Origin of the sequence: Microbacterium insulae (assembly GCF_042677065.1) — a bacterium.
GTDB classification, from domain to species: Bacteria; Actinomycetota; Actinomycetes; order Actinomycetales; family Microbacteriaceae; genus Microbacterium; species Microbacterium insulae.
In genome coordinates this window covers 1,125,618-1,178,950 of sequence record NZ_JBHTII010000001.1, presented here as the reverse complement: position 1 = coordinate 1,178,950, position 53,333 = coordinate 1,125,618, and the positions used below count along the sequence as shown (strand labels likewise).

At 70.4% G+C, this 53,333-nt stretch carries 60 protein-coding genes and 1 tRNA gene (2 of these 61 cut by a window edge); 29 read left to right on the top strand and 32 right to left on the bottom strand.

Annotated features, from left to right (window positions below; all coding sequences use genetic code 11):
* The 3 genes from ACFQ0P_RS05620 to ACFQ0P_RS05610 all read left to right on the top strand — a co-directional run.
* Nucleotides 1-106, top strand: partial view of a TetR/AcrR family transcriptional regulator gene (locus tag ACFQ0P_RS05620; protein WP_204981128.1) — the 3' end only. 485 nt of this gene lie to the left of the window's left edge; 106 of the gene's 591 nt are visible here — the last part of the coding sequence; its start codon lies beyond the left edge, outside the window; its stop codon occupies nucleotides 104-106.
* Nucleotides 107-406: 300 nt separating this feature from the next.
* Nucleotides 407-694 (top strand): HU family DNA-binding protein, encoded by a 288-nt coding sequence (locus ACFQ0P_RS05615; RefSeq protein WP_204981127.1) that lies wholly within the window; start codon nucleotides 407-409, stop codon nucleotides 692-694.
* Nucleotides 695-927: 233 nt separating this feature from the next.
* Nucleotides 928-2,883 carry a cytochrome c oxidase assembly protein gene (locus tag ACFQ0P_RS05610; RefSeq protein WP_204981550.1) on the top strand — a complete coding sequence of 652 codons (1,956 nt, stop codon included), beginning with the start codon at nucleotides 928-930 and terminating at the stop codon, nucleotides 2,881-2,883.
* Here ACFQ0P_RS05610 and ACFQ0P_RS05605 read toward each other — a convergent pair.
* Nucleotides 2,880-4,037, bottom strand: coding sequence for a hypothetical protein (locus tag ACFQ0P_RS05605; RefSeq protein ID WP_378771590.1), 1,158 nt, complete (start codon nucleotides 4,035-4,037; stop codon nucleotides 2,880-2,882). The genes ACFQ0P_RS05610 and ACFQ0P_RS05605 overlap by 4 nt on opposite strands.
* 110 nt (nucleotides 4,038-4,147) lie before the next feature.
* Between ACFQ0P_RS05605 and ACFQ0P_RS05600 the strand changes: the two genes are divergently transcribed.
* On the top strand, nucleotides 4,148-5,509 hold the full coding sequence (locus ACFQ0P_RS05600) for an ATP-dependent DNA helicase (protein ID WP_204981126.1): 1,362 nt from the start codon (nucleotides 4,148-4,150) through the stop codon (nucleotides 5,507-5,509).
* Between the two features lie 91 nt (nucleotides 5,510-5,600).
* Here the strand turns inward: ACFQ0P_RS05600 and ACFQ0P_RS05595 are convergent, their stop codons facing one another.
* Nucleotides 5,601-6,254, bottom strand: a complete 654-nt coding sequence (locus ACFQ0P_RS05595) for a biliverdin-producing heme oxygenase (RefSeq protein WP_204981125.1) — start codon at nucleotides 6,252-6,254, stop codon at nucleotides 5,601-5,603.
* Nucleotides 6,255-6,304: 50 nt separating this feature from the next.
* On the bottom strand, nucleotides 6,305-6,616 hold the full coding sequence (locus tag ACFQ0P_RS05590; RefSeq protein WP_204981124.1) for a DUF2470 domain-containing protein: 312 nt from the start codon (nucleotides 6,614-6,616) through the stop codon (nucleotides 6,305-6,307).
* Between the two features lie 77 nt (nucleotides 6,617-6,693).
* On the opposite strand from ACFQ0P_RS05590, the gene ACFQ0P_RS05585 reads away from it, so the two are divergent.
* Nucleotides 6,694-7,962 (top strand): serine hydrolase domain-containing protein, encoded by a 1,269-nt coding sequence (locus ACFQ0P_RS05585; protein ID WP_204981548.1) that lies wholly within the window; start codon nucleotides 6,694-6,696, stop codon nucleotides 7,960-7,962.
* Nucleotides 7,959-8,837, top strand: coding sequence for an EamA family transporter (locus ACFQ0P_RS05580; protein ID WP_204981123.1), 879 nt, complete (start codon nucleotides 7,959-7,961; stop codon nucleotides 8,835-8,837). Before ACFQ0P_RS05585 ends, ACFQ0P_RS05580 begins: the two co-directional genes overlap by 4 nt.
* A 114-nt stretch (nucleotides 8,838-8,951) precedes the next feature.
* Here ACFQ0P_RS05580 and ACFQ0P_RS05575 read toward each other — a convergent pair whose 3' ends face one another.
* On the bottom strand, nucleotides 8,952-9,284 hold the full coding sequence (locus tag ACFQ0P_RS05575; protein WP_204981122.1) for a hypothetical protein: 333 nt from the start codon (nucleotides 9,282-9,284) through the stop codon (nucleotides 8,952-8,954).
* A 281-nt stretch (nucleotides 9,285-9,565) separates the two neighbouring features.
* On the opposite strand from ACFQ0P_RS05575, the gene ACFQ0P_RS05570 reads away from it, so the two are divergent.
* The gene (locus ACFQ0P_RS05570) at nucleotides 9,566-9,958 is read left to right on the top strand and encodes a hypothetical protein (protein WP_204981121.1); all 393 of its coding nucleotides are present in this window, start codon (nucleotides 9,566-9,568) and stop codon (nucleotides 9,956-9,958) included.
* A 74-nt stretch (nucleotides 9,959-10,032) separates the two neighbouring features.
* Here the strand turns inward: ACFQ0P_RS05570 and ACFQ0P_RS05565 are convergent, their stop codons facing one another.
* The 4 genes from ACFQ0P_RS05565 to ACFQ0P_RS05550 all read right to left on the bottom strand — a co-directional run bounded on the left by ACFQ0P_RS05565 (nucleotide 10,033) and on the right by ACFQ0P_RS05550 (nucleotide 13,720).
* A complete protein-coding gene (locus ACFQ0P_RS05565; protein WP_204981120.1) occupies nucleotides 10,033-10,506 on the bottom strand; it encodes a GNAT family N-acetyltransferase in 474 nt (157 codons plus the stop codon).
* A 146-nt stretch (nucleotides 10,507-10,652) separates the two neighbouring features.
* Nucleotides 10,653-11,657 carry an SAM-dependent methyltransferase gene (locus ACFQ0P_RS05560; RefSeq protein ID WP_204981119.1) on the bottom strand — a complete coding sequence of 335 codons (1,005 nt, stop codon included), beginning with the start codon at nucleotides 11,655-11,657 and terminating at the stop codon, nucleotides 10,653-10,655.
* A gap of 242 nt (nucleotides 11,658-11,899) precedes the next feature.
* Nucleotides 11,900-12,451 (bottom strand): hypothetical protein, encoded by a 552-nt coding sequence (locus ACFQ0P_RS05555; protein WP_204981118.1) that lies wholly within the window; start codon nucleotides 12,449-12,451, stop codon nucleotides 11,900-11,902.
* Between the two features lie 447 nt (nucleotides 12,452-12,898).
* Nucleotides 12,899-13,720, bottom strand: coding sequence for a hypothetical protein (locus tag ACFQ0P_RS05550; RefSeq protein ID WP_378771582.1), 822 nt, complete (start codon nucleotides 13,718-13,720; stop codon nucleotides 12,899-12,901).
* 295 nt (nucleotides 13,721-14,015) lie between these two features.
* Here ACFQ0P_RS05550 and ACFQ0P_RS05545 point away from each other — a divergent pair, with 295 nt between their 5' ends.
* The 5 genes from ACFQ0P_RS05545 (at nucleotide 14,016) to ACFQ0P_RS05525 (ending at nucleotide 15,991) form a co-directional block, all read left to right on the top strand.
* Complete coding sequence (locus tag ACFQ0P_RS05545; protein WP_204981116.1) at nucleotides 14,016-14,360, top strand: VOC family protein; 345 nt, start codon at nucleotides 14,016-14,018, stop codon at nucleotides 14,358-14,360.
* A gap of 48 nt (nucleotides 14,361-14,408) precedes the next feature.
* Nucleotides 14,409-14,825, top strand: a complete 417-nt coding sequence (locus ACFQ0P_RS05540; RefSeq protein WP_204981115.1) for a VOC family protein — start codon at nucleotides 14,409-14,411, stop codon at nucleotides 14,823-14,825.
* A 113-nt stretch (nucleotides 14,826-14,938) separates the two neighbouring features.
* A complete protein-coding gene (locus tag ACFQ0P_RS05535) occupies nucleotides 14,939-15,130 on the top strand; it encodes a hypothetical protein (RefSeq protein ID WP_204981114.1) in 192 nt (63 codons plus the stop codon).
* An 82-nt stretch (nucleotides 15,131-15,212) separates the two neighbouring features.
* A complete protein-coding gene (locus ACFQ0P_RS05530) occupies nucleotides 15,213-15,581 on the top strand; it encodes a nitroreductase family deazaflavin-dependent oxidoreductase (protein ID WP_204981113.1) in 369 nt (122 codons plus the stop codon).
* Between the two features lie 11 nt (nucleotides 15,582-15,592).
* Entirely contained in the window at nucleotides 15,593-15,991 is a 399-nt protein-coding gene (locus tag ACFQ0P_RS05525; RefSeq protein WP_204981112.1) for a hypothetical protein, read from the top strand.
* A gap of 15 nt (nucleotides 15,992-16,006) precedes the next feature.
* On the opposite strand, the gene ACFQ0P_RS05520 is transcribed toward ACFQ0P_RS05525, so the two are convergent.
* Nucleotides 16,007-16,993, bottom strand: coding sequence for an aminoglycoside phosphotransferase family protein (locus ACFQ0P_RS05520; RefSeq protein WP_378771576.1), 987 nt, complete (start codon nucleotides 16,991-16,993; stop codon nucleotides 16,007-16,009).
* Between ACFQ0P_RS05520 and ACFQ0P_RS05515 the strand changes: the two genes are divergently transcribed.
* Nucleotides 16,973-17,488, top strand: coding sequence for an alpha/beta fold hydrolase (locus ACFQ0P_RS05515; RefSeq protein ID WP_204981111.1), 516 nt, complete (start codon nucleotides 16,973-16,975; stop codon nucleotides 17,486-17,488). The two genes, ACFQ0P_RS05520 and ACFQ0P_RS05515, sit on opposite strands and share 21 nt — an antisense overlap.
* An 88-nt stretch (nucleotides 17,489-17,576) precedes the next feature.
* On the opposite strand, the gene ACFQ0P_RS05510 is transcribed toward ACFQ0P_RS05515, so the two are convergent.
* A tRNA-Gly gene (locus ACFQ0P_RS05510) sits at nucleotides 17,577-17,650 on the bottom strand.
* An 88-nt stretch (nucleotides 17,651-17,738) separates the two neighbouring features.
* Here ACFQ0P_RS05510 and dcd point away from each other — a divergent pair.
* On the top strand, nucleotides 17,739-18,344 hold the full coding sequence (gene dcd, locus ACFQ0P_RS05505) for a dCTP deaminase (RefSeq protein ID WP_204981110.1): 606 nt from the start codon (nucleotides 17,739-17,741) through the stop codon (nucleotides 18,342-18,344).
* Between the two features lie 216 nt (nucleotides 18,345-18,560).
* Nucleotides 18,561-19,334 carry a hypothetical protein gene (locus ACFQ0P_RS05500; protein WP_204981109.1) on the top strand — a complete coding sequence of 258 codons (774 nt, stop codon included), beginning with the start codon at nucleotides 18,561-18,563 and terminating at the stop codon, nucleotides 19,332-19,334.
* 42 nt (nucleotides 19,335-19,376) lie between these two features.
* On the opposite strand, the gene ACFQ0P_RS05495 is transcribed toward ACFQ0P_RS05500, so the two are convergent.
* From ACFQ0P_RS05495 to ACFQ0P_RS05435, 13 genes are all read right to left on the bottom strand, one after another.
* Nucleotides 19,377-20,348, bottom strand: a complete 972-nt coding sequence (locus ACFQ0P_RS05495) for an NAD(P)/FAD-dependent oxidoreductase (protein WP_204981108.1) — start codon at nucleotides 20,346-20,348, stop codon at nucleotides 19,377-19,379.
* Nucleotides 20,345-20,671 carry a ferredoxin gene (gene fdxA / locus ACFQ0P_RS05490; protein ID WP_204981107.1) on the bottom strand — a complete coding sequence of 109 codons (327 nt, stop codon included), beginning with the start codon at nucleotides 20,669-20,671 and terminating at the stop codon, nucleotides 20,345-20,347. Before fdxA ends, ACFQ0P_RS05495 begins: the two co-directional genes overlap by 4 nt.
* A complete protein-coding gene (locus tag ACFQ0P_RS05485; RefSeq protein WP_204981106.1) occupies nucleotides 20,668-22,068 on the bottom strand; it encodes an FAD-dependent oxidoreductase in 1,401 nt (466 codons plus the stop codon). Before ACFQ0P_RS05485 ends, fdxA begins: the two co-directional genes overlap by 4 nt.
* Nucleotides 22,065-22,898, bottom strand: a complete 834-nt coding sequence (gene cobA, locus ACFQ0P_RS05480) for a uroporphyrinogen-III C-methyltransferase (protein ID WP_204981105.1) — start codon at nucleotides 22,896-22,898, stop codon at nucleotides 22,065-22,067. The genes ACFQ0P_RS05485 and cobA overlap by 4 nt, the downstream gene beginning before the upstream one ends.
* Nucleotides 22,895-23,806 carry an ABC transporter permease gene (locus tag ACFQ0P_RS05475; RefSeq protein ID WP_204981104.1) on the bottom strand — a complete coding sequence of 304 codons (912 nt, stop codon included), beginning with the start codon at nucleotides 23,804-23,806 and terminating at the stop codon, nucleotides 22,895-22,897. Before ACFQ0P_RS05475 ends, cobA begins: the two co-directional genes overlap by 4 nt.
* Nucleotides 23,796-24,659: an ABC transporter ATP-binding protein gene (locus ACFQ0P_RS05470; protein WP_378771569.1), complete on the bottom strand. Its 864-nt coding sequence runs from the start codon at nucleotides 24,657-24,659 to the stop codon at nucleotides 23,796-23,798. Before ACFQ0P_RS05470 ends, ACFQ0P_RS05475 begins: the two co-directional genes overlap by 11 nt.
* Nucleotides 24,656-25,723, bottom strand: coding sequence for an ABC transporter substrate-binding protein (locus ACFQ0P_RS05465; protein ID WP_204981103.1), 1,068 nt, complete (start codon nucleotides 25,721-25,723; stop codon nucleotides 24,656-24,658). Before ACFQ0P_RS05465 ends, ACFQ0P_RS05470 begins: the two co-directional genes overlap by 4 nt.
* Nucleotides 25,724-25,771: 48 nt before the next feature.
* A complete protein-coding gene (locus tag ACFQ0P_RS05460) occupies nucleotides 25,772-27,070 on the bottom strand; it encodes a sulfate adenylyltransferase subunit 1 (protein ID WP_204981102.1) in 1,299 nt (432 codons plus the stop codon).
* Entirely contained in the window at nucleotides 27,070-27,993 is a 924-nt protein-coding gene (gene cysD, locus ACFQ0P_RS05455) for a sulfate adenylyltransferase subunit CysD (RefSeq protein WP_204981101.1), read from the bottom strand. The genes ACFQ0P_RS05460 and cysD overlap by 1 nt, the downstream gene beginning before the upstream one ends.
* Complete coding sequence (locus tag ACFQ0P_RS05450) at nucleotides 27,990-28,733, bottom strand: phosphoadenylyl-sulfate reductase (protein ID WP_204981100.1); 744 nt, start codon at nucleotides 28,731-28,733, stop codon at nucleotides 27,990-27,992. The genes cysD and ACFQ0P_RS05450 overlap by 4 nt, the downstream gene beginning before the upstream one ends.
* Nucleotides 28,730-30,466 carry a nitrite/sulfite reductase gene (locus ACFQ0P_RS05445; RefSeq protein ID WP_204981099.1) on the bottom strand — a complete coding sequence of 579 codons (1,737 nt, stop codon included), beginning with the start codon at nucleotides 30,464-30,466 and terminating at the stop codon, nucleotides 28,730-28,732. The genes ACFQ0P_RS05450 and ACFQ0P_RS05445 overlap by 4 nt, the downstream gene beginning before the upstream one ends.
* Nucleotides 30,467-30,589: 123 nt before the next feature.
* Nucleotides 30,590-31,291: a sirohydrochlorin chelatase gene (locus ACFQ0P_RS05440; RefSeq protein ID WP_204981098.1), complete on the bottom strand. Its 702-nt coding sequence runs from the start codon at nucleotides 31,289-31,291 to the stop codon at nucleotides 30,590-30,592.
* Between the two features lie 202 nt (nucleotides 31,292-31,493).
* Entirely contained in the window at nucleotides 31,494-32,315 is an 822-nt protein-coding gene (locus ACFQ0P_RS05435; protein WP_204981097.1) for a MarR family winged helix-turn-helix transcriptional regulator, read from the bottom strand.
* 109 nt (nucleotides 32,316-32,424) lie between these two features.
* Between ACFQ0P_RS05435 and ACFQ0P_RS05430 the strand changes: the two genes are divergently transcribed.
* Nucleotides 32,425-32,979 carry a MarR family winged helix-turn-helix transcriptional regulator gene (locus ACFQ0P_RS05430; protein ID WP_378771562.1) on the top strand — a complete coding sequence of 185 codons (555 nt, stop codon included), beginning with the start codon at nucleotides 32,425-32,427 and terminating at the stop codon, nucleotides 32,977-32,979.
* A gap of 7 nt (nucleotides 32,980-32,986) precedes the next feature.
* On the opposite strand, the gene ACFQ0P_RS05425 is transcribed toward ACFQ0P_RS05430, so the two are convergent.
* Nucleotides 32,987-34,459, bottom strand: coding sequence for an MFS transporter (locus ACFQ0P_RS05425; protein ID WP_204981544.1), 1,473 nt, complete (start codon nucleotides 34,457-34,459; stop codon nucleotides 32,987-32,989).
* Between the two features lie 123 nt (nucleotides 34,460-34,582).
* On the opposite strand from ACFQ0P_RS05425, the gene ACFQ0P_RS05420 reads away from it, so the two are divergent.
* The gene (locus ACFQ0P_RS05420; RefSeq protein ID WP_204981096.1) at nucleotides 34,583-35,170 is read left to right on the top strand and encodes a hypothetical protein; all 588 of its coding nucleotides are present in this window, start codon (nucleotides 34,583-34,585) and stop codon (nucleotides 35,168-35,170) included.
* 49 nt (nucleotides 35,171-35,219) lie between these two features.
* On the opposite strand, the gene ACFQ0P_RS05415 is transcribed toward ACFQ0P_RS05420, so the two are convergent.
* On the bottom strand, nucleotides 35,220-36,218 hold the full coding sequence (locus ACFQ0P_RS05415; protein WP_204981095.1) for an SDR family oxidoreductase: 999 nt from the start codon (nucleotides 36,216-36,218) through the stop codon (nucleotides 35,220-35,222).
* Nucleotides 36,219-36,242: 24 nt separating this feature from the next.
* Nucleotides 36,243-36,788 carry a TetR/AcrR family transcriptional regulator gene (locus tag ACFQ0P_RS05410; RefSeq protein WP_204981094.1) on the bottom strand — a complete coding sequence of 182 codons (546 nt, stop codon included), beginning with the start codon at nucleotides 36,786-36,788 and terminating at the stop codon, nucleotides 36,243-36,245.
* A gap of 335 nt (nucleotides 36,789-37,123) precedes the next feature.
* On the opposite strand from ACFQ0P_RS05410, the gene dnaK reads away from it, so the two are divergent.
* The 5 genes from dnaK to ACFQ0P_RS05385 are packed head-to-tail and all read left to right on the top strand — an operon-like array spanning nucleotide 37,124 to nucleotide 41,560.
* On the top strand, nucleotides 37,124-38,989 hold the full coding sequence (gene dnaK, locus ACFQ0P_RS05405) for a molecular chaperone DnaK (RefSeq protein WP_204981093.1): 1,866 nt from the start codon (nucleotides 37,124-37,126) through the stop codon (nucleotides 38,987-38,989).
* 2 nt (nucleotides 38,990-38,991) lie between these two features.
* The gene (locus tag ACFQ0P_RS05400) at nucleotides 38,992-39,597 is read left to right on the top strand and encodes a nucleotide exchange factor GrpE (protein WP_204981092.1); all 606 of its coding nucleotides are present in this window, start codon (nucleotides 38,992-38,994) and stop codon (nucleotides 39,595-39,597) included.
* Between the two features lie 17 nt (nucleotides 39,598-39,614).
* On the top strand, nucleotides 39,615-40,613 hold the full coding sequence (locus ACFQ0P_RS05395) for a DnaJ C-terminal domain-containing protein (protein ID WP_204981091.1): 999 nt from the start codon (nucleotides 39,615-39,617) through the stop codon (nucleotides 40,611-40,613).
* 15 nt (nucleotides 40,614-40,628) lie between these two features.
* Entirely contained in the window at nucleotides 40,629-41,111 is a 483-nt protein-coding gene (locus tag ACFQ0P_RS05390) for a heat shock protein transcriptional repressor HspR (protein WP_204981543.1), read from the top strand.
* Between the two features lie 44 nt (nucleotides 41,112-41,155).
* Nucleotides 41,156-41,560, top strand: coding sequence for an MmcQ/YjbR family DNA-binding protein (locus ACFQ0P_RS05385; RefSeq protein WP_204981090.1), 405 nt, complete (start codon nucleotides 41,156-41,158; stop codon nucleotides 41,558-41,560).
* A 133-nt stretch (nucleotides 41,561-41,693) separates the two neighbouring features.
* Here ACFQ0P_RS05385 and ACFQ0P_RS05380 read toward each other — a convergent pair whose 3' ends face one another.
* Nucleotides 41,694-43,097, bottom strand: a complete 1,404-nt coding sequence (locus tag ACFQ0P_RS05380) for a DUF2252 domain-containing protein (protein WP_204981089.1) — start codon at nucleotides 43,095-43,097, stop codon at nucleotides 41,694-41,696.
* A 91-nt stretch (nucleotides 43,098-43,188) separates the two neighbouring features.
* On the opposite strand from ACFQ0P_RS05380, the gene ACFQ0P_RS05375 reads away from it, so the two are divergent.
* Genes ACFQ0P_RS05375 through ACFQ0P_RS05365 form a run of 3 tightly spaced genes read left to right on the top strand, consistent with a single transcriptional unit; the run spans nucleotide 43,189 to nucleotide 46,099 of the window.
* Nucleotides 43,189-44,283: an AI-2E family transporter gene (locus tag ACFQ0P_RS05375; protein ID WP_378771554.1), complete on the top strand. Its 1,095-nt coding sequence runs from the start codon at nucleotides 43,189-43,191 to the stop codon at nucleotides 44,281-44,283.
* The gene (locus tag ACFQ0P_RS05370) at nucleotides 44,280-45,344 is read left to right on the top strand and encodes a DUF998 domain-containing protein (RefSeq protein ID WP_204981087.1); all 1,065 of its coding nucleotides are present in this window, start codon (nucleotides 44,280-44,282) and stop codon (nucleotides 45,342-45,344) included. Before ACFQ0P_RS05375 ends, ACFQ0P_RS05370 begins: the two co-directional genes overlap by 4 nt.
* A 35-nt stretch (nucleotides 45,345-45,379) precedes the next feature.
* Nucleotides 45,380-46,099 carry a potassium channel family protein gene (locus ACFQ0P_RS05365; protein WP_204981086.1) on the top strand — a complete coding sequence of 240 codons (720 nt, stop codon included), beginning with the start codon at nucleotides 45,380-45,382 and terminating at the stop codon, nucleotides 46,097-46,099.
* A gap of 90 nt (nucleotides 46,100-46,189) precedes the next feature.
* Here the strand turns inward: ACFQ0P_RS05365 and ACFQ0P_RS05360 are convergent, their stop codons facing one another.
* The 4 genes from ACFQ0P_RS05360 to ACFQ0P_RS05345 all read right to left on the bottom strand — a co-directional run bounded on the left by ACFQ0P_RS05360 (nucleotide 46,190) and on the right by ACFQ0P_RS05345 (nucleotide 47,694).
* Complete coding sequence (locus ACFQ0P_RS05360; RefSeq protein WP_378771551.1) at nucleotides 46,190-46,537, bottom strand: SHOCT domain-containing protein; 348 nt, start codon at nucleotides 46,535-46,537, stop codon at nucleotides 46,190-46,192.
* 11 nt (nucleotides 46,538-46,548) lie between these two features.
* Complete coding sequence (locus ACFQ0P_RS05355) at nucleotides 46,549-46,968, bottom strand: DUF6325 family protein (protein WP_204981085.1); 420 nt, start codon at nucleotides 46,966-46,968, stop codon at nucleotides 46,549-46,551.
* Nucleotides 46,969-46,992: 24 nt separating this feature from the next.
* Nucleotides 46,993-47,373 (bottom strand): SHOCT domain-containing protein, encoded by a 381-nt coding sequence (locus tag ACFQ0P_RS05350; protein WP_204981084.1) that lies wholly within the window; start codon nucleotides 47,371-47,373, stop codon nucleotides 46,993-46,995.
* 96 nt (nucleotides 47,374-47,469) lie between these two features.
* On the bottom strand, nucleotides 47,470-47,694 hold the full coding sequence (locus ACFQ0P_RS05345) for a hypothetical protein (protein ID WP_204981083.1): 225 nt from the start codon (nucleotides 47,692-47,694) through the stop codon (nucleotides 47,470-47,472).
* Nucleotides 47,695-47,837: 143 nt separating this feature from the next.
* Between ACFQ0P_RS05345 and ACFQ0P_RS05340 the strand changes: the two genes are divergently transcribed.
* The 4 genes from ACFQ0P_RS05340 (at nucleotide 47,838) to ACFQ0P_RS05325 (ending at nucleotide 53,156) form a co-directional block, all read left to right on the top strand.
* A complete protein-coding gene (locus tag ACFQ0P_RS05340) occupies nucleotides 47,838-50,423 on the top strand; it encodes a LuxR C-terminal-related transcriptional regulator (RefSeq protein ID WP_378771547.1) in 2,586 nt (861 codons plus the stop codon).
* Between the two features lie 34 nt (nucleotides 50,424-50,457).
* Entirely contained in the window at nucleotides 50,458-51,627 is a 1,170-nt protein-coding gene (locus tag ACFQ0P_RS05335) for an AI-2E family transporter (RefSeq protein WP_204981082.1), read from the top strand.
* Nucleotides 51,628-51,824: 197 nt separating this feature from the next.
* Complete coding sequence (locus ACFQ0P_RS05330) at nucleotides 51,825-52,787, top strand: endonuclease domain-containing protein (RefSeq protein WP_204981081.1); 963 nt, start codon at nucleotides 51,825-51,827, stop codon at nucleotides 52,785-52,787.
* Between the two features lie 102 nt (nucleotides 52,788-52,889).
* A complete protein-coding gene (locus tag ACFQ0P_RS05325; RefSeq protein ID WP_204981080.1) occupies nucleotides 52,890-53,156 on the top strand; it encodes a PLDc N-terminal domain-containing protein in 267 nt (88 codons plus the stop codon).
* Nucleotides 53,157-53,195: 39 nt separating this feature from the next.
* Here ACFQ0P_RS05325 and cls read toward each other — a convergent pair whose 3' ends face one another.
* On the bottom strand, nucleotides 53,196-53,333 hold the final stretch of the coding sequence (gene cls, locus ACFQ0P_RS05320) for a cardiolipin synthase (RefSeq protein ID WP_204981079.1). 1,338 nt of this gene lie beyond the right edge of the window; 138 of the gene's 1,476 nt are visible here — the last part of the coding sequence; its start codon lies off the right edge, out of view; its stop codon occupies nucleotides 53,196-53,198.

The window sequence follows — 53,333 nt, the reverse complement described above, 5'->3', positions numbered from 1 at the left end:
ACTGCGCGACGCCGCGCTGGTCGGCGGCTACCTCGACGGGCAGGAGCGGGCGGTCCCCGCGTTCTCCCGCACCGCCCGCGGCGTCATCGCCTCCCACCGCTCCTGACCGAGCCCCACCGCCCCTTGTCGAGCGGGCTCGAATCACCGCGGATCCAGTCCGCCCCGGTCGATTGCGCCCGCTCGGCATCGGGCGGAAGCGGCCGATAGTGCCTTCACACGGGTCACAGGAGTCACATCGCGGGGGCGACACGCCGTGCGAGAGGGCCGAAAAGCGCGGAAATACGCGGATCCAACGGCGATGTCGGGTACATTCGAGGCGGTCGAACCGACCAGCCGGGGGGCGCATCGCCGTCCGGTCCGAGCAATGAACGAGCGGCGACTCCGCCGCTCTCGGAGGACAATCCCCATGGCCGACAAGTCCATCACCAAGACCGAACTCGTCGCGAGCATCGCGAGCGCGACCGGACAGAGCCAGTCCGCCGTCTCGGGCGTGCTCGACTCCCTCTTCTCGACCGTGTCCGACGCGGTCGCCAAGGGCAGCAAGGTCTCGATCCCGGGCTGGATCTCGTTCGAGCAGGTCGCCACCTCCGCGCGCACCGGCCGCAACCCGCAGACCGGCGAGGAGATCAAGATCCCCGCGGGCAAGCGCGTCAAGGTCACCGCGGGCTCGAAGCTGAAGGCCGCCGTCAAGTGAGTCGAGCCGGGTCAATGCTGCGAAGCGGCGTTGACGCGGCTGCGACTCAGGTTGAGTAGGCCGCGAAGCGGCCGTATCGAAACCTCAGACCACCGGAAGGGGATGCCGCGCACGCGGCATCCCCTTCTGCATGCCCGACGTAGGCTGGAGGGGTGATCTCCGCTCCGGCCGCACGCGGCACCGCCGCACCGCGCGGGGCTGCGGAAGACACGGGTCGGGCGCGGGCGCTGCGGATCGCCGGGCCCGCGATCCTCCTGGTTTCGGCTGTCGTCGTGCTCGTGTGGGCGCTCGCCTTCGGCGGCGGTGCGGCGCCCCTCGCGATCGGCGATCCCGGCCCCCTCGCGCGGTGGGGGCTGCCCACCGTGAAGCTGCTGGTGAACCTGTCCGCCGCGGGCATGGTCGGCTCGCTCGTGCTCGCGCTCTTCGCACTGAGGGCGGGAGAGCGGGAGTTCGACATCGCGCTGGACGCGGCATCCATCTCGGCCGCCGTCTTCACGCTGTCGGCCGCGGCGACGGGGTTCCTCACTTTCATCGACGCCTTCAATCCGGCGATCAGCGCCGGTCCCGAGTTCGGGGCGCAGCTCGGACGCTTCCTCGTCGAGACCGAGGTCGGGCGCACGTGGCTCATCACGACGGTGGCGGGTGCCGCGCTCACGGTGCTGACCTTCGCCGTGCGGTCATGGACGGCGACGCTGTTCGTCGCGGTGCTCGCGGTCGCATCGCTCGTCCCGATGGGCACGCAGGGCCATTCGGGTGAGGAGGCCAATCACCACGAGGCGATGACGGCGCTCATCCTCCACATCATCGGCGCCGCCGTGTGGCTGGGAGGGCTGATCCTCCTCGTCGTGGTTCGCCCCGTCCTCGAACGCGATCGGATGGCGTCCGCGGTCGCGCGGTACTCGAGCATCGCGCTGGCCGCCTTCGTGGTGGTCGCCCTGTCGGGCACGGTCAGGGCGGTCATCGGTCTGGGCGACTGGGCGGCGCTGGTCTCGCCGTACGGCGTGATCCTGATCGTGAAGGTCATCGCCCTCGTGCTGCTCGGAACCCTGGGCGCGTGGTACCGGCTGCGGCTGATCGGACGGCTGCGCGACACCGGCGCGGCACGCACCTTCTGGACGCTCATCGTCTTCGAGCTCGCGCTCATGGGCGCCGCGAGCGGTGCGGCCGCGGCCCTGGCCCGCACGCCGCCGCCCGTCGACCAGGTGATCCAGACGCCCACGCCCGCCGAGGTGCTCACCGGCGCCCCGCTCCCGCCCGAGCTGACCGCGGGGCGCTGGCTGACCGCGTGGAACATCGACCTCATCTGGGCGGTCGTCGCCGGCTTCGCCGTGTTCTTCTACGTGGCCGGCGTGTGGCGCCTGCGCCGCCGCGGCGACGTGTGGCCGGTCTACCGCACCGTCATGTGGATCGCCGGCATGGCCCTTCTGGTGTGGGTGACCGGCGGCGTCATCAACGTCTACCAGGACTACCTGTTCAGCATGCACATGGCCGGCCACATGCTCCTGACCATGGCGATCCCCCTGCTCCTCGTCGCCGGTGCGCCCGTCACCCTCGCTGCCCGGGCGATCGTCAAGCGCGAGGACGGCACGCGCGGCGGGCGCGAGTGGATCCTGTGGGCCGTGCACTCCCCGGTGGCGCGCGTGCTCACCAATCCGTTCGTCGCGGCCGGCCTCTTCATCGGCTCGCTGTGGGTCTTCTACTACACCGACCTGTTCCGGTGGTCGCTGTACGACCACCTCGGCCACGAGTGGATGGTCGCCCACTTCCTCATCACCGGGTACCTCTTCGCGCTCACGCTCATCGGGATCGACCCGGTGCCGTGGCGGCTCCCCTACGCCGGGCGCCTCGTGCTGCTGATCGGCGTCATGGCGATGCACGCCTTCTTCGGCATCGCGATCATGATGCAGACGGGCCTCATGATCGCCGAATGGTTCGGCTCGATGGGGCGCGTGTGGGGCATGACGCCGCTCGAGGATCAGTACTTCGGCGGCGGCATCGCGTGGTCGATCGGCGAGATCCCGACGCTGATCGTCGCGATCATCGTCGCCGTGCAGTGGAGCCGCAGCGACGCGCGCGACCAGAAGCGGCGGGATCGGCACGCCGACCGCACGGGCGACGCCGAACTCGAGGCCTACAACGCGCACCTCGCCGAGCTGGCCGATCGCGACGCGCGCGCCGCGCGGCGCTAGGGTCCGTCGGGTCCGCTCACCAGGATGCTCGCGGTGCCGTCGGGCTGCACCTCGATGCGGCCGCCCACGACGAAGGGCACATCCTCGGACACCGAGGTGATGCTGCCGTCGAAGAGGGAGCGGATGTCGACGTCGATGTGCGCGACCGCCTCACTCGGAACGATCCGCCAGTCCGCGCCGTCGGGCTCGACCCGGACCGTCGGCTGCTGCGCGATCGACCACCGCGGCAGGGAGGCGATGCGGTCGGCGACGACGTAGCCGAACGGGCACGCCGTCGGCTGGAGGACCTCCTGGGTCGCGCACGAGTCCAGGAACTCCTCGACCTTGTCCTGCACGACCGCGACGAACTCGTCGGTCGCCTCGGCCTGCACCGTGACGGGCACGCTCTGGAACGGGCTGTCCGAGAGGACGGCCACCCCGGGGGTCTCCGAGATCGCCGTGTCGACCGACACCGCGTACAGACCGGGCGTGAACACGAGGAGGGGCATCGCCGCCAGCGGATCGGCGTCGGCCCCGTCGGGCGAGACCTGGCGTTTGTCGAGCTCGAAGCCGTTCACCGTGAACTGCATCGATCCGCGGACCTGGAGGTCCATCACCGCGAGCGGGCTCGTCGCGAACCGCCACGTCGGGGCGAGGCCGATCGAGCCGTCGCGCTCCACCTCGAAGGTCGTCTCGCCCTCGAGACCGCCCGTCTCGAACGCGACCGAGACGACCGCGAGGCCGTCCTCGGTGTCCTCCGACACGACACGCGCGTTCTCGAGCGGGGCCAGCGCTGCCGCGCGGAGGAGGGCGTCCGACGCGGTCGGCGGGAGACCGGCCGCCTCGAGCTCGGCGGAGTCCACCACGACCCCCGGCACGGCGAGCGCCTCGGCGGCGCGAGCGTCCGCAAGAAGCGAGAGGTAGCGCTCGACGAACGCCGACGCGCTGTAGAACTGCTGCCCGATCGCGCCGACGGCCGCCGCGACCGCCGCCACCAGGAGCACCCCCACGACCGCGAGCGCGGTCAGGTCGAGGGCGAGGCGGCGGCGCGAGCGGGTGCGGGCGGCTCCGGCGGGCGCGGGCGTCGACGCGGTGGATGCCGCGGCATCCGGGCTCGCGGAGGGGACCGGCGGCGCACCGCGACCCGCCGTGGTCTCCACAGCCCCCTGATCCACTCATCCAGTCTAGGAACCCCTCGTCCCAACCCGGTACGCCACGTCACGCCGCGTCCACCGATCGGTCGGGCGCACGCGGGGACGCGGCATCCGCTGGTTAGCATGAGTCGGTGAGTACGCCCGCGCTGTCCCCCGAGCAGGAGGCGCTGTTCCGGCTCATCGAGGACACGCGGGAGCACGTGTTCGTGACCGGACGCGCCGGCACCGGCAAGTCGACTCTGCTGCAGCATCTCGCGTGGCACACGTCGAAGCAGATCGCCGTGTGCGCACCGACGGGCGTCGCGGCGCTCAACGTCGAGGGCCAGACGATCCACTCGCTGTTCAAGCTCCCCCTGGGCATCATCGGCTCTCACGACGAGGACCAGTCCGACGCGACGCGCAAGCTGCTCAACGCGATCGACACGCTCGTGATCGACGAGATCTCGATGGTCAACGCCGACCTGATGGATGCCATCGACCGGTCCCTCCGCAAGGCGCGCGGGCGCCGCGGCGAGCCGTTCGGCGGGGTGCAGATCGTGATGTTCGGCGACCCGTACCAGCTCGCGCCGGTCCCTCCGCGCGGCGACGAGCTCCGGTACGTGCGCGACCACTACCGCTCCTTCTGGTTCTTCGACGCGAAGGTGTGGGTGGGCGAGGCGGCGAGCGACGGCATCCTCGACGTGGGCTCGTACGGCGCCGATCTGCACATCCGCGAGCTCGTCGACATCCACCGGCAGTCCGACCCGGCGTTCAAGGCGATGCTCAACGCCGTCCGGTACGGCCGCGTGACGGCCGACATCGCGCAGATCCTCAACGACACGGGCGCGCGCACGCCTCCCGATCCGAGCGACGGCGAGCATCCGATCATCACGCTCGCCACCCGGAACGACATCGTCAACGCCATCAACCGCCGGCATCTGAACGAGCTCGTCGGCCGCGAGCAGTCGGCGGTCGCCGAGATCAGCGGGGACTTCGGGCGGGGGGATGCCGCGTACCCGGCCGACGTCGAGCTCAAGCTGAAGGTCGGGGCTCAGGTCATGTTCCTGCGCAACGACATCCAGTCCTACGGCGAACCGCCCCGGTGGGTCAACGGGACGATCGGCACCGTGACGCGCATCGCGGGCGGCACGGTGCGGGTCGAGGTCGACGGGAAGGAGTTCGACGTCGAGCCGGCCGTGTGGGAGAAGTTCCGCTACGCCTACGATCCGGCGTCGAAATCGCTGTCGCGCGACATCGTCGCCGAGTTCACGCAGTTCCCGCTGCGGCTGGCGTGGGCGGTGACGATCCACAAGTCGCAGGGCAAGACCTACGATCGGGCGATCGTCGACCTCGGCTCGGGCGCGTTCGCGCCGGGGCAGACCTACGTCGCCCTGTCGCGGCTGACCTCGCTCGACGGCCTGTATCTCTCGCGACCGCTGCGTCCGTCCGACATCCGCGTCGACCCCGACGTCACGCGATTCATGTTGGCGCGGCCCGGAGCAATGCGAGCGTAGCCCGCGTTGATGCGGGCCGGGTCAAGGTCGAGTGCGCCCGGAGCGGCGTGTACCGAGACCCCGGCGTGCGAGCCCAGGCGCAGGGCTCGAGTCAGGCGACCTGAGCGGCCTTCGCGGCGGCGAGGTCCTCGAAGAGCTGCGTGTTGAAGCGGTAGGCCAGGAGCACCTCGTCGATCACGCGCTCCTGCTCCGCGGCATCCCACGGCGCGGCGTCGAGCTGCTCGCGGTAGACGTCCTTGAACGCCTTCGGGTCGGCGATCTCGTCGAAGAGGTAGAAGCCGATGCCGTTCGTGTCGAACCCGAAGCGACGCGACATGAGCCGCCCGATGAACTGCCCGCCGGACAGATCGCCGAGGTAGCGGGTGTAGTGGTGGGCGACGAACCCGCCCGGCCAGGTGGATCCGACCTCGTCGATGCGCTCGACGTAGCGCCGCGTCGTCGGAAGGGGGGCGATGCGCTCGCGCCAGTCCGGGCCGACGAGGTACTCCAGGTCGGACTCGAGTGCCGGCAGCCGGGTCAGCTTGTCGCTGATGAAGACGGCGGCGACCGGGTCCTCGCGCATGCGCTCCGCGGCCCGCTCGAGTGCCGCGTAGATGAACCAGTGCTGTGCGACGAGCGCGACGTAGTCGTCGCGCGTGCCCTCCCCCGTCATCAGGTCGGCCATGAAGCCGGCGTGCTCGCTCGACGAGTGCGCGCGGCTGGAGCGCTCGCGCAGCGCGGTCGAGAACGGGATCGGGTCGCTCATGCCGCCATTGTAGGGGCTTAGGGTGCCCTAACCTACTGGCCGCCCGGATTTCAGGAGTGGGGGCGCGGCTCGACGCCGAGGCGACGGCACGCTTCGTCGTAGAGCGCGACGATCTCGCGGCGCACCTCGCGGCGCTCGGAGATAGGGCCCCCGGGCCACCCGGCGTGCACCTCGACCTCTTCGCCGTCGGCCCGCACGGCCCGCCAGCGGCCGCCCGAGCCGTCGAAGTCGGTCATCGTGGCGGAGACGACGTCGTCCGCCGGGCCGAACGCGCGGGCGATGAGGACGTTGTCGTCGGCGTGGTCGTCGTTCATGTGCGAGAGCACGCCCGACAGCGCCGCGTCATCGAACCGGTGGTTCATGCGTCCAGCCTAGGTGGGGGGTGCCGTCAGCCGCGCCGCCGTGTGTTTGAATCTATGGAGATCATCGGGGGGTGAGTATGCGGGCCCAACCCAGGACGCGCCGCGCCGTCGCGGCGGTCGTCGCCGCGCTCTCCCTCGTGGCCGCACTCGCAGCCTGCGCTCCCGAGCAGTCGGTCGGCATCGATGTCCCGGCGCAGGTCGAAGGACCGTTCCCCGAGGCCACGCTCGCGCAGCTCGAGGGCGCGGTCGCGAACGCGATGGCCGCGACCGGAGCCTCTGGCGCGATCGTTGGAGTATGGGCGCCGTGGAGTGGCAGCTGGGTCACCGGCGTCGGCACGCAGAGCCCCGCCGAGGGGGCCGCCGAGGTGACGGCGGACATGCAGTTCCGTGCCGGGCCCATCACGCGGGCGATGACGTGCGATGTGCTCTACGAAGCGGTGGCTCAGGGCAAGGCCGAGCTCGACGACCCCGTGTCCGACTGGGTTGCGAGCGTCCCGATCCTCACCGACGTCACGCTGGAGCAGCTCTGCGACAGCACCTCGGGCATCGGATCGTACACGCCGGTCCTGCTCCCGATGTGGCTGGCGAATCCCGAACGCCGCTGGGCGCCTCGCGAGCTGGCCAGCTACGGACTCGGGCAGGGCCGCGTCGGCGAGCCGGGGGTCGCCTACCGTGACTCGGATGCCGGATACGTGCTTCTCGGTCTCGCGCTCGAGCGTGTGCTGGAGGCTCCGGCCCCGCAGCTGATCGACGAGTACGTCGCTGAACCCCTCGGGCTGGACCGCACCCGCCTGGGGGCTCTCCCGGGCGATGCGGTGCTGGATGGTCTGTACGCTCCGCCCGTCGACGGAGGCAAGCGAAATTGCCTGGAACCGAGCGTCGTCACGGATGTCTCCCCGACGACGGCGTTCACAGACAGCGGGGTGGTCAGCGACATCCACGACCTGGGTCGTTACGCGCAGGCGCTGGCCGTCGGCGCGCTCCATCCCGACGTCGATGACCGCTTCGCCGACCCGAAGCCCGCCGGACCGCGGGCGCCGTCGTGGTACACCGTCGATGGGGGGACTCGCCAGGCCGGCCCGCTCATCGGCCAGTTCGGCGCCGTGCCCGGATACACGAGCGCGGCGTTCTCCGACCCCGAGACCGGGCTCACGGTCGCGGTCGTGCTCAACAACTCCGCAGGTGGTGCGGGCTTCGGTGCCTATCTCGCGTGGGAGCTCGCTGCGATCGCTTCGAAGGCGCCCGCCGCCGATGGGGCCACCGCTCCCCAATCGGGCCTGCCGTGGACGGCAGAGCAGTATCACGCGGTGATCGCCGACGCCGCGATCTGCGCCCCCGCGGCGTGACCCCTCGCTCCGGCGTCAGCACGCCGGCGATCCTGCTGGTCATCGCCGGTCTTGCCTGTCAGGAGGTCGGCGCCGCGATCGCCGTGCTGCTCTTCCCCGCCGCGGGACCGCTGGGGATGGTGATGCTGCGCCTGGTCTTCTCGGCGCTCATCCTGCTCGCGATCGCCCGCCCGTCGCTGCGCGGACATTCGCGGTCGGCATGGACGGGCGTCGTGCTCTTCGGGATCGTGCTGGCCACCATGAACGGCCTGTTCTACCTCGCTCTCGAGCGACTGCCGCTCGGCGTCACGGTGACGATCGAGGTGCTCGGGCCTCTGGTGCTGTCGATCGTCGCCGCTCGGCGCGCATCCGCGTGGCTGTGGGCGGTGCTCGCGTTCGCGGGGGTCGTCGCGCTCGGCGGTGGCGGATGGGACCGCCTCGACCTGCTCGGAGTGCTCTTCGCCCTCGGGGCGGCCGCGAGCTGGGCGTTCTACATCCTCGCGTCGGCGAGGGTGGGGCGGGACTTCCCGAAGCTCGACGGGCTCGCACTCGCGATGGCGGTCGGCGCAGTGCTCGCCCTCCCGTGGGGAATCGTGGATGCCGGAGCCGCCCTCCTGCGGTGGGAGATCATCGCGCTCGGCGCCGCGGTGGCGATCCTGTCGTCGACGATCCCGTACGCGTTCGAGCTCATCGCGCTGCGACGCCTTCCGGCGGCCGCGTTCGCGATCCTGATGAGTCTTGCGCCCGCGACGGCCGCGCTCGCCGGATTCGTGTTCCTCGGTCAGAACCTGTCCTGGCTCGAGGTCGCGGGCATCGCCCTCGTGATCGCCGCGAGCATCGGCGCGGTGCGCTCGTCGGCGCGCGCCGCGCGCGGGACCGCCGAGCCGATCGCCTGACGGGGCGACACCTCGACCCGCGATCGCGGTCCAACTCTCCGGTCTCCTCAGGGCTTCCCGGCTGCGACCCATCGGCGCGCGAACACGCACCGGTTTCCGGGCGGACGCAATTGCTCACAACCTGTCGCGACAGGGTCCATACTCTCGCTGGACGTCAGCGAACTCCTCTACTTCTTCCTGAAGTCGCTGCGCAAGCCACTCTCCGTCCCGCAGCCACTTCTGCAGGTTGGCTTCGGTGTCCCATCCCTTGAAAGGGTCAGCGTGCTCTTCGAAGAAGGCCTGCCAGCCGGCTAGGTCCTCGCCAAGTTCCTTGCTCAGACCGTATGTCTCGGGAGTCGTGGTGTAGCCGACATCCCACGTTGGCGTCGAGTTTTCCCAGAGCGGGTAGTCGCGCGAGTAGTCCGGGAACAGGCGAATCACCCGGCGCGCAGGCGGGATCTGCTCCATGAGCAGCACTCTATCCAAGGCTCGATGGACGACCGGGTTACGAGCGCTCGACCGGGAACGCCCGCTCAACGATGACGTGTGACCGCTGCTCCCGCAGCTCGGCCAAGAGCGCTGGCGGCCAGGAGGCGATGAACTCCGGCGTCTCCCCGCGCCAGGCGCCAACGTGCTCGACGAGCGAAACCTGGACACCGTTGATGAGATAGTCATCTCGGTCCGTGAGCGCTTGCTCGACCGCGCGAGGGATGCCGATGGAGGACCAGCGCGCACACTAGTCTCCTTCTATGAGGCAGGCGTCGAAGCTGGTCGTTATCGCGGTCTCAACGTTGCTTCTCACCGGTTGCACGTCCTCGTCGATCCCCGAGTTCGATTCGCCCCAGACGGATCAGGACCGGTTGCCTGACCCGTCTTCCGCGACCCAGGCAGATATCGACCCTGCATCCACCCGTTACTCCGGCCAGGTCGAGGAGTACGCGGTGTACCTCGGCCGAAGCGAGGCTAATGGCGTGTGCGTGCTCCTTGTCGCCGGCGACGAACTGTTCTCCACCAGCTGCGGCGGAGCGGGTGTGGGAACGGAGTTGGCGAGTGGAACGAAGATCGAAGCGGGCGATTTCTCCTTCGACGAGCTCGACGGCGAGATGCTGAGCCCCAGCGTCCGGGTGATTTCCGGCAGCTAGGCGAAGGCGGTCGCGCGAAGAGGTACCCGTCTTCCGCCTAGCTCGACCCGAACGCGCTTGCGTCGACTCACAAGTCAGAGTTCGAGGGCGTAGTAGAAGGCACGCTCGCCGGTGTCTGGATCCTTGCCGCTGAACCCGTGGCGTTCGTAGAAGCGCTGCGCGTCAACGTCTGCTTGGTCGACGTTGATCTCGATGGCTGAGACACCGATGTTGATGGCGTCCGTCAGGACCCGGTGGATGATCGCGGATCCGAGGCCGTTCCCGCGGTGTTGCGGAGCGACGTAGAGCTCATCGAGAAGTGCGACAGGCCCGTCGTACCAGACGTTGGTTCGTAGCGTGAGGAGAGCGACACCGACTGCGGGGTCGCGGATCAAGTACGCGATGGTGCTCGGTCCGGCGAGCATTGACGTGAGCCGGTGCGCGAGCGTGACAGCTCCGGGCGTTTCGGCATCGAACTCCGTGTTGAAGTCGTGCAGGAGGCGGGCCACCTCTCCGGCAGCCTCGGGTCCGGCCCTGTACGCACGGTCCCCAGCACTGGGCTTAGACATGGCGCGATGCTACCGTCCCGATCACAGCTCGCAGCAGAAGGTTCGCGAAGAGCGCTCGCGGTGAGGAGGGCGGGAAGGACTCACCCGACCCGCATGCTGTGGGATCGCCCGTCGTCGGCCAAGTGACTGCGAACGCGACGTCTGGTTCAGGGTCGGCGTGCGTAGATCGAGGTTGTCGCGTCGGTGCGAACGGCACTGATGTCGATGAAGCCGGCCGCCGCGAGTTCCGTCGCGAGCTGATCCGGTGTCCGTTCAGGAACGCCCCACGATGCCAGCAAGACCCGGTCGAGTGAGTACTGGCGCGCGTGCTCGCCGAAGGGCTCGTGAGCCATCCGCTCATGCTCGCCGAAGACCGGAGATCGCACGATCCCCCCAGTGCGGAGATTCGCGAACATCGATGCGAGTGCGTCCGCACGCGTCGCCGTCGGGAAGAACCACTGGCTCCAGAATCCGAAGTCGAACGCCTCGTCGCCACGATATGTCGTCGCGTCGCCGGTGACGATGTCGACGCGGTCGGCCAGGCCGAGATCCGCGGCACGGTCACGCGCCTCGTCTGCCAGCACAGGATCCAGCTCGACGCCCACGGCGTGCAGTCGAGGCATCGCCTGCAGCATGGTCAGCATGCGTCCGGCGATGCCGCATCCGAGTTCCAGATACCGGCCGCCTGCGTGCATCGGGGCGAACCAGGGATCCGCGAGGGGGTCCTCTCGAATCCGCGCGACGAGTTCCCGCGAGTACGGGTTCGGAGAGACCGAGTGAGCGAAGGCCGACCGCTCCGACGCGGCAATGGTGGAGTAGGTGGCATCCGGGGTCGACAGCATCATGTCGATGGCGCGGCTCTGAGCGAAGATGTTCCGCAACGGCTGGAAGGCGTCCTCAGCGGTAAGCGCCCGCCAGGGCGGCGTCAGCCGGATCTCGCCAGCATCGGAGTCGGCGACTCCATTGACGATAAGCGCCGCGCACACCGCGTCGACCCAGTCCTCGGACACCTTCACCGCGCGTGCGACATCGCCGGGCGTGGCGCCGTCGCGGAGAGCAGTGAGCACGCCCTGTCGTTCAGCCTGCTCGAGGATCGAGAACAGGCTGCGCGCGGAGGTCAACGGAGTGATCACCGCGCGCATCGCGTCGAAGAAGCCGAGCTCCTCCGCCATACCACTCCCGTCCTCGCTCAGCCCGACCGTGGATTGATCCTGATGGCCCACCAACCGTGCCTGCAGCAAATGTACGGAAAGCACCCGACCTCACGGAAGGAATCGTCACCTAGGACACCCGGCAGCCGTACGGGAGCCCGCGAGGTCGCGAACACCCGTGTCAGGATCGTCGCCTCACGTGCACGAACCGCCCCCGCACCGCGCATCGCCCGGACAGGGATGGCTACCGTGACAGGAACACGTCAGTAGAATTCGCGGTAAGCCTCAAGGATCAGCTGGTCCAGCTGTTCGTCCGTGATCTGACCTCTTCGGTAGTCCGCCTTGTACTTCGCGATCTTTTCGTCGAGCGTCAACGGCGCGCCGTCCCCGGGCCCAGGCGGGCGGGGCACACCAGCGCCTTTGGGTCGCATCTCCCGCCACACGCCGGTGTACACGTTCCATGCCGCCGTAGGGCGAAACGGCGCGAACGACCGATATCGATCTCGAACTGCGTAGTAGAGCGCTTCACCGTTGAGGCCGCTCTGGAGGAAGTGCACCCAGGCACCGAGCGGGTTCGGCTGGTCGCGCAGAGCCCCGAGATCGTCCTTTCCCTTGAACGGCCCTACCGGACCCGCCGACTGGAAGTCGATGTGATCGTAGGTGGCGATCGGGAACTCGAACGACGCGGTGACGTTTGGCGACCACCAGCAGCGGGCCTGCGCCACCTTCCCGTCCAGCTCCTTGTCGATCCACGTTGCAAAAGCCACGTAATCGCGATCAGACGGTTGCACTCCGAACGATGGCAGCAGCGGCATGCCCCACACTCCCCTCCCCAGCAGGCTCAGCGGACCATCCGCTAGGTGCACCGTAGTGGCCCTGGAACCATCGCGCTACGGGCTCGATCCGCGACCTGCTGAACCAGCCGAGCGAAACGAGAGAAGCAGACGACGGTCGCCGCCCGGGCATGATGTCGGTACGACTACGACACAAGGTGGCCCTCAAGCAATTGACCGTGCTCGTCGCGCACGGTTTGGCGAGATAGGCCATCGAATCTGGCCAACGCTCGGCAGGGAGTCGAGATCTGGCATGTCGAATGCGCGGTGAAGCGCAGCTTCCGTGCCTCGCGCGTTCGGGGATCCCCTCAGCGCACACATGACGTTCGAACCGTCGATGACAATTTCGGGCATGACGAACCCGGCTATGATCGAGAACGTGCCTGTCGGCGGCGACGGGATGCCGTGATCCGCGCCGTGAGCGCCACCTCACTGTTCGATGAAGCGGATCGGGAGATCCGCACACGGAAGCGGTGAGGACTGGATCGCGTCGCTGATGGCCCCGTGATTCTGCGACGGGGCGACGATCTGGACGATCGGCCCTCCCTCGGCGGGTGCCTCACCGCCGTCTGCCCAATAGCTCGTGGCCCCGAGTTCGGCGAGATCAGTCAGCAGCGCGAGATAGGCGTCGCTGTCGCCCGGCGCGAGCACGAGGCCGAGGTTCGCGGAGTTGATCTCGACACTCCGGTTCCCGTCCACGCCCGCGGCCGCAACGAGGTCGGCCGAATGCTCGACAATCGGGAGCAGGTGGGTGAATCCTTCCGGGAGTTCCTCAGCCACCTCGACGAACGCGAGCCTGCGGTCGCCCCAGATGGCCGGCTGAACGGCGAGGCCCGGCGCCACGCGGTCGAGTTCGGCGACGAGCCGCACGGCGTCGAACCCGAAGTCGGGGCATTGCGACTGCTGGCCGGCGACACCTGACCCCGTCGCCGGAGCGTGGAGCGACACCTCGGATGCCGCGGGCGTCAGGACGATGATCGACCAGGCGATGGGGTCCGGGTACACCGTCGAGCAGGTCGCATCGAGCAGCCCCTGAAGTCCGGACTCATCCACCGTTACCGACATCCACGACATGGGCTCGAAGAACGTCGGCGCTTCGACCCACCGCTCCTTCTGAACGCCCTGCACACCGGGCAGGCCCTCGACACTCGATGCGAGTTCGTCGAACTGCGGACTCGGGCGGTCGAAGTGCGTCTCGTTCACCGTCCACGAGAACATCACCAGTGCGCCGAGCACGATCCCGCCGATCACCAGCGCCAGAATTGTCAGCCGGACGCGCCGGCCGACTCGACCCGGCGGTCGGCCATCCGCGGACCCTTTCGGTGCGGAGCCCGTCGGAGGAGTGATCGTCGTCGACATCGGATCCTCCTCGCTCGACTGCGCCGTCAGGACCGAACGTAGTGCGCCGGGAGACGCACGTCACGTGTGGGAGTCAGGCGGGGCTGAAAGCAGCGGTATTGAGGGGCGCTCCTGATGCGCCCTGGTCCGACCTCATCTGGCAGCCTCGGGTTGACGGCAACAGGGGATTGTGGACAGGCTCGAAGCTATGGCATCCGTAGAGCACTTCGAGATCCCCGCTGACGACGTCGACCGCGCGCAAGCCTTCTACGGGAAGGTCTTCGGGTTCACCTTCGAGGATTGGGGCGACGGCAACATCATGCTCCGCACCGGGAGCGACGCCGGCATCAACGGCGACATCCACCAGCGCGGCCCGGTGTCCCACCCGACCGTCGTGATCTCAGTCGATGATCTCGAGGCGACCATCGCGGCGGTCGTCGAAGGCGGTGGCGAGCAGGTCGGCGAAATCGAATCGATGGGTGAGACCGCCCGCTACGCATACGTGAAGGATTCCGAAGGGAATGTCATCGGGTTGTACGCCGACGCCCCGTAGCTCGCCGAGCCCGTCGACAGTGCGCGAGGCCGCGACTACCGTGGCGACATGATCACGGGTCTCCACACCATCGTGTACAGCGACGACCCCGAGGCGACGCGGGCGTTCTTCCGGGAGGTGCTCGTCTGGCCGTTCATCGAGGCGAGGCCCGGCTGGCCGATCTTCGACACCGGCTCGAGCGAGACAGCTGCGCACCCGCGCACCTGGGACGGAAACGACGAACCGTACGCCCAACGGCACGAACTGTCACTCCTGTGCGACGACCTCGACGCGACCATGGAGGAGCTCCGCGGCCGGGGTGCGACATTCGCAGGGGACATCGACGAGCGCCCGTACGGCCGATGCGTATTCCTCAACGTGCCCGGCCTCGAACCCATGCTGATGTACCAGCCTTTGTACGCCCCTGCCTGGGAGAGCCCCGCCGCGACCACCTCGCGTCCACCGCACGCTTCGGCATCGCCCTGAGCCGCTCCCCGGGGGCAGCGGTCGTCCACGCAGTAGGTTCACTGCGAGACGGGAGACGACCTCGCGCCGATGCCGCATGGCCGTCCGTCGACACGGTGTGGGACAATCGCGCCATGACCTCCGAATCCGCAGGAAAGCGCCTCCCGTTCTGGACCCGGGTGCGTCACGCGCTCTTCGGGAAACCGCTCACGCACGAGCAGATGCGCGGAATGAACTCTTCTGAGATCGCCGCGCAGCGGGTCGACCCCGCCGCGCGCGCGAGCCAGACCTCGCACACCAACTCGAGCTATCTCGGCGGGCTCTGACCCGCGTGCCCCAGGAGAGGCCGGATCCGCCGCAGGGAATGTCCGCAGCAGCGAGATTGCTTCAACGGGTGTGAACAACGACGTGAACGAAGCCCTGCACCGAAGTCAGATCATCGACCTGACGACCACCGGTCGCCGCAGCGGGATGCCGCGCCGCATCGAGATCTTCCTGCACGACGAGGACGGCGTGCTGTTCATCACGGGGATGCCGCGTCGAGACCGCACGCGGGACTGGATACACAACATCACCGCAGACCCTCACGTGATCGTCCATCTGAAGGTCGGCATCAAGGCCGACATCCCCGCCACCGCGCGCGTGATCACCGATCCCGATGAGGCGCGGCCGCTCATCGAGGCGGCCGCCCGCCGATGGCGCAGAGACGATGTCGACGAGATGATCGCGCACAGCCCGCTCATCGTTCTCACCGCGGCCACCGCGCCCGAAGCCTGACGGACTCTCCCATGCCCGACAACGACCCGACCCCCGGCGCCAGGATCACTCGGTATTCGGGGATCTACAACGCGGACGGCGGCGTGGCCGGCGAGATCCGCTACGTGTTCGGTCACCTCTTCGGCACCGCGGAGTGCGCGCTCTGCGACATCACCCATTCCCCGCTTCGCCGCAAGCCGGAGTGGGACCGCATGGTCGCCAGGCTGAGCGTTCCCGTCGTCGTACTCCACCGCAATGAACTCGACGAACCTCTCGAGGCGGCCGTGCGGGATGTCCCGCTGCCCGTCGTCGTGGCCCACCACTCCGACGACTCGATCTCCGTCGCGCTGACCGCCGCTCAGCTGGCCGAGCTCGGCGGATCAGTCGAGAAGTTCGAGCGGGCGCTGCTCGCGGAGCGCCCGCGCACCTGAGGCGGCGAAGCCCGACTATCGCGCGTCGGCCAGGATGCGGTCGATCACCGCCTCGGACTTCCGCGCCCCTTCTGCGGGGTCGTGGGAACCGGATGCCTCGACCAGCGTGAGCATCGTCTTCCAGAGCGCCCACGCTCGGCCTCGAACCCACGTCGCCTCATCCCACGGCATCCGATCGCGGAAGACGTCGCGCGCAGGCTCGTCGAGAACGGTCCATGCGATCGCGAGGTCGCACGCGGGATCGCCCACTCCCGACGTTCCGAAGTCGATCACGGCGCAGAGGCGCCCGTCACGAACCAGCAGGTTGCCGGGCGCGATGTCGCCGTGGAACCACACCGGAGGCGCGGTGATCTCGGTGGCCAAGGCATCCCTCCACGCCGCCCGCGCCGCTGCGCAGTCGATCCGGCCTTCGAGCTGAGTGAGGCATCGCTGCACGTCGGCCTCGTACACACGCGGATGCGCTCCCCGCCAGAAGCTGTGCGGACCAGCCGGCGGAGCGTCGCGCGTGTCGACGGCGGCGAGCGCGGTGAGAAAGCGGGCGAGGTCGGCCGCGAGTGCCACGAGGTCGAGGCCGTGAGCATCCCCGGCGGGCGTCCCGTCGATCCACCGGTAGACGGACCAGGGCCGCGCGAAGTCCTCGCTGGGCCGGCCCAGACCGACAGGCACGGGGACGGGCAGCGTGACTTCCCGCGCGATCACCGGCAGCCAGCGCTGTTCCTTCGCCACAGCCGCGGCGTAGCCGTCCGCGCTCGGCAGCCGCACCAGCAGCTCATCGCCCAGTCTGAAGGTGCGATTGTCCCACCCCCCGGGAACAACCCGCTGAAGGCTCAACTGACGCCACTGCGGGAACTGCGCATCGACCAGCCGTCGCACGAGTTCCTCGTCGATCTCCACCTTCTCAGCTTGCCCCACCGGCGTCATCCGCCGTTGGGCGCTCGGATGCTCGTTGACCCGTTCCCCCGATCCCGGAAGGATCGCGGCATGGTCCTGCTCTTCCTTCACGGCGCAGGCGGCTACGACGCAGACCGCACACTGGCCGACGCGATCGCCGCCGAGCTCGGGCAGCCGGTCGAGTACCCGCGCCTTCCCGAGGACGACATGTCCGTCGAGCATCAGACGCGTTTCGTGCGAGCAGCCCTCGACGCCGTCGGCCCCGACGATGCCGTCGTCGCTCACTCGTTCGGGGCGACGATGCTCCTGCGGATCCTCGCCGAACGCGAGCGAAGCGCGCCCCGGCGGGTCACGCTGCTCGCCATGCCCGACTGGAGTCCCGAGGGCTGGGATGTCGCGGACTACGCATTCGCCGGTCCCGAGCCCGCGCAGGTCATCTCGCTCCACCACTGTCGGGATGACGAGGTCGTGGAGTTCGCCCACCTCGCCCTCAACGCCAGGCGAATCCCCCACGCTGCGCTGCATGAGCACGACTCCGGCGGTCACCAGTTCGTCGGTCTCGCCCCTGAGATCGCCCGCGATGTCTCGGGCACCACGCACCGCTGATCGACATGGCTCGGCGGTCTGTGCGTTCTCAGACCCGGCCGCCACGCGGAAGTCCTGCCGCGCGGCCTTCGGCGGCACATCAGGGCATTGGAGGGGATGACGGGAATCGAACCCGCGCTATCAGCTTGGGAAGCTGAAGTTCTGCCATTGAACTACATCCCCGGAGCCTTTCGGCGTCTGGCCAGAATAACAGAGCCGAACGCGCGCAGCCGAGCCGCGGCATCCACCCCCCCGCCGCTAGGCTGGCCCCGTGCTGCTCAGTGACCGCGACATCAGGCTGGAGATCGACGCGGGGCGCATCGGCCTCGATCCGTGGGACCCGGCCATGGTGCAGCCGTCGAGCGTGGATGTGCGGCTCGATCGGTACTTCCGGCTGTTCGACAACCACAAGTACCCGTTCATCGATCCCGCCGAGGATCAGCCCGAGCTGACGCGCCTCATCGAGGTCGAGCCCGACGAACCGTTCATCCTGCACCCGGGGGAGTTCGCGCTCGGATCGACGTTCGAGCAGATCACGCTGCCCGACGACGTCGCCGCCCGCCTCGAAGGCAAGTCGTCGCTGGGCCGCCTCGGACTGCTGACGCACTCCACCGCCGGCTTCATCGATCCGGGTTTCTCGGGCCACGTCACCCTCGAGCTGTCGAACGTCGCGACGCTGCCGATCAAGCTGTGGCCGGGGATGAAGATCGGCCAGGTCTGCTACTTCCGGCTCACGTCGCCCGCCGAGAACCCCTACGGAAGCGGCCCCTACGGCAACCGATACCAGGGCCAGCGGGGGCCGACGGCCTCGCGGTCGTTCCGCAACTTCCACCGCACAGACGTGGGCTCGACCGACGCCGGCGCGGTCGGCGGCTGAGCGCACACGAGAGTAAGCGATCGGGGCGGCCCTGCCGAGGTGGCAGGGCCACCCCGATGGCTGCCCCAGCGACATCGGGCGCAAACCGACCATCGGTCGTGCCTGCCCCAGTTCGCGGCCCGTGTCCCCACACGAAGCGGCCGCGTTCAACCCGATGGCTACTGCAATTTGCAGTATAGGGATCGACCGCCCCGGCGTCGACTATCGTTTTTCGCGATGGATGCCGCCACCGAGGACGAGCTGCGGATGCTGCGGCGCCGCGCGTACGGACCGGATGCCGACATCCAGACCGACCCCGCCGCGATGGACAGGCTGCGTCGTCTCGAAGCCGCCGCAGCGAGGGTGAGCCCCTCGGCGATCGCGCCCTCGGCGGCCGATCCCGCCGAAGAGGACGAGCCGACCACGGACGCGACGCCGGTGCCCGTCGATCCCGGCGTACCGGCGCCGCCCGACGCTCCGGAGGCCCCGACGGGGATGCCGTCGGACGAGGCGGACGCCGCAGATACGCTCGAGCGTCCTCGCCTGTCGAGGCGGACGATCTGGCTGTGGGCAGCGTCGATCGTCGTCGCGCTGGTGGTCGGCGCCGGAATCACGACCCTCATGCCCGCCACCGGCGCCGGCCGGGTCGCGACGATCGCGGAGGCGGACATCTCCGAGTGGCCGGCGGACGTGTTCGGCGACCCGCAGGAGGGCGCCCGCATCTTCGAGGCGTACGAGGGCTTGCGCGTCCTGGTGATCCCCAACGCGTGGGGCAATTCCGACGCCGCGCTCTCGTGCGTCTTCGTCGTCCGGTCCGACCGCGAGGGGGGCACCGGCGCCGTCAATGAGATCGTGACGACGGGGTGCGGGGCGGGTGACTTCCCGCCGACGGCGGCGTTCCCCGTGAACGAGGAGTCCCCCGAAGCCCTGCGTGACCGGTTCGCCGACGGCACGGACCTGCGGATCGTCCTCGCCGAAGATGAGGTGCACGTCTTCGCGAAGGAGCCGTAGGCGGTCGAGCGCCCGGGCAGGGTCTGATGCTCCCGCCGAGTCTCAGTGCGCGGTACGTACCCCGACGAGGTCGTGCACCAGCACAGCCGCGGCCCGTGCGCCCTGGCCCGCGGCCACGATGAGCTGCTGCGGGCCGGGGGACGCGGCATCCCCCGCCGCATAGATCCCCGGCGTGGACGTGCGACCGGACCGGTCGACCACGACGGTGCCGTCGGCGTCGCGCTCGAGATCGAGCGTGCCGAGGAAGTCGAGCGCGGGGGACCAATGCGGGCGAACGAAGCCGCCCTCGATCCCGATGCGCGTCCCGTCCTCCAGCCGCACCGCCGTCACCGTGCCCCGATCCCCTTCGAGATCGTCGATCCGGCGTCGCTCCACGAGAATCCCGGATGCCGCGAGCTCCGCCTCCTCGACGGTGTCGACGACGTCGGCGCCGTGGGTGAAGACGGTGAGACGGTCCGTCCATCGCGCGAGGAGCCGCGCCCGCGCGGCGAGGTCCGGGGTCTCGCCGATGAGCGCGAGTGGCCGGTCCTGCAGCTCCCACGCGTCGCACGCGGCGCAGCTGAAGATCGTCATGCCGTAGAACGCGCGCAGGCTGGGGATGCGGGGGAGCGTCTCACGCAGCCCGGTCGCGATGATCACGGACCGTGCGGCGACGGCAGGAGGGGTGCGCTCGCCGCGCCCCTGCACCGCGACGATGTAGCGCATGCCGCTCGCGGAATCCATCGGCAGGATGCCGGTCGCCACCGCCCGGTCGAGGACGCTGACGCCCGGGTACGCGGCGAGCTCGGCCCGCGCGAGCTTGCGCAGTTCGAGCGGCGAGGCCCCGTCTCGCGTCAGGAATCCGTGCGAGCGGAGGGTCGCTGCGTTGCGGGGACGGCCCGCGTCCACCACGACCACCGATGCCCGCGCCCGGCCGAGGTTGAGTGCTGCCGAGAGCCCGGCCGGACCTCCGCCGACGATCACGACGTCCACCTCGACGGCAGAGGCGAGCGCGCTGTATGCCGAGTCGGTCATGCGATCTCCCCCTGCGGCGGGAGCGCGGCGATGACCGGGTGGTCCTTGTGGATCACGCCGACCTTGGCGGCTCCGCCGGGCGAGCCGATGTCGTCGAAGAACTCGACGTTGGCCTTGTAGTAGTCCTGCCACTCGTCGGGCAGGTCATCCTCGTAGTAGATTGCCTCGACGGGGCAGACCGGTTCGCAGGCACCGCAGTCCACGCATTCGTCGGGGTGGATGTAGAGGGAGCGCTCGCCTTCGTAGATGCAGTCCACCGGGCACTCGTCGATGCACGCGCGGTCCTTGACGTCCACGCACGGCAGGGCGATGACGTACGTCACGACCGGATCAGCGCCCCGCCGCGCGAGACCGCGACCTGCTCGTCACGCGGCACGACCTTCACGCGCTCCCGAGCGTGGACGTGCGCGGCGCCGAGCTCCCGCTCGTGTGCGTCGAGCGCGAGCCAGCCCTCCCACGTCGTGTAGGCCACCTCGCGCTCGTCGAGGAGCGCGAGCACGTCCTCCTCGATGACCGGGGCGACGAGGGCGCCGGCCGCGGCATCCGCCACCAGGTGGGCGATCGTCTCCATCGCGTCGGACTTGGTGTGGCCGATGAGCCCGACCGGACCGCGCTTGATCCATCCGGTCGCATACAGGCCACGCACGACCGGCGCGCCCGGCTCGCCCGTGATCGGCGAGTCGACCACGCGTCCCTCGATGTTCGAGATGACACCGGCCCGCTCGTCGAACGGCGCGTCGACGACCGGCGTGCCGTAGTAGCCCACCGCCCGATAGACCTGCTGCACGGCGATCTCGCGGAACTCGCCGGTTCCCCGCACGGTGCCGTCCCCGACCGGCTCGGTGCGCTCGAAGCGCACGCCCTCGACCCGACCCTCGCCGAGGACCTCGACCGGGGAGTGGTAGAAGTGCAGGTGCAGCCGGCGGCTCGCGCCGGCCGACTCGCGCGTGCGCCATCCGTTGAGGATCCGCAGCATCACCTTCAGCTGGTTGTTCGGGGCCGACGCCGGGTCGGCGCCTGTGAAGTCCTCGTCATGGACGACGATGTCGACGTCCGGCACCTCGCCCAGCTCGCGCAGCTCGATCGGCGTGAACTTGATGTCGCCCGGTCCGCGACGCCCGAAGACGTGCACATCGGTCACGGCCGACGCCTCCAGCCCCGCGAGCACATTGTCGGGGATCTCGGTCGGCCGCAGATCGACCGCGTGCTTCGCGAGCACGCGCGCCACATCGAGGGCGACGTTCCCGTTGCCGATCACGGCGACCTCCGCGGCATCCAGCGGCCACTCGGTCGGGACGTCGGGGTGCCCGTCGTACCACGCCACGAAGTCCGCAGCGCCGAAGGAGCCCGGAAGCTCGATGCCGGGGATCTCGAGCGCGGCGTCGCGGATCGCGCCCGTCGCGAGGATGACCGCGTCGTAGCGCTCCTGAAGCTGATCGAGCGCGAGGTCGCGCCCGATCTCGACGTTTCCGATGAAGCGGATCGTCCCCGCCGACAGCATCTCGTGCAGCGACGTGACGATGCCCTTGATGCGGGGGTGGTCGGGCGCGACGCCGTAGCGGATCAGCCCGTAGGGCGCCGGGAGCGATTCGAAGAGGTCGATCGCGACCGCGCCGCCGGCGGCGGCGACGGAGCCCGCGAGGATGTTGCCGGCGTAGATGCCGGCGGGCCCGGCGCCGACGATCGCGACGCGCAGGTGGGAGAGGGTCGACGAGGTCACGGGAGGCGGGCCTTTCCGGTCGAGGGCGCGGTGGGGACCGCGAGCGGGTCGAAGGTGAACGAATCGAGGGTCGCGAGGGCGTCCGGTGCATACGGGCTGAGGCGCACGACGTCGCCGACGACCACGACGGCGGGGGAGCGGATGCCGCGCTCCGCCGCCTGCGCCGCGATCGTGGCGAGTGTGCCCACCGTGACGCGCTGGCGGGGTCCGAACCCGTCCTCGACGACGGCGACCGGGCAGTCGGCGCCCCGGTCCGTCCGCGCAAGGGTGAGTGCGGAGTGGGCGAGGGTGCCCACGCCCATGAGCAGCACGACCGTGTGGTCGCTCCCGCCGCCGAGCTCGCGGATCTGGTCATGACCGGTCGCCACGGTGAAGGACGTCGCCACGCCGCGGTGGGTGAGCGGGATGCCGGCGATCGCCGGGACCGAGATCGCGCTGGTGATCCCGGCCACGACCTCGACGTCCACGCCGGCCGCTCGGCACGCGATGAGCTCCTCACCGCCGCGCCCGAAGATGTACGGGTCGCCGCCCTTGAGCCGGACGACGTTCCTGCCCTCGCGGCCGAGCTGGACGAGGAGCGCGTTGATCGCGTCCTGCGGCACGGCGTGGTGCCCCGGGAGCTTCCCCACGTCGATGACCTCCGCGGTGAGCTGCACGCCGTCCGCGGCGAGGCCGTCCAGCACGCCCCGCGCACCGAGCCGGTCGGCGACGATGACGTCCGCCCCCTCGAGCGCGCGCAGCCCGCGCACGGTGAGGAGCCCGGGATCGCCCGGACCGGCTCCGACGAGCCACACCTTTCCGCGGGAGCCGTCGTGCGAGGTGCGGGTCATCGCGCACCTCCCGTCACGAGCAGACCGCGGCGGCGAAGCATCCGCCGTTCCAGTGGCCCGAAGAAGACGAGCTCGATCAGGATGCCGATCGCGAGGATCAGGATGATCGTGCCCAGCACGCCCGCGAGGTCGGCGAGCTCGCGCGACTGCTGCAGCATCGAGCCCAGGCCGAAGCCGATCGTTCCTCCGACCGCGATGATCTCGGCGGCCATGAGCGATCGCCACGAGAAGGCCCAGCCCTGCTTGAGCCCTGCGAGGTAGCCGGGCAGTGCCGCGGGGAGGATGACGGCGGAGGCGAGCTGCCACGGTGACGCCCCCAGCACCGTTCCCACCCGTCGCAGCTGCGGCGGCACCTGATCGATGCCGGCGATGAGTCCGTTGACGATCGAGGGGATCGCACCCATCAGGATCACGAAGTACACCGTCGCGTCGGAGAGCCCGAACCAGATGATGGCGGCAGGGACCCATGCCACCGACGGCAGCACCTGGAGTCCGGAGATGATCGGCCCGACCGCGCGACGGAGGGGGCGCACCTCGGCCAGCAGCAGCCCGAGCGGCGTGCCGACGACGATCGCGATGAGGAACCCGACGATCCCCCGCTCGAGGCTCGTGGCGACGGCCTCCTGGAGGCGCCCCGATTCCCACGCGGAGCCGAGCGCGGTCACCACGTCGAACGGGCTCGGCACCTTGTCGGGCCGCGGCTGCGCGATGACGACGTACAGCTGCCATGCCGCGATGAGCAGGAGCACGAACACGATCGGCGGCACGACGCTCGCCGCGATCCCCCGCCAGCGGCCGGGCTCGCGGGTGGCATCGGTCTGGAGCCGGTCGAGACCGGCCTCGAGCGAGCGCAGGTCGTCGTGCTCGCTGCGAGCGCGGACCTCGTCGACGGTGGCGTCACGCGGCATTGCGACGGATCTCCTTCCGCAGCTGCTCCGTGATCTCGACGGAGAGGGCAGCGACCTCGGGCGACTCGATGCGTCGCCCGGTGGTCTTCGCGATGCGCCACTCCTGGACGATGCGGCCCGGACGGCTGCCCATCAGCACGACGCGCTGGCCGAGGCGCGCGGCCTCGCGCACGTTGTGCGTCACGAACACGATGGTTCGGCCCGTCGCCCGCCACACCCGCTCGAGCTCCTCGTGGAGGAGGTCGCGTGTGATGGCGTCCAGGGCTGCGAACGGCTCGTCCATGAGCAGCACCGGGCGGTCCTGCGCGAGCGCACGGGCCAGGGCGACGCGCTGGCGCATTCCACCGGACAGCTCGTGAGGGCGCTTGTCCGCGGCATCCGTCAGATTGACGGCGTCGAGCAGCGACAGCGCCTTGGCGCGCCGCTCGGCGCGGGGAACGCCGCGCAGGCGCAGAGCCAGCTCGACATTGCGGCGCGCGGTGAGCCAGGGCATGAGCGCCGACTCCTGGAACATCACGGCCGACCCTTCGGCCGGGGTCTCGACGACGCCCGCAGTGGGGCGGTCCAGACCCGCGATGAGATTGAGGAGCGTCGACTTTCCGCAGCCGGAGGCGCCCAGCAGGCACACGAACTCGCCGGGCGCGATGTCGAGCCCGACGTCGTCCAGCACGAGCGGCCCATCGCCGAATCGCTTGGAGACGCCCTCGATGCGTACGGCGGGCTCGGGCGCCGCCGGCGGACGGAGGACGGGCGCGACGCCGTCGAAGCTCGGGCCGAGGGGGATGCCGCGGCCCGGCGCAGTGTCGACCGAAGGCGACACGACGCCGGACGCGCGGCGGGGACCGGACGTCATGGCGAGTCCTCACCGAGACCCGCTGCCGAGACGGTGTCGGACCCGGATGCCTCGAGCAGGCCGTTCAGGAGACGGAGATCGAACAGCCCGTCGATCGATCCCTCCTTCTGCGTGCCCGCCTCCAGGCCGTTGGAGACGAGCGTCTCGAAGGTGTCGGCGTGCGGGTCGACCGAGAACGTCACGTGCTCCAGGGCGCGCTCGATGACGGCATCCGACAGCGGCTTGCCGGTCTCGGCCTCGAGGGCGGCGTTGATCACACCGGGGGCATCGTCGGGGTTGTCGGCGATCCACTGCACGGCTGCGAGATGAGCCTCGAGGAGCTGCTCGACCACGTCGGGGTGCTGTTCGAGGAACTCCGCGCGCACGAGCAGCACGGTGGTCGGGAACTCTCCGTCGGGCCACAGCTCCGCCTCGTCGACGAGAACGTCGGCGCCCTCGTCGATCACCAGGCGCGACACCCACGGCTCCGGGAGCCACGCGCCGTCGAGCTGGCCGTCCTGGAACAGGGTGAGCGTCTGGGCGTTCTCGGTCGGGGTGACCGACACGTCGCCGCCGCCGGACACGTCGGTCGCGTAACCCTGATCCGCCAGCCACACCCGCAGCGCAACGTCCTGCGTGTTGCCCAGCTGCGGCGAGGCGAGCGTCGTGCCGGCGAGATCCTCGGCGCTGTCGATCCCGTCGGCGACCACGAGGGCCGCACCCCCGGTGGCCGCGCCGGCCACGATGCGGGCCGACTCGCCGCCGGACTGGATGAACGTGTTGATCGACGGATTCGGGCCGATGTAGGTCGCGTCGATCGCGCCCGCCGTCAGGGCCTCGATCGCGGCCGGACCGGCGTTGAAGACCGATGTGGTCACCTCGACCTCGCCCAGCGCGTCCTCGAACAGGCCCTGCTCGAGGCCGACGAGCGCGGGCGCGTGCGTCACGTTCGCGAAGTACCCGAGGCGCAGCTCATCGACCTCGCTCTGCTCGGACGGCTCGGCCGCCGCAGAGGCGCAGCCGGCCATCATGACGGCCACGAGTCCCAGAGTGGTGATCGTCGTCGCGGTGCGGATGGTGTTCACTGTTCGCCTCCTTCGTTCGGCGGTATCGGTGGGGTGGAGCAGCGCGCGTCAGACGCGCGCGATGCCGGCGGCGAGGGTGGCGCCGCCCTGCGGGTGGATGACGAGGAACGAGCCGCCCTCGCGGCTCTGGTCGTACGGCTCGATCGGGAGGTCCGACGCGAGACGGAGCCGCACGCGGCCGATGTCGTTCGTTTCGAGGGTCTGCGCGGGTCCGTGCGTGAGGGTGTCCAGGTCGTAGCGCGACTCGACCTGCGCGACGATCGCCTGGACGGTCGCGGTGCCGTGCTTGACGAGCACGCGTCCCCCCGGGGTGAGCGGACGCGTGTCGAGGTGGAAGAGCTCCGCCTCGATCTCACGCCGCGGAGCCGGGAGGCTTCCCGCCGAGACGACGAGCGCGCCGCGGGCGGTGTCGACGTCGTCCGCGAACTCGAGCGACACGGACTGCGGTGCCACGGCCTCGTCGACGGGCGTGCCCGCCGAGTGAATGCCGCGCACGGTCGTCGCGATGCCGGAGGGGAAGATCTCCACCCGGTCGCCCACACGCACCGTGCCCGACGAGATGCGTCCCGCGACGGCGCGATAGTCCCGCAGCCGCTCGACCTCGTCCGGGTCGGCCGCCAGCTCGGGTGACAGTCCGCCCTGCGGGCGCAGCACGAGCTGGACGGGCAGGCGCAGCGGCTCTGCGGCGGCGTCGAGGGCGTCCGCGCCGGGGAGGGTCTCGAGCAGCTCCAGCAGCGGGGGTCCGTCGTACCACGGGGTCCGCTCGGACAGCTCGACGACGTTGTCGCCTTCGAGCGCCGACACGGGGATCACGTGGAGATCCCGGATGCCGAGCTCGGCCGCGACCGCCGCCGCCTGATCCGCGACCGCGGTGAACGCCTCGGCCGAGAACCCGACGAGGTCGATCTTGTTGACCGCGACGATGACGTGCGGAACGCGCAGGAGCGCGACGACCGCGAGGTGCCGGCGCGTCTGCTCGAGCACGCCCTTGCGGCCGTCGACGAGAACGACGACCGCGTCGGCGGTGGTGGCACCGGTCACCATGTTCCGCGTGTACTGCACGTGGCCGGGGCAGTCGGCGAGGACGAACGACCGCGATCCGGTCGCGAAGTAGCGGTAGGCGACGTCGATCGTGATGCCCTGCTCCCGCTCGGCACGCAGGCCGTCGGTCAGGAGGGCGAAGTCGAACTCCCCGTGTGCGAACCCCCGCTCGGCGGAGGTGCGCTGCACCTGCTCGAGCTGGTCGGCGAGGATGGCCTTCGAGTCGTGCAGCAGGCGTCCGACGAGGGTCGACTTGCCGTCGTCGACCGATCCCGCCGTCGCGAACCGGAACAGCGTCTGCTCCATCAGAAGTACCCGTCCTTCTTGCGGTCCTCCATGGCGGCTTCGCTGAGCCGGTCGTCGGCCCGCGTCGCGCCGCGCTCGGTGAGCGTGGACACGGCGACCTCGGCGACGATCGCCGCGAGGTCCGCGGCATCCGATTCCACCGCTCCCGTGCAGCTCATGTCGCCCACCGTGCGGTAGCGCACGCGTCGCACCTCGACGGCCTCGTCCGCGCGGGGCGGCGAGAACTCGCCGACGGGACGCCACATGCCGTCGCGGGCATACACCTCGCGGTCATGTGCGAAGTACAGCGATGGGAGGGGGATGCCCTCGCGCTCGATGTACCGCCAGACGTCCAGCTCGGTCCAGTTGGAGATGGGGAAGGCGCGCACGTGCTGCCCCGGCGCGTGCCGCCCGTTGTACAGGCTCCACAGCTCGGGACGCTGGTTGCGCGGATCCCACTGCCCGAACTCGTCGCGCAGCGAGATGATGCGCTCCTTGGCGCGCGCCTTGTCCTCGTCGCGGCGGGCGCCGCCGAACACCGCGTCGTGGCGGCCCGCGGCGATCGCGTCGAGGAGGGGGAGCGTCTGCAGCGGATTCCGGGTGCCGTCGGCACGCTCGGCCAGGCGGCCGTCGTCGATGTAGTCCTGCACTCTGGCGACCTCGAGGCGGATGCCGAGCCGCCGGACCGTCTCGTCGCGGAAGGCGAGCACCTCGGGGAAGTTGTGGCCGGTGTCCACGTGCAGCACGGGGAACGGCACTCTGCCCGGCGCGAAGGCCTTCGTGGCGAGGTGGAGCACGACGACCGAGTCCTTGCCGCCCGAGAACAGCAGCACGGGCCGCTCGAACTCGGCGACCACCTCGCGGATGATGTGGATCGCCTCGGCCTCGAGCAGGTCCAGCGTCGAGAGGGCGGTGGCCCGTGGGGGCGCGATGGTGTCGGTCATACGTGGAGCCCGCATTCGGTCTTCGAGGATCCGGCCCAGCGACCGGATCGGGGGTCCTCACCCGCGGCGACGGGCTTCGTGCACGGCTCGCACCCGATCGACGGGTAGCCGAAGCCGACGAGGAGGTTCACGGGAACGCGGTGCGCGGCGGCATGGGCGAGCACGTCGTCGAAGCTCCACGCCGCGACCGGATTGACCTTGACGAGGCCGTTGCGCTCGTCCCACGTCACGAGAGGGGTGTTCGTGCGCGTCGGAGCCTCGTCGCGGCGGACGCCGGTGAACCACACCTCGTATCCCGCGAGCGCGTCCTGCAGCGGCGTGACCTTGCGCCGCGCACAGCACAGCGCCGGGTCGCGCTCGAACAGCCGAGCGCCGAACTCGGCGTCCTGCTCCGCCACGGTCTGACCGGGTCGCACGTCGACGATGCGCACGTCCAGCGCCCGCTGCACCTCGTCGCGCGTGGCGTAGGTCTCGGTGAAGTGGTAGCCGGTGTCGAGGAACAGCACGTCCACGCCGGGCAGCTGCTCGGCGACGAGGTGGGGCAGGGCGGCGTCGGCCATCGAGCACGCGACCGCGGCGGACGCCATCGAGAAGTTGCGCGCCACCCATGCGACGACGTCGGCGGCGGATGCCTCGTGCTCGGTGAGGCTTCCGAGCTCGGTGTTGCCGCGCTCGGCGAGGGCGCGCAGCTCGTCGGCCGGGCGCTTCGCGGTGATCCTCGGGGCGAGGGCGACGGTCATTGGAGGCTCTCCTCGTCGGCGCGGTGCGCCCACTGGGCGAACGTCTCGTCGGCCGCGGCATCCCTCTCCTCCAGGAACCGCGTCAGGACGCGCTCGGCGTAGTCGGCGATGCCGTCGGCGGCGACCTTGAGGCCCCGGACGGTGCGGCCCAGTCCCGGGTTCTCGCGATCGGCGCTGGCCAGCCCGCCCCCGAGGTGCACCTGGTAGCCCGGCACCTGCTCGCCGTCGATCGTCACGAGCTGGCCCTTCAGGCCGATGTCGGCGGTCTGGATCCGCGCGCACGAGTTGGGGCATCCGTTGACGTGAAGGGAGATCGGATGCGGCAGCTCGAACTGCGCGAGACGCTCCTCCAGGTCGAGCACGGCCGCCGTCGCGTAGGCCTTGGTCTCGACGATCGCGAGCTTGCAGAACTCGATCCCGGTGCACGCGATCGTTCCGCGGCGGATGAGGCTGGGCCGTGCCGACAGGCCGAGCTGGTCGAGCCCGGCGATGAGCGACTCGACGCGGTCCTCGGGGATGTCGAGGATCACGACCTTCTGGTGGGGTGTCGTGCGCAGCCTGGTCGATCCGTGAGCCTCGATGAGGTCGGCGAGCTTCGCGAGGCCCGCGCCGGACACGCGGCCGACGATCGGCGTCACACCGATGTAGAAGCGGCCGTCCTTCTGCCGGTGGACGCCGACGTGATCGCCCTGGGTGAGCGGCTTGGGTGCGGCGGGCCCGTCCGGCAGCGCGTAGCCGAGGTACTCGTCCTGCAGCACCTGCCGGAACTTCTCCGCGCCCCACTCGGCGAGCAGGAACTTCAGACGCGCCTTGTTGCGGAGCCGGCGGTAGCCGTAGTCGCGGAAGATCTGCGCGACGCCGTGCCAGGCATCCGCCACCTGCTCCGGGCGGACGAACGTGCCCAGGCGCTCGGCGAGACGCGGAGCGGTCGACAGGCCGCCGCCGACCCACAGGTCGTACCCGACGCCGAGCTCGGGATGCTCGACGGCGACGAACGCGACGTCGTTGATCTCGTGCACGACGTCCTGGCTCGGATGCCCGGTGATCGCGGACTTGAACTTGCGGGGGAGGTTCGCGAGCGACTCGTCGCCGATGAAGCGCGTCGTGATCTCGTCGATCTGCGGCGTGGGGTCGATCAGCTCGTCGGCCGCGATCCCCGCGACGGGCGAGCCCAGGACGACGCGCGGAACGTCGCCGCACGCCTCCGTCGTGCCGAGGCCGACCGCCTCCAGTCGCCGCCAGATCTCGGGCATCGCCTCGACCTCGATCCAGTGCAGCTGGATGTTCTGCCGGTCGGTGAGGTCGGCGGTGTCGCGGCCGAACTCCGTCGAGATGCCCGCGATCACGCGGAGCTGCTCGGTGCTGAGCTGGCCGCCGTCGATGCGGACGCGCAGCATGAAGTAGCGGTCCTCGAGCTCGTGCGGCTCGAGCGTCGCGGTGCGGCCGCCGTCGATCCCGGGCTTGCGCTGCGTGTACAGCCCCCACCATCGGAACCGGCCGTGCAGGTCCGTCGGGTCGATCGAGTCGAACCCTCCGGCGGCGTAGACGTTCTCGATGCGCTCGCGCACGGCGAGGCCGCCGTCCTGCTGCTTCCACTCCTCGTTGCCGTTGAGCGGGGTCGTGCCGTCGATCTTCCACTGCCCGTTGGGCTTGGACGACGGCCGGGGCGGGCGCGCGGCGGCGCGGGCCGCGTGCGGCGGCGCCTGGCGCGGGTCGGTGTCGTTGATGGTCACGGTGGCCTCCGGGGTGTCCCGGGCGTCCCCGGGTGGCTCGAGGGAGCCTTCCGCGAGAGTAGGAGGCGTCCGCGCACCCGGCCTATCCGCGTGTCAACGTGCGTCACCGTGCGTAACGGTGCGTCACAGAGGTTGCGGCAGGGCCGAGCGGTAGCGATCGATCACGATGTCCACGAGTGAGACCGCCGGCGGGTCGTCGTCGAGCAGCGGCCGGGCGACCGGGGCATCGCCGGCGAGGCGCACGGCGAGGTCGTGGAAGTACCCCGGAGCGAGGAGGTAGTTCGCCACGACGACCCGTCCGGCGCGCGTGCGGGCGTCGGCGACGGCCGGCCCGACGCGCGGGTCGGCCGCCGCGAGGAAGCCGACGGCGACCTCGCGCCCGAGCCTCTCGCCGAGCATCACCCCGATGCGACGGCAGTCCTCGTTGGCGCGGTCGTCGCTCGATCCGGCGACCGCCAGCACCACTGCGTCCTCGCCGCCGATGTCGAGGGGCGCCAGGCGTGCCACGAGCGCGTCGACCAGCCGCGGATCGGGGCCGAGGGCCGGAGCGATCGCGACGTGTTCGCGCCCCGCGGTCTGCTCCTTCAGGTCGACGCGCACGTGGTAGCCGGCCGACAGCAGCAGCGGCACGATCACCACGGGCTGCCCGGAAGGGAGGGCGTCGAGGGAGGCCGCGACATCCGGCTGCTGCACGTCCACGTGGCCGAGCCGCACCGTGACCTCGGGCAGCCGCTCCGTGACGGCGCCGACCAGCGCCTCGACGGCGGCCTGTCCTTCGGGGGAGGCCGTGCCGTGAGAGATCGCGAGCAGCGCGGGTGTCGACATCCCCTCCATTCTGGCCGGGACGACGTTTCTCCTCTGCTTCCCTCGGCCGAGACCCCCGTCCAGGTCGGCTTGGCGGGCCGCGGCGTCAAACGCGCGGGAGAAACGGACGGCCGGCCCCTGTTCGCGGCTCGGCAACCCCGAAATCTCCCGCGCGTTCGACCGGATCAGCCGGCCTCGTCCCGGACCAGCGCGTTCGACCGGCTCAGGCGGCGTCGGGCGCGGGCTGCCCGGATCGGGAGCCGGACTGCGCGGCGAACCCGGCGGCGAAGCCGCGCTCGTACGCCTCCTCGGCCTTGCGCCCGCCGTCGATCCCGTGTCCGTGCCCGCCGTCGAACCCGTGCCCGCGGCCGCGCCGGCCTTGGCCGCGCTCGTGCGGGTGGTCGTGTCCGCGGCCGTGGCATCCGTCCTCGCTCCAGGCCGCGTGCCGCCCCGCGCGGGGGTCGAAGCCGTGGTGCAGGTTCGGGCCCCAGCCCGGGTGGAAGGGCCCCGGCCCGCCGAAGGCCCCCGGCCCCCCGAACCGTCCCGGACCGCCGAAGCGTCCCGGACCGAAGCCGCCGAAGCGGCCGCGCCCGGAGCCGCGCGGGAAGGGCTGCGTCTCGTCCCAGCCGAGTTCGCGGGCGATGGCCTCGAGCGAGGCGACCGTCGTGGCGTAGTCGTCGGGCGAGACCGCGTCGGCGACCCGGGAGCGGATGCCGCCCACCGCCTCGCCGAGGCGCTCGCGGGCCTCGCGGCCGGCGTCGGTGAGCACCCACGTGCCGTCACCGCGTTCCTCGGCCCAGCCGAGGGACGCGAGGCGTCGCAGGTGCTTGCCGCCCTTGCGGGCGAGGCGCTCGCTGAGCCCGGGGGCGTCGACCGCGCCGGAGAGCGCGTTCAGCAGCATCCAGTCGCGGCGAGTGGCGTCCTCGCCTTCGAAAGCGGCGGCGAACTCGCGCGAGATGAGCCTGTCGACCAGGCGGAGCCAATACCCGAGCGGGCGTCGTGCGCTCGCGGGGTCGGGGGAGCTGTGTTCTTCGAAGTCGTCCATGAGAAATCCTTTCCGGCGATCGATCGATCGCGATTACATGTCGGAGTGCATGTATATGCAGTGTGACATGCATTCCAGATGCATGTCAAGTGGCATGTACCTTGGATGCATGCGCGAGAACTCCACCGATCCCGCCGACGCCATCGCCGCCGCATTGTCCCGGCTTCGCGGGAGACGGATGCCGAGGCCCCCGTGGGACGGCGGTGACGCCCCCCACTCCCACGGTCCGCAGGGCTGGCGCGGCGGACCGCACGGCCACGGCGGCCCTCCCTGGGGCGGCGGTCACGCCGGACGCCCGGGGCCGTGGGGCGGACCGGCGCGTTTCGGAGGCCCGGCGCGCATGCGGCTGCTCGAGGCGCTGGCCGCGGCATCCCACCCGCTCACCGTCGGCGAGATCGCCGAGGCGGTCGGGGTCGACCAGCCTCGCGCGTCGCGCCTCGTGCAGCAGTCCGTTCAGATGGACCTCGTCCGGCGCGAGGCCGACCCCGAGGACGCCCGCCGCACGCGCGTGGCGCTGACGGATGCCGGGGCCGCCCTCGTGCGCGGCTTCCGCGGAGAGCGGCGCGAGGCGATCGACACGGCGCTCGCCGGATTCAGCGAGTCCGAGAAGGCCGACCTCGCGCGGCTCCTGACGAAGCTCGCCGAGGCGTGGCCCGGAGCCTGACCGGGGTTCAGGCCTGCGGGCGCCGGGGCGGCGACTTCACGAACAGCAGCAGCACGAAGCCGATCGTGAGGATGAGCGCGATGCCGAGGATCCCGTACAGGGTCTGGTTGCCCGCGATCGCGATGAACGCTCCCCACAGCAGCGGCGCCATCCAGCTCGCGGCTCTTCCCGTCGTGGCGTAGAGGCCGAAGATCTCGCCCTCCTGCCCCACCGGGGTCACGCGGGCCAGGAACGAGCGGGACGCCGCCTGGGCGGGACCGACGAGCGCCGCGAGGACGATGCCCACAGCCCAGAACAGGCCCTTTCCAGCGCCTGCGCCGATGAAGACGGCGAGGCAGCACGCGATGATCCCGCCGATCGCGACCAGGATCACGGTCTTGGGTCCGAAGCGGTCGTCGAGGCGCCCGGCGATGATCGTCGAGATGCCCGCGACCAGGTTGAGCGCGACGCCGAAGATGACGAGATCGGTGAACCCGAAGCCGAAGACGCGCGCGGCGATCACGGTGCCGAACGTGAACACCGCGGCGAGACCGTCGCGATACACGGCCGAGGCGAGGAGGAACCACAGCGTCGGCCGGTGGCCGCGCCACAGGCGCCCGATGGAGCGGAAGAGCTCGACGTACCCGGCGAAGAAGCCGACCCGCTTGGCGTCGGGCGCGGGGGGAGGTTCGGGCACATTCCGGAAGATCGGGATGGAGAACAGGATCGTCCACACCGTCGCCCCGGCGGCGATCAGCTGGAAGGTGATCGACTGCGTGCCGTCGAGGACTCCGCCGAGGATCAGCCCGACCACGATCACCAGAGCGACGATGCCGCCGATGTAGCCGAATCCCCATCCGAGTCCGGAGACGCGGCCGACGGTCTTCGGCGTCGAGACCGACACCAGGAGGGCGTTGTAGTTGGCGCCCGCGATCTCGCCCACGACGCTGCCGAAGGCGATCATCGCCACGCCGAACCAGAACAGGGAGGGCGTGCCGGGGACGAAGGCCATCGCCAGCTGCGCGAGGATCAGCAGCCCGGTGAAGATCCCGAGCATCAGCTTGCGGCGCCCCGTCGCGTCGGCGCGCTGACCGAGCACGGGTGCGAGCAGGGCGATCAGGATGCCGGCGACCATGATGCCCCAGCCCAGGTTCGCGTCGAGTCCGCCCAGTGCGCGGCAGAACTCGGTCAGGGCGTTCGCGGTGGTGTCGCAGTCGATCTCCTCGCCGTCGACGATGCCGGAGGCGGCGATGGCGGGGTCGAGGAAGAACGGCGAGACGAGGAAGCTCGGCACCCATACGAATGTGAGGAGCACGGAGTTGAAGGGCTGCGTGGCCCAGTCCCACAGGGCCCACGAGAACACGCGCTTGCGGGGGATCGGCTCCTCGGAACCCGCCTCCTGGAAGACGTCGGCGAACGGCCGGATCGCCCCGGTGTTCGCCGCCGCGGGCGGCGCGGGGGTGCGGAAGATCGGCTCGTCGGGGGAAGGATCGGGTCCCATGGTGGTCACCGTACGGCCCTTCGGTGAACTTGCGGTGCATCGACGCGGGGAGGGGAGGGATGCCGCGCCCGCGGGCTGCGCGTGAGGGAGCCCCGTCGCTAGGCTCACGATGAGGAGGCCGGGATGTCCGACGACCAGCAGAGCGGGGTCCCCTCGACGAGGCGACGCCGTCGTGGGAGCGACCGCGCGCGGCAGGAGCTCGCCGAGCTCACCGGCGGCGAGAGCGCGTTCGTGCAGTACTTCAAGGAACGCGTGTACGCCACGTTCACGGGCCTCGCCCTGGTGCTCGTGCTCGCCAATTCCGAGCATCCCGAGCCCGCGCGTTCGTTCTGGGTGCTCGCGCTGGGGGTGCTCGGCATCACCGTCGCGGGATTCGTCGCCGAGGTCATCTCCCACCTGGCCGTGCACCGGGACTTCCCCGATGCGACGGGCTGGCTGGTACTGCTGCGGGTCGCGGGCGGAGCGCTCGGGACCGCGGTGGTTCCGCTCGCGCTGATCGCCCTCGCCTGGATCGGCGTCTGGTCCAGCGAGTCGGCGCTGCTGGCCGCCACCATCGTCTACATCGCGACGCTCGTCGTCATCGGCCTGCTCGCCGTGCGCGGGTCGAGGCTCGTGTGGTGGAAGCAGCTGGTCGCGCTCGGCATTCTCCTGGTGCTCGGCCTCGTCGTCGTCGGGCTCCAGACGCTCGCTCACTCGGTGGGCGGACACTGACGCGACGCCCGAGTGCCATCTCGGGCCGCTTGCGGGTGACCCTGGCGGGTCAGCGGCGGGATCGGATGAACTCCGCGGACGCGAGCACCGCGTCGGAGGTCGGGATGTACTCGAATCCGAACTGGCGCGGCGCGTCCGTGCCGACGACGTCCGCGTTGTGGCCCAGGCCGGTTGCTGCGGTCCGCAGCAGCGGGACCACCGTCGCCAGGGCGCGGACGAGCCAGTCCGGCGCGACGCGGCCGTGGATCCGGGCGTCCGGGAAGGCGCGACGCAGGACGTCCGCGATCTCGGGGATCGTCATGGCGCCGGCGTTCGCGGGGAACCGCTGGCCGACGGAGCCCTCGTCGGCGAGCGCCCGCACATGCATGCGCGCGACGTCGCGCACGTCGACCGCCGGCATCTGCACGTTCGGGTAGAACGGCATCCGCCCCGCCAGGATCTGTTCGACGAGGTCCAGCGACGATCCGTAGTGCTCATCCAGCGCCGGCCCGAAGACCATGCCCGGGTTGATCGTCGTGAGACGGATCTCGGGGTGGTCGGCCGCGAACCGCCACGCGGCCTGTTCGGCGAGGGTCTTGGATGCTTCGTACGGCGTCGTCCTCGGGCCCTCGGGGTCGGTCCAGTCCGCCCGCGTCTTCACCCGCTCCCACTGCTGGTCCGCGGGCTTGTAGATCGCACCGCAGGTCGACGTGAGGACGATCCGGGTCACGCCCGCCGACTCGGCAGCTCGCAGCGCGCGGTGCGTGCCGTCGACCGCGGGGCGGATCAGGTCCTGCGGATCCTTCGGAGGCGCGGTCGGGAAGGGCGAGGCGGTGTGCATGAGGGCGTCCACGCCCCGCAGCGCGGCATCCCAGCCCTCGTCCGAGGTCAGATCCAGACTCACGAACTCGATGCCTGCATCCGGGAAGAGAGCTTCGACTTGCGCACGACGCGTGGCGGAGCGCACCGCGGCGCGCACGCCGTAGCCGGACTCGAGCAGCTCCCGCACAATGTGCTTGGCGATGAATCCGGACGCGCCCGTCACGAGGACGGTGGATGAGGCGGTCATGGGTCTCCTTTGGACAGGGGGTGATCAGGGCAGGCGCGAGCTGATGGACGCCCACGCCATCTCGAATGCCGTGTCGCGGGCGGCGCCGTCGAGTTGCGCCGTCACCGCCACGTCGACCTGCGCCTCGACGACTGCGGCGAGGTAGGGAAGGGGCATGGGGACGAGAGTGCCGTCCTTCGCCGCGGCATCCAGCACGTCGGTCACGCCGCTGAAGAGCGCGGCGGCCTCGCTCACCGCCTCGGGGCGCACGACGCCTCCGCCCTTGAGGAGCAGGACGACCCGGTGTCGGGCGGGTGCGGAGAGCGCCCACGCGACCCAGCGGTCCCAGACCTGGTGCGCGCGATCCTTCGGCGGGTCGGTCACGTCGGTCTCCCCGATCGCGTCCGCGAGGCTGCGCTTCACCCGAAGGTAGAGGGCGTCGATGAAGTCCTGCTTCGTAGGGAAGTAGTGGAAGAGAGTGCCGTTGGAGACGCCCGCGTGCGCCGCGACACGGGCGGTCGAGACGCCGATTCCCTCGCGGTCGATGAGGTCGACCGCCGAGTCGAGGATGTCGTCGCGGGAGTACTTCACGTTGCTAGAGTAAGCGCTCTAGAGTGGTCAGTCAAGTTCACGCTGCATCTGTGTGCCCGAACTCACATGTCCCTGTGTGAGCCCCGCCTCACATGGGCCGGTGTGAACAAGAGCTCACATGCGAAAACCGGGAGCCCTCGAGATCCAGAGCCTGCCCCTGCGCCACGTCACCCAAACTTGAGTCACCTCATATCAAGTTCATTTGACACCTCCAGACCGCCGGAGTAACGTTGAGTCATCGCGGCTCAACTCACGCCGAGCACAGGCCGCGCCTTGACTTTCCATCAACCACGGGCCGAGGCATCCGTCTCCGGCCGAACGAAAGAGAGATACACATGGCACGTGCTGTCGGAATCGACCTCGGTACGACCAACTCGGTCGTGAGCGTCCTCGAGGGCGGCGAGCCCAAGGTCATCGCCAACGCCGAGGGCTTCCGCACCACACCCTCGGTCGTCGCCTTCACGAAGGACGGCGAGGTGCTCGTCGGCGAGACCGCGAAGCGCCAGGCCGTCACCAACGTCGATCGCACCGTCTCGTCGGTCAAGCGCCACATCGGCACCGACTGGACCTTCGAGGTCGACGGCAAGAAGTGGACGCCGCAGGAGATCTCGGCGCGCATCCTCCAGAAGCTCAAGCGCGACGCCGAGCAGTACCTCGGCGACACGGTGACGGATGCCGTCATCACGGTCCCCGCCTACTTCAACGACGCCGAGCGTCAGGCCACGAAGGAGGCCGGTGAGATCGCGGGCCTCAACGTGCTCCGCATCATCAACGAGCCCACCGCGGCCGCCCTCGCCTACGGCCTCGACAAGGGCAAGGAGGACGAGCTGATCCTCGTCTTCGACCTCGGTGGCGGAACCTTCGACGTCTCGCTGCTCGAGGTGGGCAAGGACGACGACTTCTCCACCATCCAGGTGCGCGCGACCGCCGGCGATAACCGCCTCGGCGGCGACGACTGGGACCAGCGCCTCGTCGACTACTTCATCAAGCAGTTCAAGGACACCACGGGCGTCGACGTCTCGGGCGACAAGATCGCGCTGCAGCGCCTCAAGGAGGCCGCTGAGCAGGCGAAGAAGGAGCTCTCCTCGTCGACCAGCACGTCGGTGAACCTCCCGTACCTGTCGCTCACCGACTCGGGTCCCGTCTCGCTCTCCGAGACGATCACGCGCGCCAAGTTCGAGGACCTCACCAAGGACCTCCTCGACCGCACGAAGAAGCCGTTCGAGGATGTCATCCGCGAGGCCGGCATCAAGGTCGCCGACATCGACCACGTCGTGCTCGTCGGCGGCTCGACCCGCATGCCCGCCGTGAGCGACCTCGTGCAGCGCGAGGCAGGCAAGGAGCCCAACAAGGGCGTGAACCCCGACGAGGTCGTCGCCGTCGGCGCCGCCCTGCAGGCCGGCGTCCTCAAGGGCGAGCGTAAGGACGTCCTCCTCATCGACGTCACGCCCCTCAGCCTCGGCATCGAGACGAAGGGCGGCATCATGACGAAGCTCATCGAGCGCAACACCGCGATCCCGACCAAGCGCTCCGAGACCTTCACGACCGCCGACGACAACCAGCCGTCGGTCGCGATCCAGGTGTTCCAGGGCGAGCGCGAGTTCACCCGCGACAACAAGCCGCTGGGAACGTTCGAGCTGACCGGCATCGCGCCGGCTCCGCGCGGCATCCCGCAGGTCGAGGTCACCTTCGACATCGACGCGAACGGCATCGTCCACGTGTCGGCGAAGGACAAGGGCACCGGCAAGGAGCAGTCGATGACCATCACGGGCGGCTCGTCGCTGCCCAAGGAGGACATCGAGCGCATGGTCCGCGAGGCCGAGGAGCACGCCGCCGACGACAAGAAGCGTCGCGAGGCCGCCGAGGTGCGCAACCAGGCCGAGACCCTGTCGTACTCGATCGAAAAGCTCATCAAGGAGAACGAGGACAAGCTGCCCGAGGACGTCAAGACCGAGGTTCAGGCCGACGTCGACGCGCTCAAGACGGCGCTCGCCGGTGAGGACGACGACGCGGTGAAGACCGCGTTCGAGAAGCTCAACCAGAGCCAGGGCAAGCTGGGCGAGGCGATCTACGCGTCGAACCAGGCCTCGCAGCAGGCCGAGGCGCCCGGCGAGCAGCCCGAGGGCGAGCAGGCGCCGAGCGACTCCGACGAGGATGTCGTCGACGCCGAGGTCGTCGACGACGAGGACGAGAAGAAGTAACCATGACCGACAAGGACTTCGACCAGCCGCAGGGCGACGAGGTCCGTCCCGGCGAGGAGGGGTCGGAGGCACAGGCCTCCGGCCCCGACCCGCAGGACGGCCAGCCCCGTGATGAAGAGCTCACCGTCGACGACATCCTGGGTGCGCAGCAGAACGCGGATGCCGCGGCCGAGGACGCCGTGATCGCCGACCTCGAGTCGCAGCTGCTCACCGACCTCAAGCGCCTGCAGGCCGAGTACGCCAACTACCGCCGCCGCACCGAGGAGCAGCGCGAGGTCGAGATCGAGCGCGCCAAGGGCTCGGTGGCCAAGGGCCTCCTGCCGGTGCTCGACGACCTCGACCGTGCCGACAAGCACGGAGACCTCGAGGAGGGCACGCCGTTCGCGGCGATCGCCGAGAAGGTCCGCGCCGTCGCCGAACGGATGGGGCTGACCACGTACGGTGCCGCGGGTGAGCTGTTCGACCCGCAGCAGCATGAGGCGATCTTCCAGGCCCCGACCCCGGGCGTCGAGGCCCCGACGATCCTCGAAGTCGTCGAGACGGGCTACCGTCTCGGCTCGGTGGAGCTCCGCCCGGCCAAGGTGGTCGTCGCGGTGCCGGCCGAGTAGACCGGGGAGGAGCATCCATGGCCAGCCAGGACTGGTTCGACAAGGACTTCTACTCGGTCCTCGGGGTGTCCAAGGACGTCACCGACGCCGATCTCAAGAAGACCTACCGCAAGCTCGCGCGCACCTACCACCCGGATTCCAATGCGGGGGATCCGAAGGCGGAGGCGAAGTTCAAGGAGGTCAGCGAGGCGTACTCGGTGCTCTCCGACGCGGAGCAGCGCAAGGAGTACGACCAGATCCGGGCGATGGGCTCCGGGGCGCGCTTCACCGCCGCCGGCCAGGGCGGCAACGGCGGCTTCGAAGACGTCTTCAGCATGTTCAACCAGGGTCGCGGCGGAGGCACGCGCTACCAGGCCGAGGACTTCGACGACATCTTCTCGATGTTCAACCAGCAGCGGGGCGGGGGCTTCGGCTCGGGCCGGTTCGGCCAGTCGACCGGCGGCTACCGCGGGTTCGGTGGGCCGACGCGCGGCGCCGACGTCACCGCGCGGACGACGATCGACTTCATCACCGCGACCAAGGGCGAGACGATCACCCTGCAGGGCGAAGACGGAAAACCGTTCAAGGTGAAGATCCCCGCCGGCGTCGCCGACGGCCAGAAGATCCGGCTGCGCGGACGCGGGCGCCCGTCGCCCGACGGCGGCGAGACCGGCGACATCGTCGTGCAGGTCACCGTGCGGCCGCATCCCGTGTTCACGCGCGACGGCCTCAACCTGCGCGTGACCGTTCCGGTGACCTTCACCGAGGCGGCGCTCGGCGCGACGATCGAGGTGCCGACGCTCGGCGGCGACCCCGTCAAGCTGCGCGTGGCCCCCGGCACGCCGTCCGGTCGTGTGCTGCGCGTGAAGGGTCGCGGGGTCGAGACGTCGAAGGGCACGGGCGACCTCCTCGCCGAGGTGCAGGTCGCCGTGCCGTCGCACCTCGACGACGCCGCGCGGGAGGCGCTCGAGCGGTACCACGAGCTCGAGCCGAAGGAGAATCCGCGCGCCGAGCTCATGTCGAAGGCGCGCGGCTAAGAGGATGTGAGGGTGATGGGCGAGCAGCACGACATCGACGACGACGCGCCGATCTTCGCGATCGCCGTCGCCGCCGAGCTCTCGGGCATGCACCCGCAGACCCTCCGTCAGTACGACCGGCTCGGGCTCGTCGTCCCCGCCCGCACGCCCGGCGGCTCGCGCCGCTATTCGCTGCGTCACGTGTCGCAGCTGCGCGAGGTCGCGCGGATGTCGGCCGAGGGGATCGGCTTGCCCGCGATCGCGCGGATCCTCGAGCTCGAGGACCGCGTGCGCGAACTCCACGGACGCGTCCGCGACCTCGAGGAGCGCGTCCGCATCGAGCTCGAGCGGCGCCCCGGCGCACGGGTCTTCGCCGCCGGCGCGACCGGTTCGGTCGTGACGCTGCGCAGCGGAACGCGCGTACGGCGCGCGACCGAGCTCGTCGTGTGGCGTCCGCGTCACCAGCTCGAGCGCGGGGACTCCGACGCGGACCCCGCGGCGAGCGCACCCCAGCACTGAGCAGAGGGGTGGCGGGATGCCGCGCCCCCCGGCACCATGAACCCATGGCGACCCTCGACGACGTCCGCGCGTGCGCGATGGCGCTCCCGGGTGTCATCGAACGGATCGACGGCCATCGCGGGGGTGCGACCTGGCGCACCGCAGCCGGTGCCTTCGCCTGGGAGCGCGGTCCGGCGGCGACCGACCTCGCGGCGCTGGAGAAGCTCGGACGATCATGGCCCGACGGCGTCGTGATCGGCGTGCGCACCGACGGGCTCGACGTCAAGGACGCGCTGCTGGAGACCTACCCCGACGCCTTCTTCACGATCCCGCACTTCGACGGGTTCCCGGCCGTGCTCGTGCGGCTCGACGCGATCGAGGAGGAGCACCTCCGCGAGGTGATCACGGACGCGTGGCTCCTGCGCGCCCCGAAACGCGTCGCGCAGGCGTGGCTCGACGCGCAGCCTTGACCCGTTCCCGGCGCCGAGCCGGGGGCGGGCACGCCGAGATCGTGTGTTATCGCCGAGCGACCACGCCCCCGACGTCGGCAGGGTGCGTCCTCGGCGAGATCGTGGGTTCTCGACGCGAGGCACGCGGCCTCGATCACCCCGCGTCGATGCCGCGGTGGCGGCGGAAGAGCTCCCAGTCGGCCCGGGAGAGGTCGGCGTACGCGTACGACCACTCGAGGATCGCTTCGCCCACGACGCGGCCGCGCCCGACGTAGCCCGCGACGACGGAGGCGGTCGGCGACTGGCCGTGCGCCCGCGCGAGCGTCGAGGCGCACGCGTCCGCGTACCACCGGAACGCCGGGTCCTCGAGCGTGTCCATGTCGAACCCGCCCTTCTTGTCGTGGAACTGACGCACGTAGAAGGAGCGGTCCGGGCCTCCCTCCGCCGGTGGCCCGGTGAGGTGCCCGAGGAACGGGTCGGACACCGCCTGGAGCACCCGCTGCATGGCCACGACCCGCCCGCCCTCGCCGTGCGCGGCGATGTAGCGGCTGGCGGCCTCGGGCTGCTCGACGCCGCCGTACTCGATGAGGACGCTCTGCCCCGCCTCCTTCGCCTGGAGGAGCAGGGCGTTCCCGTCGCCGTCGGACAGCGCGATGAGGTAGCACCGCGTGCCGACGCTCCCCACGCCGACGACCCGGCGCGCGATGTCCGACACGTGGTACTTCTGCAGCAGCACGCGGATGTCGACGTTCGCCGACTGCTGGTACACCGCGATGTAGTCGTTGATGCGCTCCTCGATGCGCGGGTCGACGTGCGTCATCGTCGGCGGCAGCTCGGTGAAGACGAGGCGGCCCGACTCCTCGCGCGTCGTCAGCTTACGGACCGCGCGGTTCGCCGTGCGCTTCTCGGCGTCCTTCACAGCCTGGTGGAGCGCGTCGGCGGACTCGGGGTCGAGGGAGTCCGCCGCGGCGTCGGCGTCGAAGTGGTCGTAGTAGCGCTTGAGCGGGCTGCGCTTCGCGCCGTTCAGCAGGGCTCGGGCGTACGTGCGCACGGCGCCGAGCGCGGCATCCCTCACGACTGCCTCGTCGCGATCGGTCGACTGACCGGCGATGACGATGCTCGTGACGAGGCGCTTGACGTCCCACTCCCACGGGGCCCATGCCGCCTCGTCGAAGTCGTTGAGGTCGAACACGAGCGTGCGCTGCGGCGAGGCGAACAGACCGAAGTTCGACACGTGCGCGTCGCCGCAGGATCCGACGGTGAGTCCGCTGCCGGGAGAGCGGGCGAGGTCGGCGGCCATGAGCGCGGCCGTGCCGCGGTAGAACGCGAACGCGCTCGCGGCCATGCGCTCGGCGCGGATGGGCACGAGCTCGGGCACGCGCGTGGAGTCCTGCCGGTCGAGGATCGCCATCGGATCCCGCTCCCCGTCCGGCAGGATGGCGAGGTCCTCGCGCGGAGCGATCACGCGCGCCGCACGCCCCTCGTCGAGATGATCCTGCAGCGTCGGGGGTGCGGTCCACGACTCCGCGAGCGGACGGCCGGCGTCTGACGGTGACATGGGCCCAGTGTGGCACCGGGGCGCGCGGCGCGGGGGTGACTTCGCGGGTGAAATCCGGGCGCACGGGCCATGCCGTCGATACCCTGTCCGCGTGACCCGAGCCGAGTCGACGCCGCCCGCTCCCGCGCTGTCGCCGAGCCTGCGGACGCTCCTCGCGCTCGCCGCCGCGGTCGTGGTCCTCGCCGGCGTGTTCTTCGCCCGGGAGATCGTCGGACCCCTCGCGCTGGCGATCGTGCTCGTGGTGATCTGCGAACCGGCGCGCCGCCCGTTCGACCGCCGCGGCCGGCCGCGATGGGTCGGCACGACCGCGGTCATCGCGCTGGCCTACCTGGTGCTCGTCGCGATGGGTGCCCTGCTGTGGCTCGCCGGCACCCAGTTCGCACGGCTCGTCGGCGACTTCGCGGACGAGCTGCAGGCGAGTGTCCAGAGCCTTCTCGCGTGGCTGCGGTCCGTCGGGCTGGATCAGCAGGCGGCGGATGCCACGGCCTCGGTGCTCGATCCGCAGGCCCTCGTCGGGCTGGCCTCGAGCCTCGGCGGAGCGATCGTGGGAGTGGCGACCGCGCTCTTCTTCGTGTTCGCGTACATCATCTTCATGGCCGCGGACGCCGCCAGGTACCGGGATGCCGAGCGCGTGTTCGGGGAGGCGAAGCGGCCGGCGCTCGGCCGCATCCGCCGCCTCAACACCGGTGTCCGCCGCTACTACGTCGTCAACGCGACGTTCGGGGCGATCGTCGCCGTCATCGACGGCCTGGCCCTGCTGTGGCTCGGCATTCCCGCGCCGCTCGTGTGGGCGATCCTCGCGTTCGTGACGAACTTCGTCCCGAACATCGGCTTCGTGCTGGGGCTGATCCCGCCGGCCGTGCTCGCGTTCGTCGTCGGCGGCTGGCCGATGCTCCTCGCCGTCATCGCGATCTACTGCGTCGTCAACGTCGTGCTCCAGGTGCTCGTCCAGCCGAAGTTCGTCAGCGACGCGGTGGATCTGAGCCTCACGCTGAGCTTCTTCTCGGTGATCTTCTGGACGTTCGTGATCGGACCGCTCGGGGCGATCCTGTCGATCCCGCTCACCCTGTTCGTGCGGACGCTCGTGCTCGAGGCCGACCCCGGCAGCCACTGGCTGAGGTGGCTGTCGGGTGACCGCTCCGCGGTGCCGCCGCCCGAGACCCCGCCCGCCAGGAGACGCCCATGACCCAGACCGCCGCGGCGCCCACCCGCCGGGAGCGAGCTCTCGCCCGCATCGCGGAGGCCGGCAGCGAGCGCGCCCTCGAGACCCTCGCGCTCGGCGTCGCGGCCGGCTCGTTCGTGCTCGCGGCCCTCGCGGCGCTGCTCGCGTTCGGTTTCACCGGCGCTCCGATCGCGGGACCGGGCTCGATCGGGCAGTTCGCGGCGATCGCCTCGGCCGTGGTCGCATTCGCCGCCGTCCTCGGCGGACGCTACCTCGTCCACGAGCGCGATGCCCTGGGACGGCTGCATCCCCTCGACCATCTCGACATCATCGCGCTCGCGATCGCGCACGCCGTGATCGCTCTCCTCGGGTGGACGCTCATGGCCGTGATCCTCGAGCAGGCGTTCATCGGCGCCGAGGTCTTCGCGCTGCCGGTGCTCATCCTGGCCGGCGCCACGGCGGGTGTGTCGGCGTACCTCGCCTTCTACTCCGCGACGCACATGGACCTGCAGCTGCTCGCGACGGTGCTCGCCGTCTTCCTCGTGTTCGGCGTGCTGGCCAGCATGCTGACGGCGAGCGACCCGAACTGGTGGAAGGACAACCTCAGCGCACTGGGGATGACGACCAACGTCTCGGCGCTCGCCTTCAACCTGACCCTGATCGTCGCGGGGTTCCTCGTCACCACCCTCGCGCGCTACGCGACGCGCGGCATCCCGACGAGCAACCCGTCCGGCGTCGGACGGGTGCGCACGTGCCTCGTCGTCGTCGGGGTCTTCCTGGCGCTGGTGGGCGTGTTCCCGGTGAACCTGTTCTTCGCCCTCCACACCGGCGTCGCCTCGGGGATGGTGGTGGCGTACGGCGTGCTCGTGATCGGCCTGCCACGGTGGATTCCCGGGATGCCGCGCCCCTTCGTCCTCCTCGGCTGGCTGTTCCTCGGCGTGACCCTCGTGCTGGCGGTGTTCTTCCTCGTCGGCTACTACACCCTCACGGCGGTCGAGCTCGTCGCCGGCATCCTCGTCTTCACGTGGATCATCCTGTTCATCCGCAACGCCGCCGCGCTCGAACAGGACGCCCGGAGCGCCTGACGCCCGCGCCCGCGCGTCTGCGGGATGATGCCACCGTGGATGAGATCACGTGGCATCGTCATACACAGGTGCTGCTCATGGTGGCGTCCCTGGTCTATCTCGTGGCCTACTCGTGGCGCGTGATCGGCGCACTGACGGGGACCGCATATGTGCTGGCGAGCATCGTGCTCTTCGCGACCTGGCTCGTCTTCATCGTGGACTACCTCGTCCGGCTGGCGCTGGCCCGGGACCGCGTTCACTGGTTCCGGACTCACCTCGGCACTCTGGCGATCGCGCTGATCCCCGTCTTCCGGCTCGTCCTCCTGCTGCGGGCGCTCACGCTCGTCCCGAGCATGCGGCCCACCGCGGGCACGCAGCTGCGCACCAAGATCATGGTCTACGGAGCGGGTGCTGGCATCCTCCTCATCTACATCTCGTCGCTCGCGGCGCTCGAGGTGGAGCGGGCCGCACCCGACGGCAACATCGAGACGTTCGCCGAGGCGGTCTGGTGGGCGTGCGTGACGATCACCACCACGGGCTACGGCGACTTCTACCCCGTCACGGGCACCGGGCGGCTGATCGGCGTCGGCGTGATGTTCAGCGGCGTCGCGCTCGCGGGCATCATCACGGCGACCCTCGCCTCGTGGATCGTCGAGCGCGCCGCCTCCCGGGGCGGCGACGACGCCGAGCCCGCGACGCGCGGCCAGATCCGGCAGCTGATGGCGAAGGTCGACGCGCTCGGGCCGCAGCGCCCCAACGACGACCGTCGCGAGTGACCCGCGCCGACGACAGAGGCCGCGCCCCCTCGGGACGCGGCCTCTGTCGGTGCGACGGCCGGGCTGTGTGACGGCCGGGGGGTGCGACGGTCAGGACAGCAGCTTCGCCTTCGCGGCGGCGAACTCCTCGTCCGACAGGATGCCCTGCGTGTGCAGGCTCGCCAGCTGCTGGAGCTTGGCCATCATGTCGTCGCCCGCTGCCGGCGCGGCGGGCGCGGCGGGGGCGGCCGCCTGCGCGTTGGCGACGGCCTGAGCCGCGGCGGCGTCCATGGCCGCCTGCTGCTGCTGAGCCTCGTAGGCCTGCGCCTCGTACTGCTCGTTGGCCTTGTTCTGCTGGTGACGGGCGACGCTTCCCGACACAGCGGTCGCGGTGCCCGCGACCACGGCCGTGCGTGCCGCCATTCCGATGAGGCCGGGACGGCCCACTCTGCGCATCATGTCGTGACTCCTTACTCGACGTTCTCGGAGAGGAACGCGTTGACGATCGGGGCCGGGATGCCCTCGCGCGCGATCACCACGCCGCCGGCGTTGTAGAGGGCCGAGGCGAAAGCCTTCGCCCACAGCAGCTCGACCACGAGGATCGCGGCCGACGAGCCCGGGGGCACCTCGGCGGCGAGCGCCTCGATGTCGTCGAGGCCCGCGAGGCCCGAGAGGTCGAGCGCCGGCACGCCGTCGTCGTCGGTGGTGTCCGACAGCTCCATCACGGTGAGCTCGCCCTCGGGCGATCGGGTCGCATAGACGAGGTCGAGCACGTTGATCGTGCCCGCCTGCACCAGGTCGTCGATCGCCTGAAGCACACCGGGCCCCGGCTTGTCGCCGTCGAAGGCGATCGCGTAGAACTCGATCGGACCGTAGTCGAAGGTGGTCATGGCTTCATTCTCCTTCTGCGGGTCTCAGCCCGCGAGTGCCTTCGCCTTGAGCGCGTCGAACTCGGCCTGCGAGATCGCGCCGGAGTCCAGGAGCGACTTGGCCTTGGCGATGTCGTCGGCGGCGCTTCCGCCTCCTGCGGTCGCGCGGATGTAGGCATCCTGCTGCGCGCGCAGCTCCTTCGCCTGCTCCATCGAGCGCTCGGTCATGCCCCGGCCCCGCGCGATCAGATAGATCAGCGCCGTGAGGAAGGGGACGAAGATGAGGAAGATGATCCAGACGGCCTTCAGCCAGCCGTTGAGGGTGTGATCGCGGAACAGGTCGCCCAGGATCGAGAACAGCACCATGAGGTACGCCACGAACACGAACACCCAGAAGAACCAGGCGATCAGGCTCCAGAAATCCATGTGAATTGCCAATCGTCGTGGGCGAGCCGAAGCGCTCGCCGCACTCGAAAGCTACGAGCGCCCGGCCGGGACGACGTCACCCCGCAGGGGTGAGAATCAGAGCGCCTCCCCGGGGCGCACGGGATTGACGGAGACGACCTCGATGTGGAGCTGGTCGAACATGTCGAGCAGTCCGATGAGACGGGCCTGATCCGGGATGCTGCCCACCACCCGGGTGCAGCCGTCAGGGGCCGCCTCGACCGTGTACTCCCGCAGCGCGGCGAGCAGATCCGGCCCGAGCTTTCCGCGGACGACGACCTCCACCACCTGCGGGCCGCTCATCGCGCGATCCGGCGAGGTCGGGGACGCACGGAGCCGAGGATCGTCCTCACGCGTGTCATTGTGTGCCCGACCCGTATCGCGGACGTCACCCCTGTGGGATGATTCCCCCGAGCTCACGCACCACTCGCCAGGAGGCACTGCTCGTGAACGATGCACGCCGGATTCCGGCGCACGCGGTCGATCGGCCCGCGCTGAGACGACAGCTGGATGCGGGAGTGAGCGCGCCGCTGTCGCTCGTCGTCGCGCCCGCGGGAGCGGGCAAGTCCGTGCTGCTCTCGCAGTGGGCGCAGTCGCGGCCCGACCTCTCGATCGCGTGGCTCGACATTTCCGCGGCCGACCGCTCACCCGACCTCCTCGCCCGGCGCCTGGTGGAGGCCGTCTTCGAGCTCGTTCCCGACTTGCCCGCGCCTGCCGCTCCGGTCGAAGCATCCGAGGACCGGCTCGGCGAGGCGTTCCTCGAGGACTTCGCCGGCACTCTCGCCGACGCCGGGCCGATCGTCCTGGTCGTCGACGACCTCGACCGGCTGTCGGGCAGCGCGGTCCTGGGCGACCTCTGGCGCCTCGTCGATCTCCTCCCCCCGAACGCGCACGCCGTCTTCGCGTCCCGCGTCGATCTGCAGCTGGGGTGGAGTCGTCACCGACTGGAGCACGGCCTCGTCGAGATCCGGCAGCGCGAACTGGCGTTCGATGAGGCGACCACCGCCCGGGTGCTCGCCCAGATCGCCGGAAAGGCGGTGTCGCCGGAGGCAGTCGCGGCAGTCAACGACCGCACCGAGGGATGGGCCGTCGGAGTGCAGTTGACCGCGCTGAGTCTGAGGTTCTCCGAGGATCCCGACCGCGTTGTGGACGCACTGGCCGACACCGACCGGCTCGTCGTCGACTACCTGAGCGAGGAGGTCTTCGACGCCCTCGACCCGCAGCGTCGCGACGCCCTCATGCGGATCGCCGTGGTGGACGAGATGTGCGCGGGACTGGCCGGGACGCTCGCCGACGTCGACGGCGGGCGCTTCCTCGCCGACCTCGAGCGCGACTCGATGTTCATCGTGCCCGTCACGGGACGGACGGGATGGTTCCGCTTCCACCGTCTGTTCCGCGACTTGCTGCTGTACCGGCTGCGGGCGCAGCATCCCTCGGAGGAGGCGCGCCTGCAGGAGGTCGCCGCCGATTGGTTCCTCGCCGACGGTGCGCCGGAGACCGCCATCGAATGGCTCCTGCGCGCCCGCAGGTGGGAGCGGGTCATCGATCTCGTGCTCACCAGCCGGCGGGACATGTTCGAGCAGACTCGGATGGGCACGGTGGCGGGCTGGCTTCGCCGGGTACCGCCCGATGTGCGAAGCATCCATCTCGACTCCGAACTCCTCTACGCGATCGCGGAGGGCATGTCCGGGCGCGGAGTCGTCGCGATCGACGTGCTCCGCGAGCTGATCAGCGAGGACCGGCTGACGATCGGGCAGCGGCAGATCGCGCTCACGTACCTCGCCGCGCTGGTCCAGTTCCACCCCCGGGCCGACCTCTTCGTCGAGAGCGCCCATGAGGCGCTGGCCCTTCTGGCCGAGCATCCCGAGGCGGAGCTGCCGAACCTGCTCGGACTGACCACCCGACCGCTCCTCGAGTTCGTCGCGCACGGCTCACTCGGGCGCGCGCAGCTCTTTCGCGGCGATCTGGCGGGTGCCCGCACCAGGCTGGAGCACGCGATGACGCTGCCGGGGTTCGCCTATGCTCCCTACCGCGTCCACCTGCTCGGAAGCCTCGCGATCGCGAATGCGATCGACGGCTGGCTGGTCACCGCCGCGGAGCAGGCCGACGAGGCGCTCTCAGTTGCGCGCGACTTCGGTCTCCTCGCCCACCCGTCGCCCGCGGACGCGTACATCGCACGAGCCCTCATCGACATCCAGCGGGGCGAACCGGATTCGGGCGCCTTGGCGCTGGACGAGGGCGCGCTTCGCGCCGCCGCGAACCAGCGCTCGCAACTCATGTGGCTCGGTCACCTCGCGGGCATCCTGCTCGACCCGTCCGCGGAACAGCTCCCCGGCAGTGAACCGCCCGGCCCACCCCCGAGGCTGGTGCGTCAGGCGCTCACCGCCGTGGCGATGCGGAAGGCGCGACTGCAGGGCACGCCGATTCCTCCGCCCGCTCAGCTCGCCTCGTGGTCACCGATCGCGTTCGAGGAGATCGCGGGGCTCCTCACCAGCGGCCAGTCCGCGGCCGCGCACAGCCGGCTCGCCCAGCTGCGGTTCGAACCGTCCTCGGCGCCACCGGCCGCCGCCGTGCAGTTCGAGCTGCTGTGCGCGTGGACGCGCTGGGCCGAAGGGCATCGCAGCCAGGCGAGGGAGCGGCTCACCGCCGCGATCGCGCTGGCCGAGCCGCAGCGGCTCGTCTTCCCCTTCATCCGCGGCGGCGCGCCGGTCGCCGAGCTGCTCGAGACGCTGCTGACCACGCGGACGGAGTTCGTCCGGACGATCATCTCCCGCAGCCGGTCGGCGGGAGGGCCTCGCGTGCGCGGACTCGCGGAGGAGCTCACCAAGCGCGAGCTCGAGCTGCTGGCGTTCCTCCCGAGCCGCCTGACGATCGCCGACATCGCGGCACGCTGCTTCGTGTCCACGAACACGATCAAGACCCACCTCGGGCACATCTACCGCAAGCTGGGCGTGTCGGGACGGGATGCCGCGATCGAGCGCGCCGTCGCCCTCGGGCTGATCGATGCCCGGGAGATCGCCCGCGTGGGATGACGACCGCGCCTGCGCGCGCCGCCATGATGTGCGCATGGATGCCACCCCCCCGAGCGCACCCGACCCCGAGCCCGAACAGTCGCCGCACGTCGCCGAGGACCCGGCGCTGATCGACGTCCTCGCGCCCCCCGAGCGGCCCAAGCGGTTCGCCGGCGTGCTCGCCGCGCTGGACCGCCCGCTCGCGCTGGGCTTCATCACGACGCTCGGCGTGCTCGGAGCTCTCGTCCTCGGCAGCGCCCTCGGATCGATCTCGACGATCCTGGTCTACATCGTCCTGGCGATGTTCCTCGCCGTCGGGCTCGACCCGCTCGTGCGGGTGCTGGAGCGGCGCCGCGTGAAGCGGCCCGCGGCGATCGCGATCGTGTTCGGCGGGTTCGCCCTGCTGTTCGCGGCCTTCCTCATCTGGGTGCTGCCGCCGGTCCTCGCCCAGATCGGCGAGTTCATCGCCGCGATCCCGGCTGCGATCGCCGGCGTCCCCGAGTCGGACTGGTTCCAGGCGCTCGACGTCGACACGCAAGCCGCCGTGCTCGCCGCGCTCGACGAGCTCGCGCACTGGATCGCGAGCCCCGCGACGCTGGGCGCGCTGGGCGGAGGCATCCTCGCCGTCGGCGTCGCGTTCGTCGGCGGGATCTCGGCATCCTTCATCGTCGTCGCCCTCACGCTGTACTTCCTGTCGTCGCTGTCCTCGATGAAGAAGGCCTTCTACGCCCTCGCGCCCGCCCGCAACCGCGCGCGCCTCGAGGACCTGACGGAGCGGATCACGGCCTCCGTCGGCGGCGCCCTCATCGGCTCGGTGACCCTGTCGTCGCTCAACGCGGGCGCGGTGTTCCTGCTGCACGTGCTGATCGGGCTTCCCTTCCCCGCACTCATGGCGGTCATCGCGTTCGTCATCACCCTCATCCCGCTCTTCGGCTCGGTGATCTTCCTCGTGATCGGGACCGGGGTCGCCCTCTTCTCGAGCCCCACGCAGGCGCTCATCTTCTTCGTCGCCTACCTCGTGTACATCCAGCTCGAGTCCTACGTGATCAGCCCGCGCGTGATGAACAAGGCGATCGCGATCCCCGCCGCCCTGGTGCTGATCGGCGCGATGGTCGGCGGTGCCCTCATGGGTGTCATCGGGGTGCTCGTCGCGCTGCCGGTGATGGCGTCGATCCTGCTGATCATCCGCGAGGTGGTCGTGCCGAAGCAAGACCTCAAGGTCTGATCCCCTCGCCCCTCCTCCCTCGCCCCTCCTCCCTCCGGGCGGGATGTCACACGAATGGCGGGTCAGAGCCGCTCACACCCGCCATTCGTGTGACATGGCGCTCTCCTCGGCTCCTCCCCACCGGCAGCTGCGCGGCAGGTTTCCCCACCGGCCGGTGCCGGCGGGACGCGAATGGCCGCGCAGTGGGTCAATGGGGGATGAACAGACGAGAGCCGCTCCCGTCGAGCTTCGGCACCTCCTTCCTCGTGCGCGACGCAAGGGTCGCCGGGATCGCGCGCTCGAGGCTGCGCGCCGACGATCTTCGGATGCCGACCCACGGCGTGCGCTCGCCGGCCAGGGACGGGCACGATCGATCGTCGCCCGTCCGGCACCACGACGCTCGCAGAGCGGAGCTGCTGGGGATCGTCCAGGACACCGCGCCCGCGCTTCGACCCCCGCAGTTCTTCAGTCATGAGACCGCCCTGGCGATCGTCGGATCCCCGCTGCCGATGTGGCCGTACACACCCTCGGTCCATGTCTCGGCTCACCGGCCCGCGGGGATGCCCCGGCGCCGGGAGTGGGTCGGCCATCGCCTTCAGGCGCGCCCGGCGGCCGTCCGGATCTTCGACGGCGTACCGGTGGAGAGCCCGGTTCGCGCTTGGCGCCAGGTGGGGAGGTCCTGGTCATTGGTCGATCTGGTGGCTGCGGCGGACTTCCTCGTGCACCCGCGCCGCCGGCTGGCGACCGTGGAGGAACTCGCAGCGGAGATCGGCGCGCTCGGCGACATGAGAGACCGTCTCCTCGCTCGTGCCCTCGGCCTCGTCCGGCCGGGCGCGGAATCTCCGGAGGAGACCTCTCTGCGGTTGCTCCTCGGCCGAGCGGGCCTCCCCGAGGCGTCGGTGAACTTCACGCTGCGGACGCCGTCCGACCGCTTCGTCGCGAGGCTGGATCTCGCCTACCTCGCCTACCGGGTCGCCGTGGAGTACGACGGGCGCGTCCACGCCGAGAACGCCGAACAGTTCCGGCGTGACGCGGATCGCTGGGAAGCCATCCGTGCGGAAGGGTGGCACCTCGTGCGGATCCTTTCGCATCACGTGCGGCCGAATCCGGAGGTCGCCGTGCGCAGAGTGCGAATCGCCCTCCAAGAGGCGGGATGGTCGCCCCCGCCCCCGCGCCCGTGATCGATGTCACGCGAATGGCGGGTCAGCGGCGCTCACACCCGCCATCCGTGTGACATGCACGGAGCGTGGGACGCCGGAGGCCTCGTCGGTAGGCTCGGGGGCATGGACGAGCACAATCCGTTGATTCCCGCGGGGTATGACATCGCGTGGTCTGTTGTTGCTGCAGCCGTCGTCGCCCTCGCCATCGTTGCGTTGATCTCGCTCGCTCGTTCCTCCGAACGGCTCACGTCAGCGCAGGCGTTGATTTGGGTTCTTGTCGTTCTGTTCGTGCCCGTGCTCGGCTCGATCGCCTGGATTGCAGTGGGGCGCCGGACAGCGTCAGTAGCGATCAGCGACGAGCCCTCGTCTCGCCGGTTTCACGGCTCGTAGCCCGGCCGTTATCAGCGACCATCCACAGCCAACCGGGGGTCAGTTCAGTGCGGAGGTGAGGCGCGCCAGACCGTCGAGGAAGGTCGCCTTGCCGGGCTGGCTGTTCCACTCCTCGAGGGTCAGCTCCCGGCCGGCGTCGCGGTAGGCCTGCTCGACCTCGCGCATGCCCGCGACGAA

Bases quoted from the DNA above. Each gene is read 5' to 3' on its own strand.
- ACFQ0P_RS05385 (WP_204981090.1), top strand. From the start codon at position 41,156: ATGGCGACCCTCGACGACGTCCGCGCGTGCGCGATGGCGCTCCCGGGT.
- ACFQ0P_RS05425 (WP_204981544.1), bottom strand. From the start codon at position 34,459: ATGGGACCCGATCCTTCCCCCGACGAGCCGATCTTCCGCACCCCCGCG.
- dnaK (WP_204981093.1), top strand. From the start codon at position 37,124: ATGGCACGTGCTGTCGGAATCGACCTCGGTACGACCAACTCGGTCGTG.
- ACFQ0P_RS05390 (WP_204981543.1), top strand. From the start codon at position 40,629: ATGGGCGAGCAGCACGACATCGACGACGACGCGCCGATCTTCGCGATC.
- ACFQ0P_RS05495 (WP_204981108.1), bottom strand. From the start codon at position 20,348: ATGACCGACTCGGCATACAGCGCGCTCGCCTCTGCCGTCGAGGTGGAC.
- ACFQ0P_RS05470 (WP_378771569.1), bottom strand. From the start codon at position 24,659: ATGACGTCCGGTCCCCGCCGCGCGTCCGGCGTCGTGTCGCCTTCGGTC.
- ACFQ0P_RS05475 (WP_204981104.1), bottom strand. From the start codon at position 23,806: ATGCCGCGTGACGCCACCGTCGACGAGGTCCGCGCTCGCAGCGAGCAC.
- ACFQ0P_RS05615 (WP_204981127.1), top strand. From the start codon at position 407: ATGGCCGACAAGTCCATCACCAAGACCGAACTCGTCGCGAGCATCGCG.
- ACFQ0P_RS05360 (WP_378771551.1), bottom strand. From the start codon at position 46,537: ATGATGCGCAGAGTGGGCCGTCCCGGCCTCATCGGAATGGCGGCACGC.
- ACFQ0P_RS05450 (WP_204981100.1), bottom strand. From the start codon at position 28,733: ATGACCGTCGCCCTCGCCCCGAGGATCACCGCGAAGCGCCCGGCCGAC.
- ACFQ0P_RS05345 (WP_204981083.1), bottom strand. From the start codon at position 47,694: ATGAGCGGCCCGCAGGTGGTGGAGGTCGTCGTCCGCGGAAAGCTCGGG.
- ACFQ0P_RS05370 (WP_204981087.1), top strand. From the start codon at position 44,280: ATGACCCAGACCGCCGCGGCGCCCACCCGCCGGGAGCGAGCTCTCGCC.
- ACFQ0P_RS05570 (WP_204981121.1), top strand. From the start codon at position 9,566: ATGAGGCAGGCGTCGAAGCTGGTCGTTATCGCGGTCTCAACGTTGCTT.
- ACFQ0P_RS05420 (WP_204981096.1), top strand. From the start codon at position 34,583: ATGTCCGACGACCAGCAGAGCGGGGTCCCCTCGACGAGGCGACGCCGT.
- ACFQ0P_RS05565 (WP_204981120.1), bottom strand. From the start codon at position 10,506: ATGTCTAAGCCCAGTGCTGGGGACCGTGCGTACAGGGCCGGACCCGAG.
- ACFQ0P_RS05525 (WP_204981112.1), top strand. From the start codon at position 15,593: ATGCCCGACAACGACCCGACCCCCGGCGCCAGGATCACTCGGTATTCG.
- ACFQ0P_RS05430 (WP_378771562.1), top strand. From the start codon at position 32,425: ATGCGCGAGAACTCCACCGATCCCGCCGACGCCATCGCCGCCGCATTG.
- ACFQ0P_RS05585 (WP_204981548.1), top strand. From the start codon at position 6,694: ATGCGGGCCCAACCCAGGACGCGCCGCGCCGTCGCGGCGGTCGTCGCC.
- ACFQ0P_RS05400 (WP_204981092.1), top strand. From the start codon at position 38,992: ATGACCGACAAGGACTTCGACCAGCCGCAGGGCGACGAGGTCCGTCCC.
- ACFQ0P_RS05380 (WP_204981089.1), bottom strand. From the start codon at position 43,097: ATGTCACCGTCAGACGCCGGCCGTCCGCTCGCGGAGTCGTGGACCGCA.
- ACFQ0P_RS05350 (WP_204981084.1), bottom strand. From the start codon at position 47,373: ATGGATTTCTGGAGCCTGATCGCCTGGTTCTTCTGGGTGTTCGTGTTC.
- ACFQ0P_RS05500 (WP_204981109.1), top strand. From the start codon at position 18,561: ATGGATGCCGCCACCGAGGACGAGCTGCGGATGCTGCGGCGCCGCGCG.
- ACFQ0P_RS05560 (WP_204981119.1), bottom strand. From the start codon at position 11,657: ATGGCGGAGGAGCTCGGCTTCTTCGACGCGATGCGCGCGGTGATCACT.
- ACFQ0P_RS05555 (WP_204981118.1), bottom strand. From the start codon at position 12,451: ATGCCGCTGCTGCCATCGTTCGGAGTGCAACCGTCTGATCGCGATTAC.
- ACFQ0P_RS05440 (WP_204981098.1), bottom strand. From the start codon at position 31,291: ATGTCGACACCCGCGCTGCTCGCGATCTCTCACGGCACGGCCTCCCCC.
- ACFQ0P_RS05545 (WP_204981116.1), top strand. From the start codon at position 14,016: ATGGCATCCGTAGAGCACTTCGAGATCCCCGCTGACGACGTCGACCGC.
- ACFQ0P_RS05535 (WP_204981114.1), top strand. From the start codon at position 14,939: ATGACCTCCGAATCCGCAGGAAAGCGCCTCCCGTTCTGGACCCGGGTG.
- ACFQ0P_RS05330 (WP_204981081.1), top strand. From the start codon at position 51,825: ATGAACAGACGAGAGCCGCTCCCGTCGAGCTTCGGCACCTCCTTCCTC.
- ACFQ0P_RS05575 (WP_204981122.1), bottom strand. From the start codon at position 9,284: ATGGAGCAGATCCCGCCTGCGCGCCGGGTGATTCGCCTGTTCCCGGAC.
- cobA (WP_204981105.1), bottom strand. From the start codon at position 22,898: ATGACCCGCACCTCGCACGACGGCTCCCGCGGAAAGGTGTGGCTCGTC.
- ACFQ0P_RS05515 (WP_204981111.1), top strand. From the start codon at position 16,973: ATGGTCCTGCTCTTCCTTCACGGCGCAGGCGGCTACGACGCAGACCGC.
- ACFQ0P_RS05335 (WP_204981082.1), top strand. From the start codon at position 50,458: ATGGATGCCACCCCCCCGAGCGCACCCGACCCCGAGCCCGAACAGTCG.
- ACFQ0P_RS05460 (WP_204981102.1), bottom strand. From the start codon at position 27,070: ATGGAGCAGACGCTGTTCCGGTTCGCGACGGCGGGATCGGTCGACGAC.
- ACFQ0P_RS05435 (WP_204981097.1), bottom strand. From the start codon at position 32,315: ATGGACGACTTCGAAGAACACAGCTCCCCCGACCCCGCGAGCGCACGA.
- ACFQ0P_RS05590 (WP_204981124.1), bottom strand. From the start codon at position 6,616: ATGAACCACCGGTTCGATGACGCGGCGCTGTCGGGCGTGCTCTCGCAC.
- ACFQ0P_RS05415 (WP_204981095.1), bottom strand. From the start codon at position 36,218: ATGACCGCCTCATCCACCGTCCTCGTGACGGGCGCGTCCGGATTCATC.
- cysD (WP_204981101.1), bottom strand. From the start codon at position 27,993: ATGACCGACACCATCGCGCCCCCACGGGCCACCGCCCTCTCGACGCTG.
- ACFQ0P_RS05595 (WP_204981125.1), bottom strand. From the start codon at position 6,254: ATGAGCGACCCGATCCCGTTCTCGACCGCGCTGCGCGAGCGCTCCAGC.
- ACFQ0P_RS05540 (WP_204981115.1), top strand. From the start codon at position 14,409: ATGATCACGGGTCTCCACACCATCGTGTACAGCGACGACCCCGAGGCG.
- ACFQ0P_RS05355 (WP_204981085.1), bottom strand. From the start codon at position 46,968: ATGACCACCTTCGACTACGGTCCGATCGAGTTCTACGCGATCGCCTTC.
- ACFQ0P_RS05325 (WP_204981080.1), top strand. From the start codon at position 52,890: ATGGACGAGCACAATCCGTTGATTCCCGCGGGGTATGACATCGCGTGG.
- ACFQ0P_RS05395 (WP_204981091.1), top strand. From the start codon at position 39,615: ATGGCCAGCCAGGACTGGTTCGACAAGGACTTCTACTCGGTCCTCGGG.